The organism is Paenibacillus glycinis, assembly GCF_009909185.1.
In the GTDB taxonomy this organism is placed as follows: domain Bacteria; phylum Bacillota; class Bacilli; order Paenibacillales; family Paenibacillaceae; genus Paenibacillus_Z; species Paenibacillus_Z glycinis.
On the sequence record NZ_JAAAMV010000002.1, the window covers coordinates 344,869 to 402,097 of the forward strand.

The following is a 57,229-nucleotide window of genomic DNA, read 5'->3' on the forward strand; positions in this document are numbered from 1 at the left end:
ATCGTCGGAGGCCTTGAACGACGTCGTCAGCAGAATGTAGAACGGCAGGATATGCACGAGGCAGATGGCGAGCGACGCGATCGTCGCCCACGCCTTGCGATTGCGTCCCATCAAGCGTGCACCTCCCTTCTGCGAAGAAGAAACAGCGCGACGAGGCTGACGATGGAGATCATGACGAACATGAGAATGCCGATCGTCGCGGCATAGCCCGCGTCTTCCCGGCCGAAATAAAGCAGGTACATGATCGAGGACATGGACGCGGACGCATAGCCCGGACCGCTGTTCGTCATCGCGACGATGACGTCGAACAGCTTCAAGCCGCCGATCAGGTTCAGCACCATGCTGATCGTCAAGGAAGGCGCGATCAACGGCCAGGTCACGTGGCGGAACCGGTCGAACGCCGTGGCCCCGTCGATCGTCGCCGCCTCGTAGTAATCCTTGGGGATCGTCTGCAGGCCGGCCAGGAAGAGCACCATCGCGATGCCTAGATACTGGTACGTGTTGACGAACGTAATGATCCAGCTGTTAAAGTCCTTGTCGCCGAGCAGATTCGAAGGTTCGTCCTGGAACAGCAGCAGGATATCGTTGATCGCGCCGCCGTCGTACTGGAAGAAGAAATACCAGATGTAGCCCATGATCAGCGAGCTGATGATGACCGGCAGGTAGATGACCGTCCGCACGAGGCCGCGCGTCCGGAGGTTCATGTTGAGAAACAGCGCGTACGCGAGGCCGATGACGTTCTGCAGGAAGGCGCTGCCGACGCCGTAGATGACCGTATTGCGGATGACCCTGCCCATGTCGGGATCGCTGAACATCCGCTTGTAGTTGAAACCGCCGATCCATTTGAAATCCTGGTTGTAACCGTCCCAGTTCGTGAACGAGATTTGGACGCCCTTGATGAACGGGTAGAAGATGAACACGCCGAACAGGATCAACGCCGGCACGTAGAGCAGGTTCAGCCACGCGCTGCCGCGCATCCGTTTCCCGGCCGGGCCGCCAAGCGGCGCCGCCGGGTCCGGCCGGACGTCATTCGTAGTAAAGGGTCGTACGTTTGCCATGCGCTCCCCTCCGAGCCAAATTCGTCGTTCGGGGCAAGGCGGACTTGCCCCTCCCTGCCCCGGCCATCCTTATTGATTGCGAAGCCGGTCGTACTCCTGCTTCATCTTGTCGGCGAATTGCGCCGGCGTGACGTCGCCGGCGACAAGCGCGGTTCCCGTCTTGCACATGACGTCCCACATGCCGTTCGGCAAATAGACGCGGTCGAAATAAGGGAAGACGCGCACGTCCTTGAACTGCTCGTAATAGGTCGTGAACTCATGCTGGGAAGGAATATCCTTGAGCCCCGGCGGCAGCTTCGTCGCGTTGGCGATCTTGGACATGTTCTCCGGCTTGGCGAAGAACTGGATCAGCTTCTTCGACTCCTCCAGGTGCTTGCCGTCCTTCCATGCGCCCATCGTATACCGCTCGCCGCCGGAGAACGTCTGCGAATCGCCGTCCACCATCGTCGTCAGGGGCATGATGCCGATTTTGATGTCCTTGTTCACTTTGTACACCTCGTCCGCGAACGACGGCGCGCCGAAGACGAAGGCGATTTTCCCTTGCGCGAAGCGCTGCGGCATATCCGTGTATTTCGCGGTGAGCACGTCCTTGTTAATATAGCCTTTCTTCTGCATGTCGAGCAGCTTTTGCGCGAGCGGCGTCCATTTCTTCCAATCGAACGAGCCGTCCAGCAGCGAAGCCGAATCGTTGGTCGACGGGCTGATGTACTGCGAAGTGGCGTACAGATCGAGGAAGCCGCCGATCATGCCGTTGTCGATGCCGGACATGAAGAACGGCGTGACGTCCCCGTTGCTTTCCGTCTTGAGCTTATCGGCGGCGTCCATCAGCTCCGCGAACCTCGTCGGCGGCGCGATGCCGTACTTCTCGAGCAGATCGGCGTTGTAGGAGATGCCGTCCTTCGCCTCGCTCAGCACCAGCGCCTCGAGCTTGCCGTCCTTGTCCGTGACGACCGGTTTGATCGTGTCGGTCAGATTGCCCGCCCAAGGCTCATCCTTCAGGTCGGCCAAATATTTGCCGTAGCGGATTACCGCCCAGCCATGCGTGTCGAAGACGTCCGGCAGGTCGTTCGCGGCCATCTTGACCTTCAAAATATTTTCGTATTCCGCGCCGGGGAATTGGAATTCCACTTGGATGTTCGGATTTTCCTTGGTGAAATCGGCGGCGATCGACTTCATCATATCCTGGTTTTTCAGCTCGCCGATCGTGCTGTATACCGTGAGTCGGATTTTCTCGCCGCCGTCCGATTTGACGGGCTCGGCCGAATCGTCGGTTTTGGGCGCGTTGCCGTCCGCATCGTTCCCGGCACTGCCGGAATCGTTCGCGACGTTGCCGCCGTCGTTGCCGCCGGACCGCTGCGAGCAGCCGACGAGCGCGGTCGAGACGATCAGCAGGAGTGCGATAACGGTAATCCACGTCTTTCTCATCCTTCGAATCCTCCTTGAATTGGCTTATATTTGGAAGCGAGTGCCATATCCCTATCCTAGCACCACTGATAACGCTTTCAAATGCCCCGAATATTCGCTCCTCGCGCTCATTTATTTGCTCGCCCTCTGTCCCATTTCGCGCAATGCCGCCGTTTTTCCTTTCGTCCGAACGCTTGCGGAACGATGAATCATAAAAAAAAGGGCCGCAGCCGGATTGGCTGCAGCCCTTGTCGCGCGGAACGCGAAACGTTAAACCCCGCTGGCGAGAGGATGCGCCGCCGCCCGCCGATTGCGCGAGCGCGAGGCAGCCCCCGCCTTATGCGGGAGACGAAGCCGGAGACGAAGCGGGATACGCATCCCGTCCTTAAGGCCGATTAACCCAGCCCGCCCGCGATGCATGCCCAGATCGTTTCGGTGACCATCCTTAGGTTCGAGCCCCGCTCGGGATGCACGAACGGCTCTTCTTTGCGGAAATAATGCTGATGGCCGCCGAGCATCGGAACCGGCACGATATGCTTCGGCGCGTATTTGACCCGGTTCCACAACGGAACGCCGTTGCGGCTCGGGCTGAAGCCTCCCCAGGTGCCGATCCGCGTGATGAAATCCGCGCATTCGCCTTTGTCGTCCACCGCGACGATATAGTGCACCTTGTCGGCATGGTCCGCGTGAACCGGCTGCCGGGGCGAGCCGATCTGCACGACGCGCCAGTCCGGGATCACGCCTTCCCGCCACAGCATGACCGCCGCCCGGTACGCGGCCACGCCGCCGCCGCTGTGGCCGATGAACAGCACCGGCCTCCCCGCCGACAGCTGCCTGACCTGTTCCGCCGCCGCGTGCGCGCCGTATTGCACCGATTTGCTCAACCGGTACAGATCCTTCCCCACCTTCAGCAGCTGCCGGTAGAAGTTATGGGTATGATCGCCGTACGGGAACAGCTCGCGAATTCGCGAGCTTTTGCCCGATTCCGAATAGCGGCGCTGCAGCTCTTTGATGCATTCCGCGAAAATCGTTCTCGTCGACCCGATGCCGGCCAACAAATAAATATCCCAATCGAGGGCAATCTCTCCCTGCATGGACACATCACCGCCCTGTTATCTCACCCCGTGCTGACCGCTCGGCGTTACTAACAAGTAGTATGCGGCATTGTATACGGTGACATTCACGGTGCAAGCGGTTACTATATCGTATTCTGAGCGTTGCGTCTTCGCTTCTGGATTTCGTGCATGCCCAGAATAACGGCAACCCATTCGTAAGCGTCCACCGCGTCCGCGTAATTGTCCAGGCAGTAGGCCGAGGCTTCGAAAAAACCGTTCACCCGCGAGAACGAGGCGGCCATGCTCCCGTCCGCCTCCGTAATCTGGTATTCCCGCGAAAAGGCGCCCGCCGTGATCTCGTATTCGCCGCGGCCGTACGCCTCGTATTCGAACCGCTTCGTCAAGAACGACATCCGCGCGCGGAGCACGCCGCATTCGTCTCCCGACGGCCCCGAGACGGACCATTTGCCGGACAGCAGCGGGAATCCGCCGCTGTATGCCTTGCGCCCGCCTCCATCGTATACGTCGAGTCCGGATCCGAACAGGCTGCGGAGATCCACTTCCCCGGCATGTTCCTTCTCCTCGTTCACGATCTCCGTCACGCCGGCGTTGAAGAAATTATCGCGAAAATACAGCTTCATCGTATCGCCTCCCCGTATAGCACCTTACGCCGGCCGCGGAGGATAAGTTTCACTGCGCAAGCAAGGCTTTTTTCTTCGCGAGCAGCTCGGCGAGTTCCTTGTCGAGCTCCGCGTACCGGGCTTCCGCCGGCTTCAGCATGCTGATCTCGCCGAGAAGGAACGAGATGCGCGTCGTCACGAGCATCAGCTCCTCTTCGCGCTGCTGCTTCCGCTGCTGTATCGCGAGCTTGGGGAGCGATTCCGCGGACGCCGCTTCGGAAGCCGAGTCAAGGCGCGCTTCCGTCTCGTCCTGCCCGTTTCGTTCCGCGTATTCCCGGTAGCCGGTCTCGTAACGGCGGATGGCGCCATCCCCGAACACGAGCAGCTTATCGCAGATCTTCTCGATCAGATACCGGTCGTGGGATACGATGAGCAGCGTGCCGCCGTAGGTGCCGAGCGTCTCCTCCAGCCGTTCGCGGCTTGCCAGGTCCAGATGGTTCGTCGGTTCGTCGAGAATGAGCACGTCCTGCTCCTGCATGATCAGCTGGGCCAGCTTGACCCGCGTGCGCTCGCCAAGGCTGAGCTGGCGGATCGGTTTCTCGAGCATCCCCTCGTCGAAGCCCATGTTCGCGAGCAGCGTCCTGGCTTTGCCGACATCGCTCCGCAGCTCGAACGAAGCCTGCAGCAGCTCCAGTACCGTCCGCTCCGCGTCGAGATCGGTCACGTCCTGCGTGAGATAGGCGATCTTGGCCGTCGGGCTGATCCACAGGTTGCCGGCGTCGACGGTTTTCCGCCCGAGCACCATCTCGATCAAGGTGGTCTTGCCGGCGCCGTTCGGTCCGACCAGCCCGATCTTCTCGCCCCGCTGGAGATAAAAGGAGCTGTCCTCGAAGAGCTTGCGCTCGCCGTAGCGCTTCCCGATGCGGAAGGCTTCGATAATCCGGCGCCCGCGCTTGCCGGGATCGTCCCAGCCGAACGAGACCTTCGCCTCTTCCTTCGGCTTCTTGACGCCTTCGTGATCGATCTTCTCGAGCCGGTGGAGGCGCGATTTGATCTGTTTATCCATGCTCTTGGCCTTGTTGCGATAAAATTCCTTGATGCCCCCGCGCGTCGCCGCCGCCTTGGCGGAATCCCGGTGCGCCTTGGCGGACCAATTTTTCAGCCGGGCAATCTCCGCCTCGATCTTGCGCTCGTACTTATGCCGTTCCTCGTACTGATGCAGTTGGCTCGCGTACCGGCGCTCCTTCTCCTCCCGGTAGAACGTATAGCTGCCGGGATAGTCCACGGATGTTCCGTCCTGCAGTTCGATGATCCGGTCCACCGTCGCGTCGAGGAAATACCGGTCATGGGAGATGACGATCGTCGTGCCGCCGAAGGTTCTCAATTCTCCGATCAACCAGTCGACACCTTGGAAATCCAGATGGTTCGTCGGTTCGTCGAGCAGCAGGATATCCGGCTTCGACGCCCAGACATGCGCGATCGCCAGCTTCGTCTTCTCGCCGCCGCTAAGTCCGGCGAATCGCTCGTCGTTCCACTCCTTCACGTTCCGCAGGCCGAGATGGCTCGATACCTCCAAGAACCGCCTGCTCTCCTGCTCGTCGTCTTCGCGGCCGGCCGATCCGCTGAACGCATGCACCGCATAGGAGGACGACTGCCGCAAATAACCGATGCGCAGGCCGTCGACATGGTAGGTCAGCTTGCCGCCGTCCGGCTGCAGCGTCCCGAAGATCAGGTTCGCGAGGGTCGACTTGCCCGCGCCGTTCATGCCGACGAGCCCGATCCGCTCCGACCTCGCGATATCCGCGTTGACCCGCTCCAGTACGGCCGTATCGCCGAAATGCTTTTTCATGTCCCGTATCGTAATCAATGTCATGTTCATCACCACTCCGTTATTGTCGTGTACTGCTGACCAGGGCGATGATTATCGATAACCGCACAGAGCGCGATGCTGCCCGAAGCGCGAAGGCGAATGCGCCGGCGCAACGAAAAAAGCCGCAGGCTTTGGCCCGCGGCTCGCGATAATCGGATAAGGCTGTACGTGAATAGACTGCCGTCCCGAAACGATGCCCGCCCGGACGCAAACGAATGGGGCATGGAAAGTTTCGGCTTGGACAGGCGCATGATGGCGCCTTGGCAGCGGGAGTCGTTCCCTTTAGACACACGTAACCTATTCCGCTTCGCGCTCGGCAAAGCCTCTCTGATCGTCATTATTCGAAAATCATGAACGACAGGGAATTAAGTCCACATGATGTCTAAATGGATACCTCCAATGCATGTCAATTGGCCTCATTATAACACGGCCCCGGCATGAAATTGCAACCCCCATTCGCCCGCTCGGGGCAAAAAGACGGCTGAACCGGCGTAAAACAAGGCTGTTTTTCGTACGGTCAAACCTTGTGTCGGCGGGTTCCTCACGTACGCGCCTCGCGGCGCGCGGTGCGATCGCGGCATGCTGCGCTCGGACACGCGTCGGCGGTCAAACCTCGTGCGGCCGTGTATTGGGACGCAGAGGCGTGGCGACGGCGCGATTCACGAGACCCCGGCCCGGCCTCGCGCTGCCCGAACTGCTCCGCACCAATAAGGAAGAGCTCCCTTCGGATGAAAGGGAGCTCTTCTACGCAAGCGGCGCGATCAGCCTTTGTTGGACCGCCAATCCAGCTTGCTGTTGTTCAGCAGGTATTCGAAATCGTTGTCCAGCCGCTTCTGCTCGGCTTTGCGGGCCTCTTCCTCTTGCCTGCGGAGATCCTCCTTGCGCTGCTCTTCCGCGGATTTGAGATCCTGCGCCGTCGCCTTCAGCTTATCCAGCACGTCCGGACGGAGCAGATCCTTCAGCGTTGCCGGCTTCTCTTCCTTCGGCTGCGCGTTCGATTGCGCGGCCGCCGCGCGATGTTTGTCTTTCTTCGCCATGCGATCACCTCGATTATTTCCACCTATTATAGCAAGACCGCGGGCAGCATGCCAAGCGGCTCCTGGCGCTAACCGGCGAAATCGGAGCGTTCCTCGAGCTTCATCGACCGCCAGATCGTCACCGAGACGAGCCAGGCGACGATGAACAGCCCGACCAGGATGTACCCGAGATCGCCCAGCTGAATCGAATTGACCCACCGGATCGCCGGCGCGTCCAGATGAAGCCGCTCGGACAAGATTTGAAGGACCTCCACCACGCCGATGAGCAGCGCGGAGATTACCGACACGGTCGTGACCGTGACGTTGTAGTACAGCTTGCGGAGCGGCGTATTGAACGCCCAGCGGTACGCCTTCGTCATGAACATGCCGTCGGCCGTGTCCAGCAGGCTCATGCCGGCCGCGAACAGGATCGGCAGCGAGAGGATGCCGAGGATGGACACCGAGCTCTTCGCCGCGCCGGCGGACAAGGCCAGCAGCCCGACTTCCGTGGCCGTGTCGAAGCCCAGCCCGAACAGGAAGCCGAGCGGGTACACGTGCCAGCTGCGGCTGATCAGCCGGAACAGCGGCTTGAACAGCCGCGCGAACAAGCCTCTCGATTCCAGCAATCCCTCGAGCTCTTCCCCGCTATGGGAACCCGCGCGCATGCGTCGGAACACTTGGTACAGATTGAGGAGAACGATGAAGTTCAGGATGCCGATCAGGATCAGGAAGATGCCGGAGACGGACGTGCCGATGAGGCTGCCTGTTTCCTGGAGCGACGGCATGTTCGACTGGATCCATTTGACCGAGCAGGCGACGGCCAGCACCATCAGGAAGACGACGGACGAGTGGCCGATGGAGAAATAGAAGCCGACGCCGAGCGGGCTGCGCTTCTGCTGCACCAGCTTGCGCACCGTATTGTCGATGGCCGCGATATGGTCCGCGTCGAACGCATGCCGCATGCCGAGGGTATACGCCAATAAACCGAGACTCCAAAACGTGATATCGGCCCTGGCGGCCGTCATCAATCCGATAAACCCGATGACATGCAGCGCCAATACGACGATGATATAACCCGACCATGATTTTTTGCTTGCCCAAAGTTGTCGCAGCATGCGAGACCTCCTCTTTCCATGTGAGATTAACTAACATGACTATACGTATTATATAGGCATTGCATGGAAAAAGCCAAGAGAAAGTCGGGCGTTCAATCGCGATTATCGACGATAGCGCCGGAAAGCAGCTGCCTGCGGGTCCATTCATTGTCGACCGCGGGATCCTCGTCGGCGCGCAGCAGCGCGTACAGCCGGCCCCGCAGTTCCGCCGCAAGACCGCGGTGCGCCTCCGACCCGATCAGGTTCGCGAGCTCGGCGGGATCCTGCTTCAGGTCGTACAATTCGTCCACGTCCGTCAGATTCCAGACGTATTTCCACGCGTCCGTGCGGATCATCCGCTGCGTGAACAGCCCGAATTGCTGCCCGTTGTAGGTGGCCACGACGCAATCGCGCCATTCGTCACGCGCCGGCCCGTCATCGGAGCGCAGCAGCGGAACGAGCGAGCGGCCATGGAACGGCCGCTCGGACACGGCCGCCACGCCGGCAAGCTCCAGCAAGGTCGGGCCCAGATCGAGCAAATTGTACACAAACTGCGGGGACGTCTTCCTCTTGCCGGAAGCGCCCGGCTGCCGAATCATGAAAGGCACGCGAACGACGTCGTCGTAGAGAATGTAATGCTTATCCAACATGCGATGCGACCCGCACATGTCGCCGTGATCCGCCGTGAAGATCACGATCGTGTCATCCGCGGCGCCGCTCCCCTCCAGCGCGGCCAATACCCTGCCAACCGCTTCGTCCAGCTGGCTGATGATGCCGTAATAACGGGCCACGATCGGCGCCCAGTCCTTCCATTCGTAGTCCTGGATGCCCCAGCTGTAGAGCTGCTGCCGCTGAATATACGGCTTGCCGCGGAACGTCTCGCGAAAGCCGTCCCATTCCGGAATGCCCGCGGGGTCGTACAGGCCGGCAAATCTGCCCGCGGGGCGGCACGGCAGATGCGGCTCCGAGAAATGCAGCGCCATATGCCACGGCTTGCCGCCTTCGTTCAGCGTCGCCATCGTCTCGATCGCCCTGGCGGCGAACCAATGGGTCTGCGCGTCTTCGAGCGGGACGGGATCGGTCTCGCCCAGAAAGCCGTTCGCGTACGCGACCTCGGGGTAGCGGCTTTGCCGAAACGCTTGGTACGCGCGTTCGCCGACGTACGCGTCGTATCCGAACGCGGTCGGATCCTTGTCCGGGTTGACGCCCCATTTGCCGAGAAAGGCCGTGGCGTAGCCGTCGTCCGAGAGCGCCTTCGACCAGGTGAATTGCTCCGGCCGCAAGCAGCCGACCGGCAGGAAGGCGTCGTAATTCCACAGCGCGCCGAACGATTCCGGCCTGCGCCCGTGGAGCATGGACTGCCTCGCCGGGCCGCACACCGGAATATGGGAATAGGCTTGCGAGAACAAAGTGCTTTGTTCCGCAAGCCGGTCCAGATGAGGCGTATGCACGGGATATTTGCCGCTGCTGCCGATGCAGTCGTAACGCAGCTGGTCGGCGGTGATGAGCAGGATATTGGGCTTTCGTTCGTTCACGGATTCAGCTCCCTTCTCTTCAGCCCGTCGAGCGGAAACGGCTGGGCGAGCAGCCGACGTGGCGGACGAACAGGCGGTTGAAGAACGATTGATCCTCGTAGCCGACCATCGTCGCCACGACGATCACCTTCTCGTCCGTCTCCATCAGCAGATGCTTCGCCCGTTCGATGCGAATCTCGTGCAGCACCTCGAAGACGCTCCGGTCGTATTCCTCGCGCATGAGCCGGTTCAGCTGCCGGATGCTGGAGTTGAACAGCGCGGACAGCGACTGCAGCGTGATTTTCTTCTCGTAATTCCGTTCCAGGTAGCCGTGGATCCGTTTGGCCGTCATCTCGCGGTCCAGTTGCCTCGGGGACGGGTGGGAGCGCGTCTGCGGCATCAGCGTATAGTAGCGGGAGAGCAGCACGAGCAGCTCGATCAGCTGCAGCCGGATGATCGTCTTGTGCCCGGTGGAACGGGCGTTCATCTCGCGGATCATGCTCTCCAGCAGCGTCAGCACATGCGCCGCCTCCTGGCCGTGCAGGTTGAGGCGATGGTTGAACCTTACCTCGTGCGTCAGAAAAGGATGCACGTAGAAATAGTCCATGGAATTGGTGATTTCCAGCTCCGTCAGCAGCGCGTCCGGAATGAAGGACGGCATGAACAGGCAGTTGACGATTTCCATCTGCTCGCCGGGCTCCACCGCGTACGCGTGCGTTTCTCCCGGGTTGATGATGAAGACGTCCCCGGCTTGGATCTCGTAGGGGGATCCTTGGAACAGATGCACGCCGATGCCGCGGACGACGAAGACGAGCTCGACGAATTCGTGCCCATGCTCGTGAATGTTGCCTTGGATCGTCCGCGAGATCCAGAAGGGAAACTCCGTCTTCATGTAATTGTTGCTCGTTAGGATATCTTCTCTCATTCATGACCACCCTTGCGATCAGACTGACCTGCAGGCCGATATCGTTTCCGCTCTCCTAGATGCGCTGCTTCCCGGCGGCGGCATGATCGAACACCGCGCGGTCCGGGTTGCGCCGCCACTGCTCCCACGTCATTCCCGCCGCGTTCAGGATCTGCTCGATCCGCCTGCGGAACGGCAGCCCTCTGAGCGCCAATTGCTCCTGCATCGGATCCGGGCGTCCGGCGAGCTTGCCGGCGACGAACGCCTGCAATTGCCCTTCCAAGGCGTCCGCGATGTCCGGCATCGTTTCGGCCAGATTGACCGTTTCCAGCGGATCGCTGCCTAGATCGTACAGCTCGCGCGGCGGCCTGTCGAAGGGCCCGGGGTCGTACGTGACGATCAGCTTGTAGCGGTCGTTCCGAATGCCGCGGGCGGCCTGCCAGGCGCATTCGCTGAGATAAATCGTGTCGCGGGTGCCTTCGGCGGTGCCATCGATCGCTTCCCACAGGCTCTTGCCGTCGAGCCCGGCGGGATCCTCCAGCTTGGCGGACGCGATGCCGGCCGGCGATTCCCGGCGCACGGCTTCCAGCAGGGTCGGCAGCAGATCCGCCTGCTGCACGAGTCCGGGCACGCGCCTGCCGGGTCGAATCCGCCCCGGCCAGCGCATGATGACCGGCACATGGACGGTCGGCTCGTAGAGACCGCAGTGATCCCAATAAATGTCATGCTCGGTCAGGCTCTCGCCATGATCGCCGAACAGCACGAGCAGCGTCTCTTCCTGAATACCTAGCTTCGCTAAATGGTCGTCGAGTTCCTTCAACCGGTCGTCCAAATAGCGAATTTCGGCATCGTACAGCGCGTCGTAATAGCCGGAGTCCGTCACGGGGCCGACAAGGTCGTAGTGGTGGTGCTTAAAGAACGGGTACGCGGCATGATTGTAGGCCGGCTCCATGCTGAGGTTGGCGGGATCGTACGGGTCCTTGGCGGCATCGTAAAACTCCGGAACGTACGATTCCGGCGGCAAATACGGCGTATGCGCATCCCAATAGTGCAGGAAGAGGAAGAACGATTCGTCCTTGTGCTGCTCGATCCATGGCATCGCGTGCTCGTTGATCGTGCGCCCGTCGATCCAACGGTTGCCGCCGACGGTGTTGATGTAATGGTTGTAGCCGCGCGCGAACCACTCTTTGAGCTGGTACAGGTTGTCGACAGCGCCGGTCGTAAAGCCGGCGGCGCGGAGCAGGTTCGGCAGCCACTCCACCGACTTCGGCAGCTGCGTCAGATCGGAGCCGTGCGAGACGACGCCGGTCGTGAGGCCGATCTTGCCGGTAAACACGCCCGTATGCGCCACCTCCGTCGGAATGTCCGCCGCGTACGCCCGCTCGAACAGGACGCCGTCTCTTGCGATGGCGTCCATGTGCGGACTGGTGCGTTTCCCGTATCCGTATCCGCCCAGACGGGAAGCCCGGAGCGTATCCAGCGAGATCAGGATGATCTTCATGCTAGATCACGTCCTTTCCCGGTACGTGATGCAGGCGGACCTGCTTCTGGTCGAGGTAGGCCAGGACGGCCTGCGCGTTCTCTTCCAGCGGGGCGCTCGAGGTGCAGAGCGTGAGCGCAGGCTGAAGCGGCTCCTCGTACGGATCCGACACGCCGGTAAAGTTCTTGATCTCGCCCGAGCGCGCTTTGGCGTACAAGCCCTTCACGTCCCGCATCTCGCAGACGTGAAGGGGGCATTTGACGTATACTTCCGCAAAGCCCGGAATCTGCTCGCGCGCGTAGTCCCGCATCGCCCGGTACGGGCTGATGGCCGACACCAGCACGTCGACGCCGTTGCGCGACAGCAGGTTGGCGACATAGGCGATCCGCCGCACGTTCTCGAACCGGTCCTCCATGCTGAAGCCGAGCCCTTTGCAAATGACGGCGCGCAGCTCGTCGCCGTCGAGCAGCTCCGCGGGCCGTCCCCGTTCGCGCAGCTTCTGCAGGACGGCCGAGGCCGTCGTCGTCTTGCCGGCGCCCGACAAGCCGGTGAACCATAGGACCGAGCCATGACTGATGTTCATAAGGTTTCTCTCCTCCGTATCTCCTGCAGCATCCCTACGAAGGGACTGTTACCGGAGCGCCGCCGAGCTGCTGCGACGCAATGGCCGCCTCGATGACCTCTTGTGCCGCAAGCGCATCCGCGCCGGATGCGGTAATCTCCGCCGGCTTCGCGCCGGCTTTAAGCTCCTCGATAAAACGGTTGATCCGGTGCTCGAACGTATCGTCGAAGCCTTTCATGCCCCCGAAGAGCGAATTGCGCACGACCGTCAGCTCGTCGGAATGATGCGGATAGTAGGTCATGCTTTCGTACACGTTGTCCACGATCAGTCTTCCTTCGTGACCCGCCACCTCGCAGAATTCGATCGGATGGCGCATCGACATGTCGTAACTGCCGGTCAGATGGCCGACGGCGCCGGACGCGAACTCCACGTTGACGGACGCCGTCGACCAGGACGAGCGGCCCGGCGCCTTCGTCATGAACGACTGCACGCGCGCGATGTCGCCCGCGAAGTAGCGCATGACGTCGATGGAATGCGGGTGCAGCGCGCGCAAGTGCAGCCATTCCGTGTCTTCCTGCGGATTCCGGATCGTCAGCCGCATGTTGAGAAAGAGCAGGGAGCCGAGCTTGCCGGCATCGACCAGCTCCTTCGCCTTGGCGGCGGCCGGCGTGAAGCGGTGGTTCAGGTTGCAGGCCAGCACCAGCTCCTTCTCCTTCGCGTACGCGACCAGCCTCCGCGCTTCGTCGATGTTGTTCGAGATCGGCTTCTCGACGAAGACGGCCTTCCCCGCCTCCAGCGCGATCATCGCCGGCCCGTAGTGGTGGCTGCCCTTCTCGACGCCGGCCGTCGCGACGACGACGACGTCGACGCGCTCGCGCGCGAGCAGCTCGCGCAGGTCCGTATACGCCGGGACGCCATGCAGGCGGCCCGCCGCTTCCGCGCGCTCCGGCAGGAGGTCGCATACCGCGGCGAGCTCGGTGTCCGGGTGGCGTTTATACGCGTGGCAGTGGATTTTGCCGATGTGGTTGACGCCGACGACCGCGACGCTAATCATTGCCGACCGTCTCCTTCTCCTGCTCCTGCGGCTGCTCCTGTTCCTTCGGCTCTTTGTCCTTCGCCTGCAGCGAGCGGGCATTGACGATGGAGCCGATGTACAGCGAGTTGTACGCCTCTTCCGACGACGTGAACTGCTTGTTCTGCCCATGCCAATTCGTATTCGTGTAGATCGGGTTCGTCCGGTTCACTTGGCCTTCGCGCTTGGCGATATAGTCAAGCATCCGGCCCCGCAGGAATTCGACGACTTCCGGCTCCCGGTCCGCCACGTTGTCGTTCTCCTCCGGATCTCGGATCAGATTGTACAGCTCGACCGCCGGTTTTCCGTGAAAGTCCGGCTCCAACGCGCAGATCAGCTTCCATTCCTTGGTACGCCAGCCGTGCTTGCGCATCCAGGTGCATTCCGTGATGTACAGCTCGCTCAGCTCGTCGGCCGAATCGGCCTGCCCGTGCATCAGCGGAATCAGATTGCGTCCGTCGAACGTCTCTTCCGCCGCTACGCCCAGCAGACCGAGCACGGTCGGCATGATGTCGGCGATGACGCTGACGCTCTCGACGCGTTTGCCGGCGGGCACGCGGCCGGGGAATTTGAAGATCAGCGGCACGACGAGCGTGCAGTCGTAGAGGCCGTGATGGTCGAAGAAGCAGTCATGCTCGTAGAGCGTCTCGCCGTGATCGGCCGTGATGACGACCAGCGTTTCGTCCTCGATGCCCATGTCCGTCAGTTTCGTGAACAGCGATTGCATGCAGATGTCCATATACGCCACGGAACCGTCGTACTGCCCGCTCACGTATTCGTGGTCTGTGACGCCCTCGGGAATCCACGACTTCAGGAAATCGCCGAACGGCCGGAAATTGTACACCGGCTCCATCGACGCATTGTCCGGATCCCTCTCGTCCCTGCCGTAAAACATGCGGTCGAACGGCTGCGGCGGCAGGTACGGCGAATGCGGGTCCATATGGCGCAGGAACAGGAAGAACGGCTTGTCGTCGGCCGCGAGGCGTTCCAGCTCGGGAATCGCGACGTCGTTCAGATTCTCGGCCTTCGGCGTGCGCCCGGTCGCCTCGTCCGGCACCCATGATTCGTAATTCAGATAGGTCTGGAAACCGCGCGCGGACGGATTGCCGGTAAACCCGACGCAGGTCGTGTTGTAGCCGTTCTCTTCCAGCACCTCGGCCAGCGTCTTCACATGGCCGCCGAGCGGGCCTTCGTGACGCAGGGCCACGACGTCCGTGCCGAACACGTCGCGTCCCGTCAGCATGGAAGCGTACGCGGGCGTCGTCGGGATGCTCGGGCTGAAATGCTGCTCGAAAAGCACGCCCTCGGAAGCGAGTCGATCGATATAAGGCGTCGTCAGCTTGCCGTAGCCGTAACCGCTCATATGGTCGCGGCGCAGGCTGTCGATGCCGAACAGTATCAGATTCGGTTTTTTGGCGGACATGGCAGTTCCTCCTTGGCGGCGTTTAGCGCGCTCCTAGTTTTTTGAGGCAGGCGTTGAGATAGCCGTAGGATTCGGCGGCGACGGCCGTCACTTGCTCGATCGTATGCTCCGGCGTCGCGCCGATGACTTCGAGCACGACCGGGCCGTCGTAGCCGCCCGCCACCATCGCCGCGCAGTAGCCGAACAGGTCGATGTCGCCGCGGCCGCAGGCTTGCAGCTGGATCGGGCCGGGACCTTGCTCGCGTCCCCGGCAATCGCGAATGTGGATATGCTTGACGCGGCCGAGCACCGCCGGCAATGCTTCTTCGGCATTTTCGCCGGAGCGGTGCACGTGGCTCGGATCCATGTCGATGCCGAACGCGGGCGAAGCGATGCGCTCCATAGCGGCGAGCGTCGTCGGCGTGTTGTAGATGGCGTTGCCGACATGCGCCTTCACGCAGAGCGTCACGCCGTACGAAGCGGCGAGCTCGGACAATCGCGCCAGGTTCGCGATGGACGCGTCCAGGTCCTCGGCGACGCCGGACTTGCCGCCCGGGCCGACGTTGACGACGGGGATGCCGATCGCGGCCGCGGCTTGAAAGGCCGGGATCAGCCGTTCGTCGGCGAGCGAAGCGACCTCCATGGACAGGAATTTCAGGCCGTGCTCGCGCGCGATCGCCTGCAGCTCCTCCTTCTGCTCCTCCCAGCGGGCGAGCTCCAGATGCTCGCACATGCCTTGAATGGCGGATATTTCGACGCCGTCATAGCCGCAGGCCGCGATCAGTCTGGCCGCTTCGGCGAAATCGTAGTTCTTGAACAGGACCGAGTTGACGCCTAATGAAATCATGAATGAATAACCTCCTGTTTATGGGGAATGCCTGGCTTTCTCCGTGATTCGGCCATGCATGGTTTGCGTCGGCCGCATAGGCGGCACTTGGCGCGCAGCCGGCAGGTCGCCGTACGGCCGCGACATAGGCGCGCGTAGCGACGATGACGGCGCTTAGCGCATGGTCAGCGGGTCGCCGTGCAGCGGCGGCAGCGGATTCGGGCGAACCAGCTCGCCTCCTCGTTCGTACGATTCGATGACCGCGAACGTGTACTCCAGCACGGCCAGCGCGTCGCGGCCGTTGGCGCGGAACTGCTCGAACGGCACGCGCGCGGACACGTCTTCCAGGAACGCGCGCAGCCGGTTGTTGAACGTGCGGTCGAAGTTCGTCGTGCCGTAGTCCGTCACTTCCGGCTCCGGCTGCTTGCTGATCGCCGGAATGCCTTTCTCGGCTCGCCAATAGGACACTTTCTCGACGCAGTTCTCGATGCAGAACGTGCCCTTGGAGCCCGCCATCTCGAGGCTCCACCAGCCGCCGAGACCGTACACCGCATCTCCCCGCTGGCTCAGCAGATAACCGACGCCGCCGTTCGCGAAGCGCATGTGGATGCTGTTGATGGAAGCCATGACGTCGCCCGCGTTGCGGCGGAAGCCCGGACGGTCCGAGAACGTCTGGATATGCGTGATGTCGCCGCAGAAATGGCGGATGACGCTGAACGGATGCGTCAGGAACGCCTTCATGTGGAAGTACGGATGCCCCTTCACCTTCGGGCTTCCGGCCAAGCCGTAATTGGCCTCGCCGCCGTTAAAGCCCATTTTGGCCATGCAGTACACGAGCTCGCCGATGTCGCCGTTGTCGACGTACTGCTTCGCCTTGGCCGCCGGCTCCGTGAAGTAGTGGTTCAGGTTGCAGCCCAGGTACACCTTCTGCTTCTCGGCAAAGGCGACCAGTTCTCTCGCCTCGCGAATGTCATGGCAGAGCGGCTTCTCGACGAGGACATGCTTGCCGTAGCCGACCGCTTCCATCGCCGGCTCGAAATGCCAGCTGCCGTTGTCGATCCCCCCCGTCGTAATGTCCACGACTTCGATGTCGGGCTCATGCTCGATCATGTCCTTCAGGCTGTAATAGGCTTTGACGCCGTATTTCTCCGCCGCCGCGTCGGCGCGCTCCTTCACGACGTCGCATACCGCGACCAGATCCGCCAACTCTTCCTCCTGATAGCAGGCGGCATGCAAATTCCCGATTCCGTTCAATCCGACCAATCCGATTTTTACCGGCACGTGGATCACTCCCGATTCTGAATTATTGGCAAAGCGTCGATAATGAGGCTGTTGTTGCAAGCCGGTGAATGATTAGCGGTGCAGCTATTAGCGAAGCGCATGACTTTCCGGCGCGCTTCAGGACGTCGCATGACAACGATGAGTCGCATGCGTCAAAGCAGCGCCTTGCACGGCACGGCCGGTCTGCCGAAGACTAGACATCCAGCACGGCAGGATCCTGAAGCGACACTCTCCTGCCCTCTCGCGAGGATACGTACGTCGCCAGCACCATGCGCAGCGACGTTAGGCCTTCCTCCGCGGTCGCGATCGGCTCCCGCTCGCCGCGCAGGAAAGCCGCCAGCGGCTCCGCCAGTCCGCGGATCCGATGATAATGCGCCGGCGGCGAGGCGATCTCGCTGTCGATCCAGGCGTTCTGCTCCGCGTCGTACCGGCGCAGGCCGGCGCCGTCGTCCGGTCTCGGCGCATTCGCGCTTGGCGCGTCGCCGTAGTTCTGCACGATCGTGCCCCGTTCGCCGATGATTTCCGTCGTGTTCTGGATGGCGTGGCAAGTGAACGAACAGCTGACCTCGGCGATCGGCCCGTCCACGTAGCGGTAGACGGCGATGCCGTTGTCGTTCGGGATACGCGGATTGTAGAGCGACGCGATCTCCGCCGTCACGCTCTCGGGCTCCCCCAGCAGCCAGTGGATGAAATCGGCGGGATGCGCCGAGTCGTCCGCCCAAATATCCCGGTTGCTGGCCGGATCGACATGCCAGCTGTTCGCGAAATCCGCGTTCAGCCCCGCGTTCAAGCCATGGCGACGGCGAACCATGAACAGTTGGCCGAGCGCGCCTTCCCGCAGCCAGGTTTTCATCTGGACGTTCTGCGGATCGACCCGCATCTGCCAGGCAAGCGTGAACGGGACGCCGTACCGCGCGACGTCGGCGACGATGCCGTCCGCCTCGGCCATCGTCAGCGCGATCGGCTTCTGCAAAACGATCGCCTTGCCCGCCGCCGCCGCGAGTCTGACCAGTTCCGCGTGCCTGGAGGTCTCCGAGGCGATCACGACGGCGCCGATGTCTTCCCGAGCGAGCAGCGCGCCCGCGTCTTCGTGTCCTTCCAGTCCATAGGCGGCAACCGCCGCTTCCAGCCGCGCCGCATCGTGATCCCAGCCCGCGACGACGCGTACGCCCATATCCGTCTGCTTCCATTCCTCGCAATAAGCGTTCACGTGTCCGTGGGCGAAACCCAAGATGCCGACGCCGATGATCTTGTTCATAGCCAACCTCCGTAACGTAGTGGCCAAGCGGCAAATGCTGGATATATGGCATGATCCCCGAGAGTGCGGCATGCAGCCCGAATCCCGCAAGAAAACGTTTTCTACCCCCATCATAGCGGTACGGCAGACGTAATTCATGGCTGATCGGGACAACGATTTATCCGATTCGGACCATTTGGCGCCCATCGGCATTCGCTGAATGCCGCTTCCCGGGTTTGGGGCAATCTAGAAAAGCCGGCAGATCCCAAGCAGCTGCAAGCATACGATCAACGAGCCAGGAGGAATCGATATGGGCCGTCACCAGAATCCAGCGTTACCCGGTAAAATGAAGGGCATGCGCGCGAAGGACAGCCAAGCGGAAAACGACGTCGCCGGTTCGACGGACCGCAACCGCAACCAGAAAGGCCATGTGCCGAACAGCCCTTCGACCGGCTGATCCTCGGCCGGAGACGATTGGAGCGATCGGAACTATCCGAACGATCCGTAAGGAACGAAAGGATCGATCCGAACGTCACCGACCGGACAGAACGCCAAAAGGCCGCCAGCATCTCCAATGGAGAACTGGCGGCCTTGCGTGCGTGCCGAGTCTTACGCGGGAGAGCTGACGACCTCTTGTGCTTACCGGGTCCGCCGTAGGCGAACTGACGGCTCTGGTCCGTTCCGAGTCTCCCGTAGGAGAGCTGACGACCTCTCGTGATAACCGGGCTCCCCGCGAGAGAACGAAGAAGTCTCCCTTAAGAGCGTCGGCCGCCTTTCACGCGTCGCGCCCGGGCGCCTGCCGAATTACCTGAAATCCTTCGGCGTCCTGCGCGCGCTATTGGTCAGGATCGCGGCCTCGATGACGGCTTTCCGTACGGAGGCGACGACCTTCTCGTTGAAGATGCTCGGAATGATGTAGGACTCGTTGAGCTCGTCCGCGGTCACGACGGAGGCGATCGCCCGGGCGGCCGCGAGCTTCATCGGCTCGTTGATATGCCGCGCGCGGCAGTCAAGCGCGCCTCGGAACAAGCCGGGGAACACCAGCACGTTGTTGATCTGGTTCGGATAGTCGCTGCGGCCGGTCGCGAAGACCGCCACGTGCGGCAGCGCTTCTTCCGGCGAGATCTCCGGCTCGGGATTGGCCATCGCGAAGACGATCGCGCCCGGCTTCATCCGCTTCACGTCGTCCGCGTTCAGCAGCCGCGCGCGCGACACGCCGATGAAGACGTCCGCGTCCGCGATGAGCTCCTTGAGCGTCCCGGCGCTTGCCTCGACCTGCGGCTGATCCGCCAGCCACTGCCACATCGGATGCGGATACGTTCCTCCGCGCACGATCGCGCCGTCCCGGTCGATCGGCACCAGATGCCGCACGCCCGCGCCGAGCAGCATCTTGCAGATCGAGACGCCGGCCGCGCCGATGCCGTTCACGACGACCCGGATATTCTCCATCCGTTTGCCGACGAACTTGAGCGCGTTGATCAAGCCGGCGATCGTCACGACCGCCGTGCCGTGCTGATCGTCGTGGAAGATCGGAATGTCGAGCTCCGCCGCCAAGCGGTTCTCGATCTCGAAGCAGCGCGGCGAACCGATATCCTCGAGGTTGATGCCGCCGAAGATCGGGCTGATCGCCTTGATCGTCCGGATGATCTCCTCGGTATCCTTCGTATCCAGGCAGATCGGGAACGCATCGACGCCGGCGAGCTGCTTGAACAGCATCGCCTTGCCCTCCATGACCGGCGCCGCGGCATGCGGACCGATGTCGCCGAGCCCCAGCACGGCCGTGCCGTCCGTAACGACGGCGACCGTGTTGCGCTTGATGGTCAGCGAGTACGCCTTGCTGACGTCTTCGGCAATGGCCGTGCACACTTTGGCGACGCCGGGCGTGTACACCTTGGACAGATCGTCGCGGTTCTTGATCGGCATCGTCGGCTGCACCGTGATTTTACCTCCGAGGTGGACGAGAAACGTCGGATCGGAGACGTTGACGACCTTGATGCCGTCCAAGCGGCGCAGCGCCTCGACGACGGCCGTCTCGTTGTTGTCCTGCAGCGATACGGTAATGTCCCTCGTCGAAGCGTCGTGCCCGGGGCGAATGACGTCGATGGAGGTCACGTCGCCCCCGGCCCGGCTGATCGTCGCCGCGACGTCGCCGAAGCTCACCTTCTTATGATCCAGCTCCAGCCGGAAAATCATGCTCGTTTGCGCCATTATTACACCCAGCCTCTCCAGCGGACGGCTTCGGCCATCCGTTTGATTCCAACCATGTAAGCCGATAACCGCATGTCGGCCTGCTTCGTCCGCGACGTGTCGTACACGTTCCGGAACGCGTCGACGAGGATTTTGTTCAATCGCTCGTTGACCTCGTCTTCGGTCCAATAATAGCCTTGGTTATTTTGTACCCATTCGAAATAAGACACAACCACGCCGCCCGCGCTCGCCAGCACGTCGGGCACGATCATGACGCCGCGCCGGGTCAGGATCTCCGTCGCCCCGTGGGTCGTCGGTCCGTTCGCCGCTTCGACGAGCAGCTTGGCTTGGATCAGATGGGCGTTCTCCGCGGTGATTTGGTTCTCGATGGCGGCCGGAATCAGGATATCGCACTCCTGAACCAATAATTCCCGGTTGGTGATCCGGTTCGGGAACAAGTTGGTGACCGTGCCGAAGGAATCGCGGCGGTCGAGCAGCGAATCGATATCGAGTCCGTTCGGGTCGTACAGCGCCCCGACCGCGTCCGAGACGCCGACGATCGACGCGCCCGCGTCATGCAGGAATTTTGCCAGATAGCTTCCAGCATTGCCGAATCCCTGAATAATAATGCGTGCCTTCTCCAGCGGAAGGCCCAGCACGGCGGCGGCTTCCTTGAGCACGATGGTGACGCCGAGGGCGGTCGACGATTCACGGCCGATAGAGCCGCCGAGCACGATCGGCTTGCCCGTGATGAAGCCCGGCGAGTCGAATTCGCGAATGCGCGAATACTCGTCCATCATCCAGGCCATGATCTGAGAATTCGTAAACACGTCGGGGGCGGGAATGTCCTTGGTCGGACCGACGAGCTGGCTGATCGCCCGCACGTAGCCGCGGCTCAGCCGCTCGAGCTCCCCGAACGACATCGTGCGCGGATCGCACGCGATGCCGCCTTTGCCGCCGCCGTACGGGAGGTTCGTGACGCCGCATTTGATGCTCATCCACATCGACAGCGCCTTCACCTCGTCCGCGGTCACGTCCGGATGGAAGCGCACGCCGCCCTTCGTCGGCCCGACGGCGTCGTTATGCTGCGCGCGGTAGCCGGTGAACACCTTCACCTTGCCGTCGTCCATCTTGACCGGGATGCGCACGGTCAGCAGCCGCAGCGGCTCCTTGAGCAGCTCGTTGTACGCCTCGTCGTACCCTAGCTTCGACAATGCGGTTTGGATTACCTGCTGCGTTCTGGCGAGCACGTCCGTGTTTTCTTTTTCTTCGACCAGCATGGCCCGATATCCCCCTTGTGGTTGTCCGTTTTGCCTGCGGCAGCGCTTCCAATGCGGCAATGAAAAACGGCCCTCCCTGCCATGATCGGAGAGGGCCGCGGCGTTCGCTTACGCTTTGCGGGACATGAGCTTCGCCTGCGTGAAGAGCAGCAGGTAATCGTGGCCGCCGGCTTTGGAATCCGTGCCGGACATATTGAAGCCGCCGAACGGATGCACGCCGACCAGCGCGCCGGTGCACTTGCGGTTGATGTACAGGTTGCCGCAGTGAACGGTGTCCAGCGCCTCGGCGATCCGGTCCTCGTCGGAGGAGAAATACGAGCCCGTCAGACCGAATTCCGTGTCGTTGTACATCGCGATCGCGTCCTGCCAATCCTTCGCCTTCGCCAGCGCCAGCACCGGACCGAAGATCTCTTCCTGCATGATGCGCGCCTTGCCGCCCACGTCTCCGAAGACGGTCGGCTGAATGTAATAGCCGTTGCCTTCGGCCTTGGAGCCGCCCGTCAGCAGCGTGCCTTCGGCTTTGCCGATCTCGATGTAGTCGAGAATGCGCGCGTACGAGACGTTGTCGATGACCGGACCGGACGCGAAGTTATGCTCCGGCAGGCCGATCCGCAGCTGCTCCGTCAGCTTCACCACGCGCTCGGCAACCTCGTCGTAGACGGATTCCACGATGATGGCGCGGGAGCCGGCCGAACATTTCTGCCCTTGGAAGCCGAAGGCCGAAGCCACGATCGCGGACGCCGCCGCGTCCAGATCGGCCGTCTCGTCGACGACGATGCCGTCCTTGCCGCCCATCTCGGCGATCACGCGCTTGATCCAGATTTGGCCCGGCACCGTATCGGCCGCCAGCTTATTGATGTGCAGTCCGACTTCCTTGGAGCCCGTGAAGCTGATGAAGCGCGTCTTCGGATGCGTGGTCAGGTAGTCGCCGACCTCGGCGCCGCTGCCCGGGATATAGTTGATGACACCGGCCGGCAGACCTACCTCTTCCATCAGGGCGACGAATTTATGGGCGATGACCGGCGTCGTGGAAGCCGGCTTCAGCAGCACGGCATTGCCCGAGACGACCGCGGCGGCCGTCATGCCGACGCAGATCGCGAGCGGGAAATTCCACGGCGGGATAATGACGCCCACGCCGAGCGGAATGTACGACAAATGATTGTCCTCGCCCGGAATCTTGGCCAGCGGCTGGGATTCGTTGACGGTGCTCAGCCGGATCATCTCGCGGGCGTAAAATTCAAGGAAGTCGATCGCCTCCGCCGTGTCCACGTCGGCCTCGACGTAGTTTTTGCCGGATTCCAGCAGCATGAGCGCCGAGAACTCGTGCTTGCGCTCGCGCATCAGGCTCGCCGCCTTGAACAGGTATTCGGCGCGTTCGCGCGCAGGCACTTTCTTCCACGTCTCGAACGCAAGCAGCGCGGCCTGCATCGCTTCCTCCGCGATCTCCTGGGACGCTTTGCTCACGAAGCCGATGACCTCGTCGACGTTGCCCGGGTTGATGGACGTGATCTTCGCTTCCGTCTCGATCTTCCTGCCGCCGACCCTAAGCGGGTAGCTGCGTCCGAATTCGGACTTGACCTTAGCGATCGCGGCTTGCATCGCGTCGATGTTCTCCTGCTTGCCGAAATCCGTAAACGGTTCGTTCGCGTAAGGTTTGACCGCTGTGTTAGGCGTTGTTGTCATAGCCATTCTCCTCTCCCGGATGGGAACTTTTTATTTAAACATGTTTTTGAGCACGAACCAGACGTTGGCGGGACGTTCCGCCAGCCGGCGCATGAAGTAACCGAACCAGTCGATGCCGTAGGGCACGTAGACGCGGACGCGGTAGCCTTCCCGAACGAGCCGCTTCTGAAGATCCTCGCAGATGCCGTACAGCATCTGAAACTCGAACGCTTCCCTGTCGATGCCGTGCTCCTTGACCAACGCCTTCGTATAGTTCACGATGGCCTCGTCATGGCTCGCGACGGCGGCGTAGTTGCCGTTCAGCAGGTGAAGCTTGATGATGCGCTTCAAGTTCTCGTCGACGTCGTGCTTCGCGGGAAACGCGACGCTGGGCGATTCCTTGTAGGCGCCCTTGACCAGCCGCAGATTTGCCTGAAGCTCGCCCAAGTCCTTCACGTCCTGCTCCGTGCGGAACAGATACGCCTGGATGACGATGCCCACGTTGCCGAACTCCTCGCGGAGCTCGCGGTAGATGTCGAGCGAGATCTGGCAATGGGCGAAATCCTCCATGTCGATGCGGACGAAATTGCCGTACAAGCGCGCGCGGTTCAGGATGCGCTTCATGTTGGCGACGCACAGCTCCCTGTCGATATCAAGGCCGAGCGACGTCATCTTGAGCGAAAGGTTGGACTTCACTTCCGCGTCGGCGATGGCGTCGAGCGTCAGCAGGCACATCTCCGTGGATTGCTCGGCTTCTTCGGCGCTGAAGACGAATTCGCCGAGATGATCGAGCGTCGCCATCCGCCCGTCTTCGTTCAGCCTGCGCACGGCGTCGATCGACTGTTGGATCGATTCGCCGGCGACGAATCGGGCGGCTCCGAAGCGCAAACCGTATTTCTTCGCCAGGCGGTTTGCCGATCGGCTCTTGCCGAGCGCTTGGAACATGTTCTTCAGAAGCAGATCCATGCTGCATTCCTCCAGGTGTTTGTACATAATTGTTCAATGCGATAATTCGATTATACATGTAAACGATATTTTTGAACATATATTTGTTTAAAATTATGAATATCCATCGGATTGAACAATTATGCAGCAAGGCAATTGGACAACGAATTGAAAGCGGATGCCTTTCGTGGTAGATTACTCTCATACCTTACATAGATGCGGAGACGAGCGATTATGTTCAAGCGTGAACAACTCTCATTGAACACTCCCGTGACGGAGTTGACGGACGATCCTGATATCGCGCGGCTGCTGCCGATCTTGGAAAGCGGCCGGGCCGTTGCCGTTCGGTCGGATGCCCTCGGCTTGAATCGCGCCGTTCTGGTGCTGCCGGAAGATCGCGCATTCCTGCTGGCGGCGTTCGCCGGGCGGCTGTCGGAACCGGCGGCGGACTCGCTGGCGGATTCGCCTTATGCCGCCGTCGTTATTGCATTAACGCCGGGGCAATCGGCGGTCGAAGCCATCCTGTCCGTGGACCCGGACCGGGAAGCGATCCCGATGCCCCGGACGCTGCTGCTCCGCGATGCCAGCGGAGCGCTGCTGGGCTACGTGCATGCCGGCGAGGCGCTCGCTTTCGCTTTGTCCGAGCAGGAGCGGTGGCAATCGTATTTCCAAACGCTGGCGGACACGGTCACGGACGCGGTCACGGTCGTCGACCGCAAGGGCGAGGTCATCTGCTGGAATCCGGTGGCGGAGGACATCTACGATCTGCCGGGCGCGGATATTTTGGGCAGGCGGATCGGGGAGCATTTCGAGACGGAGACGTTGATGGTGCTCAAAATATTGGACGAAGGCCGGGTCATCCGCAATGCGTACCACCGGCCGCGGGAAGGCACGCACGTGCTGATCAACGCCTCGCCCGTCCGCGATCCGCGGGGGGACATCATCGGCGGCATCGCCGCGGAGCAAGACATCACGCAGCTCGTGAAGCTGAACGAGCAGTTGACCTCCGCGCATACGTATTCCCACCAGCACAAGGCCGCCGACAGCGGGCTCTTCTCCTTCGCGAAAGGCAAAGGCTCCGCGCTCGGCCGGGTCATGCAGTGGGCGAAGAAGGTCGCTTCCGCGGACACGCCGGTGCTGCTCGTCGGCGAAGGCGGATCGGGCAAGGAACAGCTGGCGCAAATCATTCACGAGTCCAGCCCGCGCGCAGGCAAGCTATTCCTCAACGTGAACTGCGGCACCGTTCCGGCCGGCCTGCTGGACACGGAGCTTTTCGGCTACCAAGGGGGCGCGTTCACCGGCAGCGAGGGCGGTCAGCCGGGCATGCTGGAGGCGGCCAAGGACGGCACGCTGTTCATGAACGAGATCGACCGCCTGCCGATCGATCTCCAAGCGAAGCTTTACCGGTACTTGTCGCAGCAGACGTTCCAGCGGATCGGCGGCAGCAAGCCGATCGCCGTGAAGACGCGCATCATCGCCGCCTCGACCGCGGACCTGGCGGCGAAGGTGCGCGAGGGCGACTTCCGCGCGGATCTGTACTACGCGCTGAACGTCGTGTCCATCGCGCTGCCGCCGCTGCGCGAGCGGCGCGAGGACATTCCCGCGATGCTGCAAATGTACCTGAAGCAGTTCTCGCTGCAGTACCAGAAGCCGCTGCCTTCGCTGTCGCCGGAGGTAATGCTGGCCTTCGCGGGCTACGATTGGCCGGGCAATATCCTCGAGCTCCGCAACGTCGTGGAGCGCTGCGTCATCCTGTGCGAAGACGATCTGATCACGATGGAGCAGCTGCCGCAATCGCTGCAGGCGCTGCAGCCGAGCCTGGAACCGGCGCCCGGCCACCACCGGGAACGGGGCGAAGCGACGGCAGCCGCCTCCGCCGAAGCCGAAGCCGCGAAGCCGCTCAAGGCAAGCGCCAGCCAATCGGAGGAGCAGCGCCTCATCCAGGAGGCGCTCGCCAAGACGGCCGGCAACAAAAGCGCCGCCGCCAAGCTGCTTGGCGTCTCCCGGGGCACGCTGTACAACAAGATGAAGGAGCTTGGGCTCGAATAGCCGGGCTACTCCGACGACGAGAGAAATATAAAACAACAGCCGTTACGCGCGACCGGCGAGGTCGCGGCGCGTAACGGCTGTTGTCGTTTAGAGGATTCGTTTGCCGAGCAGCGAGGCGATCAGTCCGATCGCCAGCCGCGCGGTTCTTCGGCTCTCGTCCAGCATGGCGTTGACCTCCACCATGTCGATGGACCGGACGCGCCCCGTCTCGGCGAGCAGCTCGCAGGCAAAGTGCGCTTCCCGGTAGGTCAAGCCGCCCGGCACCTGCATGCCGACGCCCGGCGCTTCCATCGGGTCCAGGCAATCCGCGGAGAAGCTGACATGGATGCCTTCCGTCCCGTCGCCCGCGATCTCGACGGCCCGCCGGATCACCTGCTCGACGCCGAGCCGGTCGATTTCATGCATCGTGAACACGGTGATCCCTTCGGCCAAGATCAGCTCGCGCTCCTCCGGCTCCACGTCGCGAACGCCGATGAGCACGACGTTGCGTTTGTCCACCGCGGTCCCGTCCGCGTTGTCGGCGATGTCGGACAGCCCGAGCTTCGCGTACCCGAGCGCGACTGCAAGCGCCATGCCGCCGATGCCCCCGGTCGGACTCCCCGCTTCCGCATGCAGGCCGGCATGCGCGTCGAAGTAGATGACGCCCGTCCGTTTCCCGGCGGCGGCAAGCCCGGCAAGCACCCCGATCGTGACGCTGCGGTCGCCGCCGAGGACGAGCGGAAGCTCGCCGCGGTTCGCGGCCTGCGAGACGTGGTTCGCGACCTGCCTGCCCATCTCGACGACCTCGGGCAGATGCTTGAGGTTGCCTTCGCCGGCCGAGTCGGGCGAGCCGGGCGCCGGCCTGAAGTCGCCTTTGATTTTCGTCTCCGTCGCCAGCTCGTACGCGGTCTTGCGCAGCTGCCGGAGCAGGCCGGCCTGCATCATCGATTCCGGACCCGCTTCGTTGCCGGGTCTCCCGGCGCCCAGTCCGAAGGGGACATGAATAAGGCTTAATTTAGTCTTGCCGTCCGTTGTTTGCTTGACGTCTGCCATGGGCTGCCGTCCCACCTTCCACCGTTCATGATTTGGCGTGCCTTGCGGATTGCATGCTGCAGCGGGTTAAAATATCCCTTGAATCCTGGCGAAGGCCCAGTCGAGCTCTTCGCGCGCGATCGTCAATGGCGGCGCGAAGCGGATCGTCGTCTCGTGCGTTTCCTTGCACAGCAGGCCGAGCTCCTTCAGCTGCTCGCAGTACGGACGCGCCTCGCCGTGCAGCTCCAGGCCGATGAACAAGCCCCGTCCGCGGATTTCCTTGATGACCGGGCTTTCGATCCCGCGCAGCAGCGATATGAAATACGTACCCAACTCCTCCGAACGGCTAACCAGCCCTTCGTCCTCGAGCACGTCCAGCGCCGCGATCGCGACCGCGCAGCCGAGCGGGTTGCCCCCGAAGGTCGACCCGTGCGAGCCGGGCTCGAAGACGCCCAGGATCGCTTCGTCCGCTGCCACCGCGGAGATCGGAAACACCCCGCCGCCCAGCGCCTTGCCCATGATATACATATCCGGCACGACCTGCTCCCAGTCGCTCGCGAACAGCTTGCCGGTCCGGCCGAAGCCCGTCTGGATCTCGTCCGCGACGAGCAGCACCCGCTGCTCGTCGCACAACGCTCTCGCCGCCCGGAGGAATCCGTCCGGCGGTATGACGATCCCGGCCTCGCCTTGGATCGGCTCCACCAGGAAAGCGGCCGTGTTCGGCGTGATCGCCGCCTTCAGCGCGTCGATGTCGCCGTACGGAATGACGCGGAAGCCCGGCGTGAACGGCCCGAAGTCCGCCTTGTATTCGTCGGAGGACGAGAAGGACGTGATCGTCGTCGTCCTGCCGTGGAAATTGCCGCCGCAGACGATGATTTCCGCCTGATCCGCCGGCACCCGCTTCACCCGGTACGCCCACCGCCGCGCGGCTTTGAGCGCCGTTTCCACCGCTTCCGCGCCGGTGTTCATCGGCAGGATCATGCTTTTGCCCGTGAGCTTCGTCAGCTTCTCGTAAAATACGCCGAGCTGATCGTTATGGAACGCGCGCGAGGTCAGCGTCACTTTATCCGCCTGCTCCTTGAGCGCGGCGATAATGCGGGGATGCCGATGGCCGTGATTCAGCGCCGAATACGCGCTCAGCATATCCATGAAGCGATTGCCCTCGGGATCCTCCACCCAGACGCCCTCCGCCCTCGCGATGACGATCGGCAGCGGATGGTAATTGTTCGCCCCGTACCGCTGCGTTTGTTCGATGATGCGGTTCGTCGTGTTCGTCATGTCCGCTCTCCCCCTTTCGATTGGCGGCATGAAGCCGCACTGACGCTCACAAGATGCGCTCGCCGAACGCGGAACCGATCAATTCCACGGCCGCCACGGCCGTCTTGTTATGCTGATCCAGCATCGGATTGACTTCCACGAATTCGGCGGACACGAGCAGATTGCGCTCGAACAGCAGCTCCATGGCAAAATGGCTCTCCCGGTACGACATCCCGCCCGAGACCGGCGTGCCGACGCCCGGCGCGTCCCACGGGTCCATGCCGTCGAGGTCCAGGCTCAGGTGGACGCCGTCGGTGTCCTTGGACACGATATCCATCGCCTCTTCCATCACCTGTTTCATGCCGTGGCGGTCGATATCGTGCATCGTGAACACTTTGATCCCTTTCGCTTTCAAGAAAGCGCGTTCGCCGGGATCGATGGAGCGCGCGCCGATGATGACGACATTCTCGGGCAGCAGCTTCGCGTCCGCCCCGCCGACGGACGTCAGATCGGCATGGCCGTAGCCGAGTACGGCCGCCAGCGACATGCCGTGGATGTTGCCCGAAGCCGTCGTTTGGTCCGTATTCACGTCCGTATGCGCATCGAACCAGATGACGCCGAGACGCCGGACATGCTGCAACACGCCTTTGATCGTGCCGATCGCGATGCTATGGTCTCCGCCCAGCACGAGCGGGAATCTGCCTTTCCCCATCTCGGCCGCGACGGTGCTGCACAATTCCGTATTGACCCGTACGATTTCGTCCAAATATTTCAGCTTCTCCCCCGTAGGCGGGGGCGGCAGCGTCCTGTGGACCCGCAGGTCGCCCAAATCCTCGATCGCATAGCCGAGCGAACTCAGCCGTTCATGAAGGTTCGCGCCGCGAATCGCGTTCGGACCGAGATCGACGCCTTTGCGGTCGGCCCCGTAAGGCAGCGGCACGCCGATTATCGAGATGTTCGTGTTCTTCACCGCATCCATAAGCTGCACTCCTTCTCAAACGTTGGGTTATTTTAATTGTAGCATAGCGGTTTTTGATCAAAAAATTGAATTATCCAATGGTTACGATTAAGAATCGCAATGATCCCGTCATCTGCCCGAACGGACAAGAAACCCCGGGCTGCCGAAGCTGCCCGAGGCCGATAGCGGTATGCTGGCGCAAGGTCAATCCCATTCCTTCCAGACCCGCTGGACGATCTCCGCGAAGGAGCGAATGTTTTGTTCCGCGAGCCGTTTCTTTAGCATAACCATATTCGTTTCGATTTTGCCGGGGAATCGGTGAATTTCCGCCAACGTCCCCTTGCGCAATTCTTCTTCGACCAAACCCGCGCCGAGCAGCGCGATTCCGGTATTGTACATGACCGTCCGCTTGATCGTCTCGTCCGAGACGCACGCGATGTATTTATCCGGGGTGAAGCCGTATTCTTGCAGGCATTCGTTGACGAGCCGCTGAATGTTGGAGCCGGATTTGTACGTAATGAACGGGTAGCGCTCCAGCAGCTCCGACAGCTCGTGCCGGGCGAGCAGCTCGCTCGTCGCGACGAGGACCAGATCCTCCTTGCCGAGCGGCATCGTCTCCATTAGCGGCGAATCGCAGGGACCCGCGATAATGGCTAGATCCGCTTCGTTCGAAGCGACCTTCTTCATCGCGTCGTTGCTGTCGCAGGAGAACAGCTGCAGCTTTACGTTCGGATTTTCCGAAATATACGAATGCAGGATGAGCGACAAATATTGCGTGCAGTAAAATTCGGGCGCGGCCACGGTCAGCAGGCCGTGAGGATGCTCCAGCTTGCGAAGCTCGGTCTCCATCTCCTCCATCAGCGCGAACGTCTGGTCCACATAATGCTTGACCAGCTTCCCCGCCGGCGTCAGGAACGTCTTCTTCCCGCTGCGGCCGAGCAGCGAGACGCCGAGCTCGTTCTCCAGGGACTGGACCTGGAGGCTGATCGTGGGCTGCGAATAGCCGAGCAGATCGGCGGCGCGCGTCAGGTTCAGCGTGTCCGCGACGACCTGAAACGTCTTGTACTTCTTGAAATCCATTCCTGCTTCACGTCCTTGCCGGCTTCATGGAACCATTATAGTCGGGAACCGCCTCCCGGAACAAGCGGAGCCGATGCCGTCCCTAGATCCTTATTCCGCTGCCGCGTTCGACATGCGGATCATCGAGAAGTTGACGGTGGAACGCGGGATCGCGTCGCGAAGCGGCCGAAGCGACGGCGTGAAGCGCACCTCGATGCCCGCGGCAGCCAGAAGGCCCAGGCAATCGTCCATGCGTTCGACGGCCGCCGGCTCGACCGCTTCCTCGGTTATGTAGTACCCTGCGTTTCCGTCGTACGACACGAAGGGACCGGATTCGAATTCGTAACGGTACAATCGCGCGGACCGGATGCGCTCCAGCCAGCCGTTCTCGACGGCGACGACATGGCTCGTCCGGGACAACCCGAAGAAGCGCTCGCGGTCCGCATCGGTCGTCTGCGCGTCCAGCCAAAAGCAAACCCGAGGGCAGTCCCTCGGGAAGTAGTAGTTATAGGCATGCGTCCCATCGATGGCCCACACCATGGCGGGCTCGTTCAAGCGGTAAGGCAGCTGTCTCGGCGTGAACAAACGGATCGTCGGATCCTCGCTAAAATGGTACAGCTTCACTCGATTCTCTCCGTTTCGCGGGGTGTCGTCTATTCGACGTCCATCGTGATGTCGTCTTCGTGCTCCAGAAACCGGATGAACAGCTCCTTGTCCTCCAGGAACCACAAGTTATCGGCTTCCATGTAGAACGTGATGCCTTCCACGATATCCTTGACGCCCGGATTGCGGGGAACGTCCTTCATCACGCCGAGCGAGTAGCCGGGCTGAAGGCTGCCGCTGCCGCCGAGCCGGACGAAGATCCGCAAATGATCGCCGTCCGACAAGTCCATCTCCCGGATATACCAACGCGCGGCCGATTGCTCCACCGATATTCTCATCGCTACCATCTCCTCGTTTTGGATACGGTTACATGATATATATACGCCGCATACGCCGTAATTACCTCTTTGTTCAAACTATTTCCGCGCCGTCAGAAACCGCGTTCCCGTTCAGGCCGTTGCCGCTTGGCGCGGATGAAAGCAAACAGGCACAGATAGGCGATCAAGCCGATCCATACGATGAAAATGCCTAGTTTTTTGCTCCCGGAAGGCTCGGCGGAGTCGCTCGCGCGATCGGGCGCCGTCTGCACCGCGGCCGCGATCTCCGGGTATTGGAGCGCAACGGCCCCAAGGCTCGGCATGACCGGCTGCAGCCGACCCGCCGATTCCGTTCCGAGCGAGGTCTGCACCTGGAGTTCGCCCTCGGCCGTGACGGAGATGACGGGCGTCTCGCCCTTCGGCACGACGGCATAGAGCGGTTCCCCGGCGACGAAATCCGTCGCTCCCGCGCTTGCGAGCGGATAGGCTTGGTTCGCGACCGACACCCGCTGCAGGTCGAAATGCCGAAAACCGTAGTCCAACAGCTTCGTCATATCCTTATAAAGCAGAGATTGCGTCGGAGACTTGAGCAGCACGCCGATGATCTCCATGCCGTTCCGCTTGGCCGACGTGACGAGCGTGAATCCGGAATCGCCCGTATAGCCGTTCTTGATGCCGGTCGTGCCTTCGTAGTTGCCCAGCATCTCGTTATGGTTGATCAGCGTCGATTTCCATTCCTGCCCGTTCCACGGCATCTTCTTCGTGCCGACGATCGTCCTGAACAGATCGTTGCGCATCGCGTACCGGGCAATCTCGGCCATGTCCATCGCCGTCGTGTACTGCTCCTTATCCGGCAGGCCGCTCGGATTGACGAAATGCGTATGCGAGGCGCCGACCTGCTCCTGCACGAACCGGTTCATCCGCGCCGCGAATTTTGCCTTGGACCCGTCGATGTGCTCCGCGATGGCGGTCGCGGCGTCGTTGCCGGAATTCATCAGCATCCCGTACAGCAGGTTAATCAGCGGCTGCCGTTCGCCCTCCGACAGGTAGATGCGCGTGCCTTCTTCGTACCGCGCTTCCTTCGACGTCGTTACCATATCCTGCAAATGGTCCTTCTCGTCCTCGATGGCGACGATGCCCGTGATGATCTTCGTAATGCTGGCCGGATATTCCTGCTTCTCCGGATTGCGCGCGTACAGCACCGTTCCGGTCTGGGCGTCGATCAGCACGGCTGCTTCCGAGGCCAGCTCGGGCGGTCTCACGTCCGCAGTTTCCGCATGGACTGGACAAGCATATCCGAACGACGCCAGGATGAGCAGCAGCGCGAGAAAGCGATTCCGTTTACGAACGATCATGTTATCCCAGCCGACCTCCTGCGTCTCTATGTAAATGCACGGTTTTCTTCTACCGTACCACTAGAATCGCCAGGACGGCAATGAATATTTTATGGAAACCGCGCAACGAGCCGCGGCATGAATTCCCTACTAGCCGCCTGCTCCGGACTTCCCCGTGCACACGCGAAGAAACCGCTCCGGCGAGGAGCGGTTCTGGATCAAGACCGATACGGATTACCGTTGGACGTCCTGCGGATGCGCGTCCTCGATCAGCGCCGTCACGCTGGCGTTGGAGCTGACCTGCTCCGGACTTTTGCAGCCCGGGATCACGGCCGTCACGGCCGGATGCTTCAAGCACCAGGCCAGCGCCCACGCCGCCATGTCCACGCCCTGCGGCACTTCCTCCGCGGCGATGCGCTGCACTTCCTCGAGCTTTTGCACGGTGCTTTCGCGGTCATGGCGGTGGCGGACGTCGGTCTTGTCGAACACGGCATCCGGCTTGTACTTGCCGCTCAGGTACCCGCTCGCGAGCGGTACGCGCGCCAGCACGCCGAGCTCTTGCCGGATGCAGGACGGGAACACTTCTTGCTCCGGCACCTGATCCAGCCGGTTATAGACGACTTGAATCACGTCGGAGCCGATTCGGGTCGACGCGTCCACTTGATGCACGTTGGCATTGCTGCCGATGGACGTGCCGAGATGCTTGATTTTGCCGGCCTTCACCTGTTCGCCGAGCACCGACCACAGCTCTTCGTTATCGAAGACCGCATCCGGGCCGGAATGGAACTGATACAAGTCGACGTAATCCGTCCGCAGCGCCTTGAGCGAAGCGTCCAGCTGCTTCACGACGTCGCCGGGCGAGAAATCGTCGGTCCGGGTAAAGCGTTCGTGGAAATGATGGCCGAACTTCGTCGCCACGATCCAATCTTCGCGCTTGCGGCGGGCCAAATAGTCGCCGATCAGCGATTCCGACAAATGGTCGCCGTAGCACTCCGCCGTGTCGATCAGGTTGATGCCGAGCTCGGCCGCCCGGTCCAGTATCGCGTCGGCTTCCGCCTGCGTGAACTGCTGCCCCCACTCGCCTCCGAATTGCCATGTGCCGACGCCGATCACGGAAACCTCAAGTCCCGTGCGTCCGAGTTTGCGGTATTTCATCGTTCTTTTCTCTCCTCTCGAATGGCGAACCTTCTATTCCTTGCCTCAATGACTTGACTCTATTCCTTGCCTCTATTCCTTACCCAATCGGCGCAGCTGCATCTCTTTGGTGAACCATAATTTGTAGCTGAGCAGGCTGAGCAATATGCTCGTGACGGCCGCCGAAGAGGTGAAGGCGAACACGATCAGGATCTGGTAGCGGACCGCTTGAAGCGGATCGGCGCCCGCGATGATCATGCCCGTCATCATGCCGGGAAGCTGGACGATGCCGACGGTCTTCATGCCGTCGATCGTCGGGATCATGCTGGCCTTGACCGCTCGCTTCAGGCTGAGCTGAATCGACTGGCGGGCGCTTGCGCCGAGCGCGAGCAGCGTCTCGATCTCGCCGCGGGACGATTCGACGTCGCGCTTCATATGATTCAGGAACAAGCCGGCGACCACCATCGCGTTGCCGATCGTCATGCCGCTGATCGAGATGACGTACTGCGGCGTGTTCTCGATGATGCGGAGGCCAAGCAGGAGCAGCATGATGAGCGCTTCCGTGGCAGTTATGGCGACCGCGATGCGGATGCCGATGCCGCGCAGCCCCTTGCCGCGCCGGGCGGCATGCCAAGACGCGACCGCGATCATGACCGCCACGACGGGCAGGAGCAGCGCGGGGTGCCGCGTCCGAAACATATATTGCAGCACCAGCCCGATCGCGAGCAGCTGCACGGCCGCGCGGATCGTGCCGATGATAAGGTCCCGCTCCAGTCCAAGCCTCTGGCGCATGGACAACAGGACGGTGATGGCGACGAAGAGCAAGGTGAACGCCAGCGCCGTCGGCGTCATGGCCCTCCCTCCCCCGCGTCTTCGTTCCTGCCTTGCCTGCTCAGGAACCGTTCGGCGGCCAGAGAAGGCGGCCGCCGAAAGAAATCCTCCGTCCCGCAATCGGCGAGGCTGCCGTCCGCCAAGAACCAAACTCTCGAACTGACGCGCCGCGCCTGCTCCAGATCATGCGACACCCAGATCAGCGTCGCCTTCGCCGCAGCTTGCATTTCCGTCAGCAGTTTCTCTACCGCGAGCTTGCAGTGCTGGTCCAGCGAAGCCGTAATCTCGTCCAAGAGCAGTACCGCCGGCTCCCCGAGCAGCGAACGCACGAGCGAGACGCGCTGCTTCTCCCCGCCGGACAGCTCGTCCGCGTTCTTCTCCCAGTCCGTGGACGACAAGCTTACCGCCTCCATCAGCCGTGCTGCAAGCTCCCGGTCAAACGGCGTATCGTGCAGCCGGCTGCAGGTGCTTAAGTTATGCGCCACGCTTCCGGGCAGCATGACGGACTGTTGGGCCACGTAAGCGGCTCTTCTGCGCCAGGACTGCGGCTGCCAGCCGGAAGCGGCTTTGCCTTCCAGCCGCAACTCGCCGGCGGTCGGCGCATCCAGCAATGCCAGCAAGCGAAGCAGCGTGCTCTTGCCCTGTCCGGAAGGCGCGATCAGCGCAACGGATTCCGGTTCTTCGACGGACGCGGTTATTCGCGTGAACAACGTTCTGCCGCCCGCAACCGTTTTGGTCAAGTCCGTAAAGGCCAGAATGCTCATTTCGCCATCGCCTCCCTGCTTTGCTTAGTATTTCCTGAGCGCGCGAGCGGCATCAATACCTTGTTCAAATTTCGTCGGTTTTGACGTAAATCCACACTTCGCCCGGCTGGAAAATATGATATTTCCGTCCCGGATGGCGGTCGAACATCTCGCCGACGAAGCCGGTGATGCCCTCGCTGTTGTTCATATACATGTCGAAGTGAAGCGGAACGACCGTGCTCATCCCTACGTCGGCCGCCAGATCCGCGGCTTCCCGCGCGTTCATGTTGCCGTCGATGCCGCGCCGGTTGCGGAAGATGTCCCGGCCGTTGATGGGAAGCATGCCGATGTCGATCCGATAACCGCCCAAAGCGGCGATGAGCGATTCATGCACCAGCGTGTCGCCGGCATGATAGATCGTGATGCCGTCCCAGTCCAGCATGTAGCCAAGAAAGCGGTCCCAACCTTCGGCGTTCACGTCGCGTTCTTCATGCCAGGCCGGCATCGGATGCACCGTCAATCCGCCCCCGCACGCGTAAGGCGCGCCATGGCGAAGCGCATCGATCCGGTCCTCCGCGATGCCGATTTCCTTCAGGATGCCCGCGCAGGCGCTCGGCCCGGCGAAACGGCACGCAGGGGAAGCCTGGGCGATGGCCAGCAGCGTCCCCGGGTCCAAATGGTCCGAGTGCTCGTGCGTGATCAGCACCAAATTCAAATCGTGAAGCTTGCCCGGATCGACCGGAGGCGGGTACCTCCTCACCCACTCGGTCGGCGCCGGGTCGGCGTTTTCCGTCAAAAACGGATCGATAGCGAGCTTGAAGCCGCCCCGGCGCACGATGACGCCGACTTGTCCGATGTATTGAATCGCCGCGGATAAAAACGACATGGATAATTCCCCCTTTCATAAGCTTAGGGTAACAGAAAAACCCGCGATAGGAAACCGCGGGTTTGCGCCAAGCTTGCCGTCGATAAAGCGATTATTCGCCCTCCGGCCCGTCCTCCGCTTCGACCAAGCGCTGCAGGGCGGACATCTTATTTTCCCAAAACCGCTCGTAATACTGCAGCCAGCCGCGCAGCTCCTGCAGCGGCTGCGGCTCCAGCCGGTAACGGGTCTCGCGGCCGACCTTTCGTTCCTTGACGAGCCCGGCTTCCGATAGGATGCGCAGATGCTTCGAAACCGCCGTTCTCGTCATCGCGAAATGGCCGGTAATCGCGGTGACCGGCATTTCGCGATCGACCAGCAGCCGCAGGACCTCGCGCCGCGTCGGGTCCGCGATCGCTTGGAACACGTCGTGTTTGCCGGACGGAAGCGCCGCCATATCAGGCTTCGACGTACGTGCCGAGCTTGGCCACGATGCCGACCCAGCCTTGTCCCATCGTATCGCGCACGACGCTGTGCGGCATGTTGAATTCCGTCATGCCGTCCGCGCGCCAGCCGGAATGGATCAGCGTGCAGGAGGTCCGGCTGCCGCCCAGATCATCGAGCAGGATCGTAATCGTCCACTCCTTGCCCCAATGGAACGCGATCCGGTTCGGCTCGTCGACTTCCTTGACGACGCAAGGCTGGATGCCGAACGGACCGGCATCGATAGTGAAAGCATGGCCGACGACCGGCTCCAAATCGTTCGGCATGAACCAGGCGCTCAGCCCCTCGGACGTCGAGATGGCCGACCACACTTTCGCGATCGGCGCGTTGAAGACTTGCGATTGCCGAATGTCCGGCAGCGTGTTTTGCGTTTCCATAATAAGTACCTCTCCTTGTTCGGCGATTATATAGGCTTTATCAAGCGAAAAAGCGAAACCATTTGGTTTCGCTTTTAGTATAGGACACCATATGGTTTCGTGTCAACCTAGGCTCAGCTGCGCTTGTCTTCCTTGTCCTTGTCGATGCCATGGTCTTCCCATCTCCGGGAATACGCCTTGTTCGTCACCCAAATCGTCATCCACGTGACAATCACCGCGATGATTGCCGCCGAAATCCACACCCCTGCCGGTACGCCCATCTCGAAGTCTCTCCTTCGGCAGATCCGATTATCCGGCGCTGCCCGTCTTTTTCAGAACAGCATAACAGACTTCATAACCCGGTTCAAATGACAACATTTTGACCAAATGATTGCCCTTTGGCACAGTTCGGCGTGCAAGCGTGGACATACGGTACAAAGGAGGTGATCGTTCATGCCCAAAAAAGCGTACAAAAGCACCGCGATTCGAGGCAAAAAACGCGTTTGCGCGATGCTGGCCGCAAGCGCGCATTTGCGACCGCTCGTTCCCCGCACCATGATGCTGACCGCCGCGAACCTGTCAACGATGCTCGCCGCTTACCGGAGCGTCTACATCAAGCCCGATATCGGTTCGCTCGGCATCGGCGTTTGCAAAGCGACGTCGGAGCGCGGCGGCTACAAGCTCGTCGCGGTGAAGAACCGCAGTCAGGTCTATCGGCGTTTTCATACGATCGACGCGCTCTGCCGTTACGCGAGACGCATCGGAGGGGGCACGATGATCGTTCAGAAAGCCATACCGCTCGCTACCGTCGGCGGACGGCCGTACGATATGCGGATGATGGTGCAGCGCAAGCCCCGCGGCGCCTGGACCGTGACCGGCTCGTTCGCGAGAATCGCCCGGCCGGGCAAAATCGTCACGAATTACAGCCAGGGCGGCCGTATCCGAACCCTGAAGCAAATGTACCGCTCCAAAGGACTGACGGATGCGGCCAGCCATGCCAAAATCGCCCGGCTGACGCGAATCGCGCGGCAAACTGCCGTTTGGCTGAGCGCCAGGCGCGCCGGCATGCACGAAGTGGGCATTGATTTCGCCGACGACCGAAAAGGAAAGTTATGGATCTTGGAGGTCAACTCCAATCACCCGCAATTCCATCCGTTGCAGGTTACCGATCCGCCGGCCTACAGGCGGATGATGTCGTTCGCGAGAAGCTATGGGCGGTTCTCTGCCAAATAGCTCCTCCTCCCTTGCCTGGACAAGCCTCGAGGTGCATAATGAAGGATGCTGAACTACAATCAAGCACCGAAGCAGAAAGGAACATCACCATCGTGCAGTCATCGCCCCAATCCGCCAAATTGTCGATTTCCCCGGTCATTCCGCTCCTGATCGGCATGCTGGCCATTTCGTTCGCCCCCATTCTCGTCCGCGCCTCCGATGCGCCCGTCTCCGTGCAGGGCATGTACCGGATGCTTTTCACCTTCCTCCTGATGCTGCCGTTCGGCGCGAAACAGCTGAGGACGGTACATACGATCAGCCGCAAGGACTGGCTCCTGCTCGCCGCGGCGGGCTTTTTTCTGGCGCTTCATTTCCTGCTGTGGATGGCTTCGCTCACCTACACGTCCATCGCCAGCTCCACGATCCTGCTCGCGCTCGAGCCGGTGTTCGTCCTGATCGGCGCGTTCTTCCTGTTCAAGGACCGGCCCCACAGGTTCGCGGTCATCGGCATGCTCGTCGCGCTCGTCGGGGCCGTCAGCATCGGCTCCGGCGATATCGGCCTGTCGCAGCGCGCGTTCTTCGGCGATATGCTCTCGTTCCTCGGCGCGCTGGCGGTCGCCGTCAACATGCTGATCGCGAAGCAAATCATGCGTCGCCTCTCGTCTTATCTGTACAGCCTTATCGTCTTCGGCATTACGGCCGCCTGCTTCTTCGTCTACAACCTTATCACGGGCATCGCCATGACCGGGTATTCCCTCAAGGAATGGGGCGTCTTCCTGCTGCTCGCCGTCGTGCCGACCGTATTCGGCCACATGATCTTCAATTGGCTGCTTAAGTACGTCAAACCGGCCACGATCTCGATGACCGTGCTGGCGGAGCCCGTCGGCGCGAGCCTGCTCGGCATGCTGCTGTTCCGCGAGATGATCAGCGGCTTCCAGCTGATCGGCGGCTTGTTCATCATCGCCGGACTCGTCATTTATATGCGCGCGGAGAAGCAAGGAGCGGCCGCCGACATCGGAACGGAACAGCCGGAGACGGCCGTCGACGGCGAACCGCTGCAGGCGTAAGCCGCCGCGCGTCTCGGCTAAAAGAACCCGGAAACAAGAAAAAGCCTGATTGCTCAGGCTTTTTTCTATGGGCTGCGCCGTTAACGCATCCGCGGTCAAGCGTCCATTCCGTGCTCTTCGCGGATGCGGTACAGTCCTTGCACCATCGGCTCGGCCGGGTCGCGGTTGAGCAGGAAGTGCGCGATCAACACGTGCAGCGGTAGCGCGCAGATGTTATTGCCGTCCGTGACTGCCGTGAATCCGGCTTCCAGCACCGGTCCATGCTCCTCGTGGAGGTCCAGGTCGACGTACACTTGATCGTTCGGAAATTCTTCGCGCAGCGTTTTTGCGCAGTATGGCACGATAACGTTATCGATCAGCGCCTTGGCTTCGTCTTCCGATTGCGGAGGCATCGGCAGGAGCTTGTCCTTGCCTTCGTTGCCTTCCATCAGGTCGAAGAAGAACGACGACATCCACAGCGCGGGATCGTCGTTGTTTTGGAAAGTGTGCAGCAGCTCGCGCATGAAGAAGCCCGTCGCGTATTTGCCGCCGTCCTTCGTCTCGATTTTGAACGTGAAAATCGGTCCGTATACCTCGTGGTTCAACACCTGTCCGTCCACTTGCTCGTCCTCGAACTTAAACCGGAGCGCTTTCAAGCCATTCTCGTGCAGCGCTTGAACGACCTGCCGGAATTCGGCTTCCGATGGATTACCTTGTTCCTGCGTATCATTGGAATTGGATACGTTATTTTCTGTCGTCATGTCGAATCACCCACCAATTATCATATAATGTACGTTTTGCACTTGTCCACTTGTAATTTTACGGCAAGTCACGCGCGCGGCTCGAACAAATAGGCGGCCAGCAGCGCGGCCGTATTGGCGACGGCATCGCTATGCGTGCGTTCCATGCTGTGGGACGCGTGGACGCCGGGACCGATCAGCGCCGCCCGGATATTGCTTCCCCCGCGGAGCGCGGCGGACGCGTCCGAGCCGTAATGCGGATACACGTCGACCGCATGCGGCAGGCCTTCGCGCTTCGCGAGCGCGATCAACGCCGACGTCATCTCGTAATCGTACGGCCCCGAAGAGTCCTTGGCGCAGATGGACACGTCGTATTCCGTCGCCGAGAGGTCGTCGCCGATCGCGCCCATGTCGACCGCGATCATCTCCGTGATGTCGGGCGGGATGTACGAGCTGCCGTGGCCGACTTCCTCGTATGTCGAAATGATGATTTTGACGGTGCGCTCCGGGGCTTTTCCCTCTCGCTTCATCCATTCCAGCAGCGTGAAGAGCGCGGCAACGCTCGCCTTGTCGTCGAGATGGCGCGATTTGATCAGGCCGTTCGGAAATACGCGCGTCCGCGGATCCCAAGATACGTAATCGCCGACGCCGATGCCGAGGCTGAGCACGTCCTCCTTGCTCTTCACCGGCTCGTCGATGCGAATTTCCATATGCGCCTCTTCCCGCTTGAAATCGCGGGCGTCGGAATAGACATGCACGGACGGCTTCGTCGTCAGCACGGTGCCTTCGTACGCGCGTCCGTCGCGGGTATGCACGAGGCAATATTCGCTTTCCACCGTCGCCATCGCGTAACCGCCGACCGGGGTAATCCGGAGCGTGCCGGACGGCTTGACGGCGCGGACCATCGCGCCGAGCGTGTCGACATGCGCCGTCAGCGCGATGACCTCCCTCGGATCGGGCTTCGTTCCGGGAATCGTGATCATGCCGTTGCCCTTGGGCGTCAGCTCCAAGGCATGGCCGAGCTTCGCGGCTTCCGCTTGGATGAGTTTCATGATGGCGGCGCAATAGCCGCTCGGGCTTGGCGTTCCAAGCAATTTCTCAAGGATGTTCAACATATAAGTGCGGGCGAGATTCGGGTGCAGCGGCTGCGTCATTACGCGAAAACTCCTTTCCTAAACCTTATGACCATCATAGCCCATTCCGGGCGAAAATCCTATTTTTCACAGCCAAAGCAGCGCGACGGCAGCCGCTCCCGCGATCACCAGCAGCGTATCCCGCGGCTTCCAGACTTCCGTGACCAGCACGGTCGGATGCGCCTGCGCGCCGACGCCGCGGCTCTCGAGCGCGTCCGTTACCCCGTCGCCCAGCCGGAACAACGACAGCATGAACGGGAGCGCCGTTTCCCGGATGCGCCGGATCCCGCCCCGCCATGCGCTTCCCGGCTGCTTGCCTCTCGCGGCGGCGATCCGCGCGAACCGTTCCCACTCCGCGAGCAGGACGGGAACGAAACGGAGCAGCAGCGTGATGATCAGCAGCAGCTTCGTTCCCCAGAGCGGGATGCGGCCGAACCGGACGAAGAGCTGCTCCAGCGAGCGCCGCAGCCGCAGCGGCGTGACGGCCACCGGGAGGCCGAAGCCGAGCAGCATGACGAGCAAAGGCCGCGCGAGCGACTCCAGTGACGCCAGGCTCGCGGAACCGTCCCAGAACCCGTCCCCGTCGCCGCCATGGCCGAAACCGGCGAACAGCGAGATCGCGACCGTGAACGTCGCGATCGCATTGATCGCTCCCCGCCAACGGCGCAGCGGGATGCGGCCGAAGCCGATCGCCGCCGCGACCATGATCGCCGCGATCCCGATGGTCGGCCATCCCGACAGCTGCAGGATAGCCGTCGAGAGCAGAATATAGGTCAGCCATACCGCCCGCGCGTCGAAGCGCGCGATCGGCGACGGCCGGGAAGCGCCGGCACGCAGCGCGAATGGCGTTCTAACTGGAACGGGGGATGCGGCTGTCCGGCTTTCGGGCATGCGAGTCGAAGCCGTGCCCGTCATCATCGTGACTGACTCGGTGGCGGTGCTCGTATTCGCGGGAGGCCGCTCCTTGCTCGAGAGTCCTACTGACGGCACATCCGAGGCTGCGGTGGTTGTCTCGGCGGTGGCCCGCTCCTTGCTCGACGGTCCTACTGACGGCATATCCGAGGCTGCGGTGGTTATGTCGACGATAGGTCGCTCCTTGTTCGAGCGTCCTTCCAACGGCACATCCGAGGCTGCGGCGCTCGTGCCTGCGAGACGCCGCTGCTGGTCGGATACTCCGTTGATCCGAACACATGAGGCTGCGGTGCTTGTAAATGCAAGAGGTCGCTCTTGCGGCGATAGTACGGCGATCGCCTCCGCCAGCTCAACGGGATTCCAAACCGCTTCCGAAGATACGCCGAATCGCGCGCTTAAGGCAGCGATGCCGAACCAATCCGGCATGTCCATGCCCGCTTCCGCCAGCCAGTTCGGATTGGCCAGCAGCTCTGATTTATCGCAGGAACGGAGGCTCCCGTCCGGATGCATGAGCAGGATGCGGTCCGCGAGTTCGAACGCCCAGTCGCTCTCGTGCGAGATCAGCAGCACGCCCTGCCCTTCGTCAGCGCAGCGCCTCAGCTTGTCGCCGAGCAGTGCGTGGCCTTCGGCATCCAAGCCCGCAGTCGGCTCGTCCAGGAGCAGCCAGCTTGCGGGCGGCGCGAACAAGCAGGCAAGCGCCGTCCGCCGCCGTTCGCCGCCGCTCATCGCGTACGGATCGCGCCCCAGCCAGCTTGCGTCCCAGTTCACGGCGGCCAATGCGGCCGATATCCGCCGGCCGAGTTCCGGTTGCGGCAACGCGTACGGACGGAGCGAATAGCGAAGCTCCTCTTCGACGCTGCGCATGAACAATTGTTCTTCGGGCGATTGGCAGGAATACGCGTAGGCGAGCAGCGCCTTCGGATTCAGCTTGCCCCCCCTTCGGAGCGACCGCCGCGTTCCCTGCCGCAAGGCTGCGTCGCCGAAACTGACGGCCATGCCCTCCGGCGGGCGCAGCCCTGCGACCATCTCCATGAACCTCGTTTTGCCGGAACCGTTCGCGCCAACGAGGACGGTGATCGTCCCGCCCCTTAGCTGCAGGGACCCGTTCGCGATGGATGCTTCGGATGCGGGACCTCCGTCGCCGGCGAGCCGAATTCCCTGCAGAGTTAGACGTACGGACGGACTTCCGATCATCGTGCCGCCACCTGCCTAAGCGCCGATTCCCAATCGGCCGTCGTTTCCGGAAACGGCGGCTTCAGCTTGCCCAGGCGAGCCAGCTCGATCGCCATTCGGGAGACGTAAGGCAAACGCAGCCCGCATGCCATGCAGGGCGGCGCTTCGCTTCCGACCGCATGCGGATAATCGCGTCCGTACAGGAACTGTCCGCCGCTGCCGTCGAACACAATCCTGCCCGCCGACATGGCGACGGCCCGGTCCTTTGCCCCGATCTCCTGCAGCCGCTGCGTCACCCAAACGACGGCCGTTCCTTCGCGGTTCAGCTTCGCCGCAATCTCGCGCACGCCGCGTCTCGACTGCTCGTCGAGCATCGAGGTCGCTTCGTCGAATACGATGAGCGGCGTCCTCGAGGCGGCTGCCGCCGCAACCGCGGCGAGCTGGCGCTGACCGCCGGAGAGCTTGTCCCACGGCAGATCGGCGATGGCAAGAAGCCCGGTTTCAAGCAGGATCGCTTCCGTTTCGCGCAGGATCGCCTCCGGCGCCAGTCCCTGCCACTCCAGCGCGAAACGGATCTCTTCGCGCGGCGTCTCGGCGAACAGCTGGGCGTCGGGCTGCTGCATGACGTAGGGCGACGGCATCGTTCCGGCGAAGCCGCGGTTCCAGGTGCCCCGCACGCCGGCGATGGCCAATCCCGCGAGCAGCCGGCCAAGCGTGGATTTGCCGCTTCCGTTCACGCCGACCAGATTGACCCATTCCCCGCGGCCGAGCTCGATATTCACGTCCGCCAGCCGCGGCGCCGCTTCGCCCGTCTCGAGCAGGCGCTCGATCGAAACGTCCAGCAATATCATGTTCGTATGTAAGTTGACATCCAATCCGAATTCCCTCTTCCCAAAAGTTTACTCCCATGATAAGATGCTAATTGTTAACCAATCACAGATAACAAGGTTAACATTCGAGAGGAGAAAAAACAATGGAAACTACCCCGATCACCACCGAGCAAATCCCGATCTCGAGCGGCAATGGCGCCCATTCCGCCAATTGGATACGGAGCGTCGTCTTCACCGCCATGTTCGCTGCCCTCTTCGTCGCCTTCAGCTTCGTCAAAATCCCGCTATGGTTCACGGCCGTCCCGATTACCTTGCAGACGCTGGCCGTCATTCTCGCCGGCGGTCTCCTAGGCGCCGTTTACGGCTTTCTCAGCATCCTGATCGTCGTGCTGCTGACGGCGGCGGGACTTCCGCTTCTCGGCGGCAGCGGCGGCATCTCCGTCATCTTCGGAGCGACGGGCGGCTACATATGGATGTTTCCGTTATCCGCGCTGTTGATCGGACTCGTCAGCGACCGGCTCTTCGCCCGCACGGCGAAGCTGAACCGCGGCGGCATGACGCTGCTGTTCGCCGGAATTGTGCTGTTCAGCGTCCTGCTGGCCTATGCCGGCGGCGTACCGTGGCTGGCTTATAAAGCGAAGCTCTCGTTCGGCGCTGCCATGACGGGCGGCTGTTATCCGTTCCTGTTCGGCGACTTCGTCAAAGCCGCCGTCGGCGCCGTCATGATCGGCACGCTCCGGCCGCTGCTCGCACGACTCCGTTAACACTCGAAACCTATATCGTTGTCATGAGACGACGGATAATTTTGAAGCCCGCCTAGAAACCAAGCTCCTGCCGCAGCAATTGGGAGAGCTCGGAAAGGGTGGGCTTTTTGATTTGGATGACCAACTGATTTCCGTCGAGCGACGCGGATTGAACATGGATCGGCTTCGGCACGTAGCCGCCGAGCGGGATGACGATATCGTCGAAGTAGCGTTTCGGCAGCGTTAGGCTCTTCAGCTTCGCTTCGTCGACTGCGGCGACCAGATTGGGCTCGCTCCACCTCACCCGGTAATAGACGACGATGCCGACCGGAATGCGATCCTTTACCTTTAAATTATAGTGCGCGGCCACGCGGTCGCCTTCGAACTGAAACCGCGCGCCCGTTATCGTCACATTGGGGCCGTACTGCGGATTGGCGGCGATGAACGCTTTGCCGATGTTGTCGACATCCGCTTCCGATAGCGTAAACGTGGTGCTCAAATTGCGGACCATCGCGACGGCGCGATCCGCCAGCGAGACTTGATCGTACTGCAAGTCCAGCTTCTCGCCGGGCTTCGCGTACCGGATGACAGCCGCTCCGAGAACGGCGATCAGCAGAATCAAGACGCCGAGCGTTATCAAGCCTTTCTTCACCATTGGACGTCACCTCCGACCTTCCCTATTATAAACCTCCTCCCTCATCGCGTTCTAGTCCCGCGTACGGTACCCCCGAACGGGTAGTAGCCGCGCCCATGGAATGGACGCGGCTTGCTAATGCATGGAAGCTTTACAGGAGCATGGCTTTGCGCCATGAACCGGCTTCCGTGATGTCTTCGGACGCGGCAGCGGCATAGGCCTCGCAGGTGAACCCCGGAACCTCGGTGCCGTCGCTCAGCTCCACCTTGCCGATGCCGAGCGGCGCCGGAATCGCGGCGACGAAGCCGCCGAACGCCTGCAGCGGCATCTCCCATACTTCCAGCGCGATCGCCGCTCCGCCCTGTTCCTGCTTGATCATGCCCGGCTTCGCGGGCACGGTACGCAGCTTCACGAGCCGGTATTTCGGGGCGCTCTCCGTCTCGCGGACGAACACGGCGCCGCAGGCCAGCATTTGCTTCTCCAGCGGAAGGCCGCGCATATGCAGGCCGCAGACCGCGACCAGCGTCGTTGCCGGCGCCGCTTCGGTCGGCCGGTCCGGCTGCCGCGCCTCGGCGCGCTCGGAACCGGCTGCATCGCTACTTGCCGGTTGCGCCGGAATTTGCTCGAACGCCTCCGGTTTCATAAATGCCGGCTTGGACTCGATCGTCATGCTGTCTGGCTGTTGCGGAAGGACTTGCGCGAGCGCCTCCGTAAGCTGGGACGCAGGCTCGAACCCGCTTGCCGTCGCAGACGGCGTTAGATCCTGCGCAGGCTCTCGCTCTGCCCCCGACTCTCCGCGCACCGCATACCCGCTCCCCGCCCTATCCCTCGCATGAAGGAACGCCGCGGCCGCGCCGCAAATCAACGACTCGTTCTCCGCGGTCGCGAAGAACGTGACGCCGAACGGCGTGTCGTCCGAGGCTTCACCCGCCTGTACCGCGATGGCGGATAGATCGAGCAAATTGCAATGGTTCGTATACCGGCCCATATCGCTGTTGGTCGCGACGGGATCGCGGCGCACGTCGTCGCGCGTCCATGTTCCGCCGCAGGTCGGCAGCATCAATACGGCGTCCGCGAGCAGATGCCAAGCTTCGCGCTTGTACGCCTGCAGCTTATGCATGGCTTGGAATACCGCCGCTCCGGTGTACGCCGGCGATTCGCCCGTGCGCAGCACCTGCTCCGTCACGGGGAACGTCGCGCCGGGATGTCCCGACACGAATTCGCCGAGGTCCGCCCAGCGTTCGGCGACCCACGGACCGCCGTACAGAATCGCCGCGGCGTCCGCGAACAACGCCATGCCGACCTTGACGACCGGCAGGTTCAGCGACATCACGTCCGCGACGGCGGCTTCCCATGCCGCGCGATATTGCTCCGCGTAAGGGCCGTAGAATGCCGGCGCTTCGTCCGGCAGGCAGATCGCACTCGGCAGGCGGCCCGCTTGCGGTCGCGGGATCGATTTGGACCAAGGGTCGGATGCCTCCGCGCCGCGAGCCACCGCATCCACCGCCAGCGCGTCGTCCATGCCATGCGCGAAGACGGTCACGCAGTCGAGGCTCGCGCATGCCGGGAGGACGCCCTTGGTCGGCCAGGCGCCGAGGCTCGGCTTGTAGCCGACGAGGCCGTTAAGCGCCGCAGGGACGCGGCCGGAGCCCGCGGTATCGGTACCGAGCGCGAAGACGGCTTGCCCGCGCGCCACCGAGACGGCGGAGCCGGAGCTCGAGCCGCCGCTGATCAGCTCCGGGCGCAGCGCGTTATGCGTCTCGCCGTACGGGCTGCGCGTGCCGACGAGGCCGGTGGCGAACTGGTCCAGATTGGTTTTCCCGATCGGGATCGCGCCTGCATCGACGAGCCGCTGCACGATGACCGCGCTCCGCTCTGGGAGGAAGGCGAATTCCGGACAAGCGGCGGTCGTCGGATAGCCGGCCGCGTCGATGTTGTCTTTCACCGCGAACGGGATGCCCCAGAGCGGCAAGCGCTCCGGGTCCAACTCGTTCAAGCGTGCAACGTACGGGCCGATCCCTTCGATCGAAGGCGGCGTGATCCAGATGTTCATCGCTTCGTCGCGCCGGGAGCGCCGGATGATTTCATGCATGACGTCCGCGGGCGTCAGCTGCTTGCCGAGGTACATTTCCCTGAGCCATCCTGCGGTCAATTTGTCGGGCCAATTCACGGTCGTCATGCAATCGACACCTCTCTTTCGTTTTCTTGGACAAGGCTTACGATCAACTGGCCGGCATGCACCTCGTCGCCCGGTTTGACGAAGATCGCGGAGACGACCCCGTCGCACGGCGCCGTCTGGGAAAACTCCATCTTCATGCTTTCCTCGATGATGAGCGTCTCCCCTTTCTTCACCGCCTGGCCCGGCTCGACCAGCACTTTCCAGACGCTCCCCGGCATCGAGCACCGCACGCCGACCGCGTTCGCCGGCAGCTCATCCTCCTCGGAGGACTTCGCCGATTCGTTCTCGGACACGTATTCGGCCAGGCCAAGCGCCTTCCAGCTCTCGCGTTCGGCTTGGAACGCGGCCTGCTGGGCGCTGACGAAAGCGTCCGCGCTCTCTTCGATGGAAGCGAGGAAAGCCAGGTAGTCGCTCAGCTTGAAGGTCGTCTCCGTAATATCCGCCTCGAAACGGCCGCGCGTGAAATCTTCCCGCAGCTGCAACAGCTCGTCGCTGCTCACCGGGTAGAATCGGATCTGATCGAAGAAGCGGAGCAGCCACGGCTTGCCGGGATGGAAGCTCGCCGTCTCGCGGTTCAAATGGTTCCACATTTGAATGGTGCGGCCGACGAACTGGTACCCGCCGGGGCCTTCCATGCCGTAGATGCACATGTACGCGCCGCCGATGCCGACGGCATTCTCCGGCGTCCACGTCCGCGCGGGATTGTATTTGGTCGTGACCAGCCGGTGCCGGGGATCGATCGGCGTCGCGACCGGCGCGCCCAAGTACACGTCGCCCAAGCCGAGCACGAGATAATTGGCGTCATACACGATGCGCTGCACGTCGTCGATGCCGTCCAAGCCGTTGATGCGGCGGATAAATTCCAAGTTGCTCGGACACCACGGCGCGTCCGGCCGCACGTTCTGCTGATAGCGGTCGATGGCCAGCTGCGTCGCCGGATCGTCCCACGACAGCGGGAGGCGCACGATGCGCGACGGCACGGAGATCGATTCCAGCGGCGGCAGGCCGCGGTCCAGCTCCAGGATCCGCTCGCACGCTTCCTGCACCGTCGTCGCTTTCGGATCGATATGCACCTGCAGGGAACGGATGCCCGGCGTCAGATCCTGCACCGGAATCGCGCCGCTGCGCTCGATGGCTTCCATCAAGGCATGCACCTGGAAGCGCAGCAGCAGATCGAGCTCCATCTCCCCGTATTCCACCAAAATATTCTCGTCGCCGCTGCAGCGAATCGTGATCGGGAATCGGCGATTTTCCGTTTCGCGGTGAAGCATCGGGTAAGTAGGCACGATCTCCGTCTTCGGCTGCGGCAGGGCGGCAGGCGCCAAACTGCTCCAGGCGGCTTCGCCGATGGCGTTCAAATTCGCCTCCTGCAGCCGGCGCAGGCCGTCCGCTTCCTCCAGCGTCAGCAGCTGGAAGCGGACCTTGTCTCCCGGATGCAGCTGGCCGAGCTTCCAGAATTCCGCCGAAGCCGTCGTCACCGGACAGACGAAGCCCCCGAGGCTCGGACCGTCCGGACCGAGCAGGATCGGCATGTCTCCCGTCAAATCCAGCGTCCCGACCGCATAGGCGTTATCGTGAATGTTGGACGGATGCAGGCCGGCTTGGCCGCCGTCCTCGCGCGCCCAATGCGGCGCGGGCCCGATCAGCCGCACGCCGGTGCGCGAGCTGTTGAAATGCACCTCGAATTCCGTATTCGCCAGTTCCTTCAAATAAGAAGGCTTCAGATATTCCTCCGTGCAATGCGGGCCCGGAATGACGCCGATCGTCCATGTCCGCGTCATCGCCGGACGGTCGATCTCGCGGAGCTGACTCCGCGACAGGTTCGTTTCGCGGCCGCGATTCACGTTAAGCACGTCTCCCGCTCGCAGCGCGCGGCCGCCGTGTCCGCCGAAGCCGCCCAGCGTGAAGGTCGCGGCGCTCCCCAATGTCTTGGGCATATCGAAACCGCCCGCGATCAGCAAGTAGCTTCGCATGCCGGTCTTCGCTTCGCCGAAGCGAAGCTCCTGTCCCCGGCGGACCAGGACGGGTTCATACATCGGCACGGGCGCGTCGTCCAGCTCGGCTCCCATGTCCGCCCCCGTCAAGCAAATCCGCATCTCGCTGCGAAACTTATACGCGCCCCCGCGCAAGGTCAGCTCCAGCCCGGAAGCGTCCTCCGGGTTGCCGAGGAGCTGGTTCCCCATGCGGAACGACAGCGGATCCATCGGCCCGCACGGAGGCACGCCGACATCCCAATACCCGGTGCGCCCCGGCCAATCCTGCACCGTCGTCTGCACGCCGCCGTCGAGGACCTCGATCGCGTGCTGGGACGGCTCGAAGCCGTTCAGCAGCTGCGTGTACACGTTGCCGCTCAGACATGCTTCCTCGTCGAGCAATGACCGCACGTATTGCAGATTCGTCGTAATGCCGTACAGTCGCGTCTCGTCGAGCGCCGCTCTCAGCTTGGCGATGGCGTCTTCGCGGTTCTCGCCGCGCACGATGATTTTGGCCAGCATCGGGTCGTAGAGCGTCGTGACCGCGATGCCGTCGCGCACCCAGGTTTCCACACGCGCGTTCGGCGCGAATCTCGCTTGGTCGAGCTTGCCCGCGCTGGGGCGGAAATTTTGCAGGCTGTCCTCCGCGTAGATCCGCGCTTGGATGCTGTGGCCGACCGTACGCGGAACGAGCGATTCGAGACCGCGCAGCTCGTCCGCCGCTTCCCTTACCATCCATTCCACGAGATCGACGCCGAGCACTTCCTCCGTCACGCCGTGCTCCACCTGAAGCCGCGTGTTGACCTCGAGGAAATAGAAGCGACAGGCTTCGGGGTCGTACAAATATTCGATCGTGCCGGCGCTGCGGTAGCCGACCTCGGACGCCAGGCGTTTCGCCGACGCGAACATCTCTTGGCGGACGGCGTCCGGCAGATTCGGCGCCGGGCTCTCCTCGATCACCTTCTGGTTGCGGCGCTGGATCGAGCAATCCCGCTCGCCCAGCGTCACGACCTCGCCGAACCGGTTGCCGAAGATTTGCACCTCGACGTGGCGCGCTTTCGCGATGTATTTCTCGAGGAAAATGCCGCCGTTCTTGAAGTTCGTCTCCGCCAAATGGCGCACGCCGTCGAACGCCTCGCGCAGCGCGCGCTCGTCCGCGCAGACGCGCATGCCGATGCCGCCGCCGCCCGCCGTGCTCTTGAGGATCACCGGGTACCCGATCGCTTCCGCCTGCGAGAGCGCTTCGGCCAGCTCCGAGATCAGCCCCGTGCCCGGCAGCATCGGAACGCCCGCGCGTTCGGCGATTGCCCGCGCCGAATGCTTCAGGCCGAACTGCTCCATCTGCTCCGGCGTCGGTCCGATGAAAGCGATGCCTTGCTCCCGGCAGGCACGCGCGAACGCGGCGTTCTCGCTCAGGAAGCCGTAGCCCGGATGAATGGCCTGCGCGCCTGTTTCTTTCGCGGTGCGCAGAATCCGCTCGACGTCCAGATAGCTTTCCTTGGCCGGTCCCGCTCCGATCAGGACCGCTTCGTCGGCGCCGTCCACGTGCAGGCTGTCTTGGTCGGCGGTCGTATAAACGGCGACGGATCGAATGCCGAGCTTGCGAAGCGTGCGTTCGATGCGAACGGCGATGGCGCCGCGATTGGCGATGAGTACTTTCGTGAACATGTCAGGTCCCTCCCGGTTATCCGTGTCTCTCTATGGGTTCCAAATCAATACGCGAATCGGCGTCGGATTATAGGCGTTGCAAGGGTTGTTGAGCTGCGGGCAGTTGCTGATCAGCACCGTCGTGCGGGCGATCGCCTCCATCTCCACGTAGCAGCCAGGCGCCGAGACGCCGTCCGCGAAGGTCAAGCCGCCGTCCGGCGTGACCGGCACGTTCATGAAGAAGTTCACGTTCGGCGCGAGGTCGCGCTTGCCGTAATCGCCGCCGTGTTTCGCCAGCTGCAGCATGAACGTGTCGCGGCAATTATGCATCTGCAGCTTCTCGTGCGCGTAGCGGACCGTATTGCTCTGGGCGGAGCAGGAGCCGCCTACCGTATCGTGACGGCCGCAGGTATCGGCGACGATCTTCGCGAGCGGCTTGCCGGATTCCGCGCGCAGCACGGAGCCGGTCGTCAGGTAGATGTTGCCCTGGCCCGCGATCGTCGCGACCGCGCTGTAGTGATCCTCGGGGTTGTCGGCGTCGAAGAACAGCGTATCCGCCGCTTGGTTGCCTTCCAGATCCACGATGCGAAGCACCTGGCCCGGTTCCAGCACCTTCATCCAACCATCGCCGGCCAGAACGGTTTCGTCGACGATCGCCTGCGCTTCCATCAAGTCGCTTTCGTAACGGATAAATGCGGTCATGGATTAGTCCTCCTAAAAGTTTTTGCGAGCTTTCCGAGATTCATCTCGGCGAGCAAAAACTCGCATCGAAAGCATACGCTAAGTTTTTGCGAGCTTCCGTAGATTCATCTCGGCGAGCAAAAACTCGCTTCGAAAGCATACGCTAAGTTTTTGCGAGCCTCCGTAGATTCATCTCGGCGAGCAAAAACTCGCTTCGAAAGCATACGCTAGGTTTTACGCGATGCGGAACTTGCCCGTTATCCCCTTACTTTCCCGCCAACAAGTGATATTCCGCCGTATTCTCGAACGCGCGGCGGTTCTCGCCGCGGTAATTGCAGCAGTAATCCGTCGCCGCGTCGAAAGCCGGTGCCAGACTGACGTCGAGCTTGACGGCGGCCGTCGGATATGCCGTGCTCGGGTTGAGCGGGTTCGGCGTATTCGACAGCACGATCAGCACGTCCATGTCGGTACGGAGCGTGACGGTCGCGCCTTCCTGGCAATGCGCGGCATCGTAGATCATGCGGCCTTCCTCGTCGCATGCGACTTTCGCGAACAGATTCACGACCGGACCGAGGTCGCGAACGCCGAGCCCGCTGCGCACCAGCTCCACGGCGAAGTTCTCGTAGCCGCTCCGCAGCCAATCGTTGCGCAGCGTCTGGTAATCGGTCGCGCCGTACTTGGCATCCGTGCTTTCCCGGGTCGTATAGCCGCTGATCGTATCGTGCCAGCCGAGATCGTCGCCGACGAAGCTCGCGAGCGCGCGCCCGTTGTCGCTCATCAGCACGTTGCCGCGCGTCAAGCGCGCCGTGTACTGGGCTTTCAACGAATCCGGCATGTTGTAGCGCTCCGTCAAATCGTTGGCGTTGAACAGCATCATCGATACGTTCGCGTCCCGCTGCAGCGCCGTGAACGCGAGCAGCCGGCCTTTCGCGATGACGCCGGACCATTTGTCCCCTGGCGCGAGCGTTTTGCTCCATAAGCTTGACATTGAAATACCCTCCTTTGATGGTCGCGGACTGGGAGAAAGAGCGTCCCTGCTCGCCCGTACGCCTGCTTCTCTCGCCATGCGGGAAAACAAAAAAGCCTGAGAGCGCGACCTCCCAGGCTTTTATCCTTCCGTGTTATGCGGGCCGCTCACGCGCCGGGCGCGTTCCGTTTCTCCGCACGCTATCTCTTGGACCAGGCTTGACGGACGCGGATGCGGTCGTCAACGGAACCCTAGATAGCTTGTTGTTCTCAATAGCTGACATGAGAACCCATATGCAGTTGTGTTTACCTGCTGTTGATCCTCATTATAGAGGCGCCTCCGACGATATGTCAATCTCCGTGTCAGGTTTTGTTACATTGAAACCCAAATCGGCTCGTCATTAACGCTTCGGAAGCGACCGAACGTATCGGTCGGACAAGTCCATCAGCTTCAGGATGTAATCGTAATCCTTCCGGTACGGCTCCAGATCCTTGACCGGCTCGAGCGTCCGGATGTCGACGGCGGTCCCGTCGTCGAAGCCCTTGCCCGGCACGAACATCACGTCGTCGTTGAAAAACGACCCGGTCGGCAAATAATAGCGCGAGCCGACGACGTTGCGATCGATGTTCAACAGGTCATGGCCGAACGCCGTGAAATGCTCCTGCTGCAGCGAGATGCCGAGCAAATTGGCGATCGTAGGCATGATGTCCAGCTGGCCGCCGACCTGATCCACGACCTTGCCCTGCTGCTCGCCCGGCAGATGCACGATGAGCGGAATATTGAACCGCGTCACCTGCGGATCGTACTTGATGCCGAGCGTTCGGCTGACCAGATCGGGGTCGTTATCGGTAGGCTGCAGGCCGAAGTGGTCCCCGTACAGCACGAGCACGGTATCTTCCCACAGTCCCTCGCTCTTCAGCCGGTCGATCAAGGTGCCGATCGCGTAATCCGTATAATTGACGGCGAGCAAATAATTGCCCAGCTGCGTGCCCTTCAGCTTCGCGGGGAGCGTCATCTTCACGCGGTCCGCCGGCACCTCGAACGGGAAGTGGCTGGACACCGTGATGAGCTGGCCGTAGAACGGCTGCTTGCTCTTGTCGATCTCGCTCAGCTTGTCGACGGCGACGCGGTACAGCTCCTCGTCGGACGCGCCGAAGCTGTTGAATTTATCGTTCTTGTAGTACGGCTTGTCGTAATAGTGGTTGAAATTAAGCGCCGCGTAGAGCTTGTTGCGGTCCCAGAACGTCACGTCGTTGACGTGGAACGTATCGGCCACGTAGCCGTTCTGCTGCAGGAGCCGCGGCAGGCTCGGAATATTGCGGTCGCCGTAGCCCGTCGACATCGCGATCTTGGCGGTCGGATAGATCGACGTGTTGGACATGAATTCCGCATCGGACGTATTGCCTTGGCCGATTTGTTGGAAAATATGCGGGAAATAGAAGCTGCCCTCGGCCAGCTTGTTCAGCGTCGGGGTGATCTCCTTGCCCTCCAGCTTCAGATGGATCGGGAAGTTCTGGAACGCCTCCATTTGGATGACGATGACGTTCTTCCCTTTCTCCGAGCCGAAATAGGCCGGCGTCTCGCTCGGCTTGTCCCGGTACGGGAAGGTCGCCTGCAGGTCGGCCGCCTGCTTGACGAATTCCGCCGTGTTGCCCTCCGCGGCAATGCTGTTGTCCTTCGCCGCCTTGATGGCCGCGGATACCTGGTAGTTCAGGAAGCCTTCGTCCTCCGCCTCGACCAGCTCGTTCTCGATCGGCATGCCGATCTGGATGATCCGGGCCGAAGCGACGAGGCAGAGGATGAACAGGACGCTCAGCACGACCCGGTACATCGGCGTCGCGGGCACGAAGCGCCGTCTGCCGCTGTCGCGGCGGCGCCTCAACCCGATCGCGGCATAGAGCCATAACGCGAGTCCGAGCACCAGGTCCGGGAAGAACCAATAGTGGCTCCATTTGATCGTGGATTCCACGCTGTCGCCGATCTTGGCGACCTGATGCAGCTCGTAAAGCGCCGAGTAGGTCGGAACCGAGCCGAAATGCTCGAAATACACGGCCGACGAGAACAGCAGCACCGACACGAGCAGATTCAATCCGCCGTAGGCCCACACTTTGAACCGGGCCGGCGTCGCAAGCTCCAGCGCGCATAAGAGCACGAGCAGCGCCGACGCGTCCGCCGCAAGCCGCGGCCATTTGATCTCGCCGAACAGAAAATACCGCAGCAGCGCCAGCTTGACCAAAAGAACGACGACGGCGACGTAGAACAAGGGGATGCGCGACTTGCGCTCCCCGCGATTCAGGCGAGACAAGGCGTTTGATTTTGATGTGGCATTGCGCATAAGCGAACGACAAACCTTCTTTCCTTACATGCTGAACCGCTGACGGTAGCCGCATTTGCGGCAGAGCTCTTCCACCACTTCGCGGCGGGAGAAACCGTCGTACAGCCGGTTCGCCCTCTCCCCTTCGACGATTTCCGAGAACGGGGTTTGATGGATGTTGCCGAGATTGATGACGCCTTCGCCGTCCAGGCAGCAAGGGATTACCGTACCGTCCACGAGGACGCCGGCCTGGTTGCGAAGGCCATGGCAGAAGCCTTTGCTTTCGTCTTCCTTCTCCTTTAGATCCGGCCATTTGAACTCGTGATCGTGATTCAGATAGACGCGTTCGGCGAGCTTGATGCCCTTGCCCCGCGTGAACTGGTCCTGGATGCGGAAGTCCAGGCCGAATTCGCGCTCGAGCCGGTCCAGGATGTCCTGGTTGCGCTGGCGCTCGACGTTCGTCGCGTTATCCTCGGTCAGGTTCCACAGCCGCAGCGAGATCAGCACGTCCGACGCGGCGACGGCTTCCTTGACGAACGTCAGCACTTTGCCGAGGTAGCCTTCCTTGTCGACCGAGCCTTCGTGGCCGTCGAAGCTGTGCAGCGAGAAATTGATCTGCCGCAGCGCCGGCTTGCCGAGGATTTTGGGACCCGCTTTATGCAGGAGCGTGCCGTTCGAGGTCAGGTTCACCTTGAAGCCGCGTTCATGGGCCAGGTCGAGCAGCACGTCGATCTTGGGATGCAGCAGGGGTTCGCCTTTGACATGAAAATAAATATGGTCGGCATGCGGCCGGATCTCGTCCAGCGTCTTCGTGAAATCGTCGACGGCGATGAAGCCCTTCGCGCGCCCGGTAGGCGGACAGAACGAGCAGGCCAGGTTGCAGACGCTCGTGATTTCGATATAAAATTTTTTGAATGTTTTCATGCGGTCGTAAGCCCCGTTTCCTTCGTTCAACCTGTCATGGTTTGCGATAACATACCCCTGCATTATATGACGTTCGCCTAAAGCCTGTCCACTTTCGAGGCCCGCGCCGCCCGACGCGTCCCGATAAACAAAGAAACAGGACCTCGTGAAGAGGTCCTGCGTGTATGGGCTCCGATCCGAATTTGCAAGCGTTTTCGGCGATCGTTATGCTTCTTGCAGCAGGTTGTGCATCTCGTCCTTCGTTCGTTCGACCTTCAGCACGTGCTCGACGGAAATATCCGACTTGTTCTCGTTGCGGAAGGTAGCTCCCTCTAGTCGATAACCGTTCGCCCTGGCCATGGAGTAGAACGCGCACAGCTGGTTGGCAATCCGCACGGCCTGGTCTTTGTTCGCGGCCGTATATAACGTATTGCCGAAACTGAGTGGATTGTTGTTGCTTTGGATGTTGACATGGAAGGCTTCAGCTTCGCCGTTCACCTGCTTCACCAAGATTTGATTGTTGTAACAGTTCAACAGATAATGGACTGTCATGTCATTCACCGCCTAATCACTTTGTTTCGGCCCGCTTCCGCTTGCCGTACTCCTTATTACACGGGCCATGCCGGAATGAAACGCCGGCGTCCGCCCGCTTTTA

At 61.8% G+C, this 57,229-nt stretch carries 51 protein-coding genes, 1 pseudogene and 1 riboswitch (1 of these 53 cut by a window edge); of the genes and pseudogenes, 5 read left to right on the forward strand and 47 right to left on the reverse strand.

The genetic code is table 11. The features are described from left to right. The 17 genes and pseudogenes from GT019_RS05595 to GT019_RS05675 form a co-directional block, all read right to left on the reverse strand. Window positions 1-111: the 5' end (the start) of a carbohydrate ABC transporter permease gene (locus GT019_RS05595; RefSeq protein ID WP_161742147.1), read on the reverse strand. Its footprint begins 708 nt before the window's first position; 111 of the gene's 819 nt are visible here — the first part of the coding sequence; its start codon is at window positions 109-111; its stop codon lies beyond the left edge, outside the window. Further along, window positions 111-977, reverse strand: coding sequence for a carbohydrate ABC transporter permease (locus tag GT019_RS05600; RefSeq protein WP_235947028.1), 867 nt, complete (start codon window positions 975-977; stop codon window positions 111-113). The genes GT019_RS05595 and GT019_RS05600 overlap by 1 nt, the downstream gene beginning before the upstream one ends. Before the next feature lie 150 nt (window positions 978-1,127). Further along, complete coding sequence (locus GT019_RS05605) at window positions 1,128-2,483, reverse strand: ABC transporter substrate-binding protein (RefSeq protein WP_161741759.1); 1,356 nt, start codon at window positions 2,481-2,483, stop codon at window positions 1,128-1,130. A gap of 374 nt (window positions 2,484-2,857) precedes the next feature. Then, a complete protein-coding gene (locus tag GT019_RS05610) occupies window positions 2,858-3,556 on the reverse strand; it encodes a hypothetical protein (RefSeq protein ID WP_161741760.1) in 699 nt (232 codons plus the stop codon). Between the two features lie 104 nt (window positions 3,557-3,660). Beyond that, entirely contained in the window at window positions 3,661-4,158 is a 498-nt protein-coding gene (locus GT019_RS05615) for a hypothetical protein (RefSeq protein WP_161741761.1), read from the reverse strand. Between the two features lie 49 nt (window positions 4,159-4,207). Next, window positions 4,208-6,010 carry a ribosomal protection-like ABC-F family protein gene (gene abc-f / locus GT019_RS05620; RefSeq protein ID WP_161741762.1) on the reverse strand — a complete coding sequence of 601 codons (1,803 nt, stop codon included), beginning with the start codon at window positions 6,008-6,010 and terminating at the stop codon, window positions 4,208-4,210. A 758-nt stretch (window positions 6,011-6,768) separates the two neighbouring features. Then, window positions 6,769-7,044, reverse strand: a complete 276-nt coding sequence (locus tag GT019_RS05625; protein WP_161741763.1) for a YqkE family protein — start codon at window positions 7,042-7,044, stop codon at window positions 6,769-6,771. A gap of 68 nt (window positions 7,045-7,112) precedes the next feature. Continuing rightward, the gene (locus GT019_RS05630; protein ID WP_161741764.1) at window positions 7,113-8,138 is read right to left on the reverse strand and encodes a HoxN/HupN/NixA family nickel/cobalt transporter; all 1,026 of its coding nucleotides are present in this window, start codon (window positions 8,136-8,138) and stop codon (window positions 7,113-7,115) included. Window positions 8,139-8,230: 92 nt separating this feature from the next. Beyond that, window positions 8,231-9,652, reverse strand: coding sequence for a sulfatase-like hydrolase/transferase (locus GT019_RS05635; protein ID WP_161741765.1), 1,422 nt, complete (start codon window positions 9,650-9,652; stop codon window positions 8,231-8,233). Between the two features lie 19 nt (window positions 9,653-9,671). Continuing rightward, entirely contained in the window at window positions 9,672-10,556 is an 885-nt protein-coding gene (locus GT019_RS05640) for an AraC family transcriptional regulator (protein ID WP_161741766.1), read from the reverse strand. A 55-nt stretch (window positions 10,557-10,611) separates the two neighbouring features. Further along, the gene (locus GT019_RS05645; RefSeq protein WP_161741767.1) at window positions 10,612-12,036 is read right to left on the reverse strand and encodes a sulfatase family protein; all 1,425 of its coding nucleotides are present in this window, start codon (window positions 12,034-12,036) and stop codon (window positions 10,612-10,614) included. Window position 12,037: 1 nt separating this feature from the next. After that, window positions 12,038-12,607 (reverse strand): annotated as a pseudogene (cysC, locus tag GT019_RS05650) (adenylyl-sulfate kinase); the annotation flags it as partial. A 25-nt stretch (window positions 12,608-12,632) separates the two neighbouring features. After that, window positions 12,633-13,631 (reverse strand): Gfo/Idh/MocA family protein, encoded by a 999-nt coding sequence (locus GT019_RS05655; protein ID WP_161741769.1) that lies wholly within the window; start codon window positions 13,629-13,631, stop codon window positions 12,633-12,635. Further along, window positions 13,624-15,072, reverse strand: coding sequence for a sulfatase family protein (locus GT019_RS05660; RefSeq protein WP_161741770.1), 1,449 nt, complete (start codon window positions 15,070-15,072; stop codon window positions 13,624-13,626). The genes GT019_RS05655 and GT019_RS05660 overlap by 8 nt, the downstream gene beginning before the upstream one ends. 22 nt (window positions 15,073-15,094) lie before the next feature. Further along, window positions 15,095-15,898, reverse strand: a complete 804-nt coding sequence (locus GT019_RS05665; RefSeq protein ID WP_161741771.1) for a sugar phosphate isomerase/epimerase family protein — start codon at window positions 15,896-15,898, stop codon at window positions 15,095-15,097. Window positions 15,899-16,051: 153 nt separating this feature from the next. Continuing rightward, a complete protein-coding gene (locus GT019_RS05670) occupies window positions 16,052-17,158 on the reverse strand; it encodes a Gfo/Idh/MocA family protein (RefSeq protein WP_161741772.1) in 1,107 nt (368 codons plus the stop codon). A gap of 193 nt (window positions 17,159-17,351) precedes the next feature. Continuing rightward, entirely contained in the window at window positions 17,352-18,416 is a 1,065-nt protein-coding gene (locus tag GT019_RS05675; protein WP_161741773.1) for a Gfo/Idh/MocA family protein, read from the reverse strand. A 289-nt stretch (window positions 18,417-18,705) separates the two neighbouring features. Here GT019_RS05675 and GT019_RS31545 point away from each other — a divergent pair, with 289 nt between their 5' ends. Next, a complete protein-coding gene (locus GT019_RS31545) occupies window positions 18,706-18,852 on the forward strand; it encodes a hypothetical protein (RefSeq protein WP_201755251.1) in 147 nt (48 codons plus the stop codon). A 347-nt stretch (window positions 18,853-19,199) separates the two neighbouring features. On the opposite strand, the gene GT019_RS05680 is transcribed toward GT019_RS31545, so the two are convergent. The 4 genes from GT019_RS05680 to GT019_RS05695 form a co-directional block, all read right to left on the reverse strand. After that, window positions 19,200-20,603, reverse strand: a complete 1,404-nt coding sequence (locus GT019_RS05680; protein ID WP_161741774.1) for an NAD-dependent malic enzyme — start codon at window positions 20,601-20,603, stop codon at window positions 19,200-19,202. A gap of 2 nt (window positions 20,604-20,605) precedes the next feature. After that, the gene (locus GT019_RS05685) at window positions 20,606-21,862 is read right to left on the reverse strand and encodes a Glu/Leu/Phe/Val family dehydrogenase (protein WP_161741775.1); all 1,257 of its coding nucleotides are present in this window, start codon (window positions 21,860-21,862) and stop codon (window positions 20,606-20,608) included. Window positions 21,863-21,970: 108 nt separating this feature from the next. Next, a complete protein-coding gene (gene pruA, locus GT019_RS05690) occupies window positions 21,971-23,545 on the reverse strand; it encodes an L-glutamate gamma-semialdehyde dehydrogenase (protein ID WP_161741776.1) in 1,575 nt (524 codons plus the stop codon). A gap of 30 nt (window positions 23,546-23,575) precedes the next feature. After that, on the reverse strand, window positions 23,576-24,490 hold the full coding sequence (locus GT019_RS05695) for a proline dehydrogenase family protein (protein WP_161741777.1): 915 nt from the start codon (window positions 24,488-24,490) through the stop codon (window positions 23,576-23,578). 213 nt (window positions 24,491-24,703) lie between these two features. Here GT019_RS05695 and GT019_RS05700 point away from each other — a divergent pair, with 213 nt between their 5' ends. Further along, window positions 24,704-26,518, forward strand: coding sequence for a sigma-54 interaction domain-containing protein (locus GT019_RS05700; RefSeq protein ID WP_161741778.1), 1,815 nt, complete (start codon window positions 24,704-24,706; stop codon window positions 26,516-26,518). 87 nt (window positions 26,519-26,605) lie between these two features. Here the strand turns inward: GT019_RS05700 and rocF (GT019_RS05705) are convergent, their stop codons facing one another. The 14 genes from rocF (GT019_RS05705) to GT019_RS05770 all read right to left on the reverse strand — a co-directional run bounded on the left by rocF (GT019_RS05705) (window position 26,606) and on the right by GT019_RS05770 (window position 37,768). Further along, entirely contained in the window at window positions 26,606-27,550 is a 945-nt protein-coding gene (gene rocF, locus GT019_RS05705; RefSeq protein ID WP_161741779.1) for an arginase, read from the reverse strand. 66 nt (window positions 27,551-27,616) lie between these two features. Further along, window positions 27,617-28,807 carry an ornithine--oxo-acid transaminase gene (locus GT019_RS05710; protein WP_161741780.1) on the reverse strand — a complete coding sequence of 397 codons (1,191 nt, stop codon included), beginning with the start codon at window positions 28,805-28,807 and terminating at the stop codon, window positions 27,617-27,619. 46 nt (window positions 28,808-28,853) lie between these two features. Next, on the reverse strand, window positions 28,854-29,765 hold the full coding sequence (rocF, locus tag GT019_RS05715) for an arginase (RefSeq protein WP_161741781.1): 912 nt from the start codon (window positions 29,763-29,765) through the stop codon (window positions 28,854-28,856). Between the two features lie 183 nt (window positions 29,766-29,948). Next, a complete protein-coding gene (locus GT019_RS05720; protein ID WP_161741782.1) occupies window positions 29,949-30,824 on the reverse strand; it encodes a LysR family transcriptional regulator in 876 nt (291 codons plus the stop codon). A 90-nt stretch (window positions 30,825-30,914) separates the two neighbouring features. Then, entirely contained in the window at window positions 30,915-31,427 is a 513-nt protein-coding gene (locus GT019_RS05725; RefSeq protein ID WP_161741783.1) for a DUF6886 family protein, read from the reverse strand. A gap of 29 nt (window positions 31,428-31,456) precedes the next feature. Then, the gene (locus GT019_RS05730) at window positions 31,457-31,744 is read right to left on the reverse strand and encodes a HesB/YadR/YfhF family protein (RefSeq protein ID WP_161741784.1); all 288 of its coding nucleotides are present in this window, start codon (window positions 31,742-31,744) and stop codon (window positions 31,457-31,459) included. A 92-nt stretch (window positions 31,745-31,836) separates the two neighbouring features. Next, complete coding sequence (locus GT019_RS05735; RefSeq protein ID WP_161741785.1) at window positions 31,837-33,078, reverse strand: D-alanyl-D-alanine carboxypeptidase family protein; 1,242 nt, start codon at window positions 33,076-33,078, stop codon at window positions 31,837-31,839. Window positions 33,079-33,291: 213 nt separating this feature from the next. Further along, on the reverse strand, window positions 33,292-34,212 hold the full coding sequence (locus tag GT019_RS05740) for an aldo/keto reductase (RefSeq protein WP_161741786.1): 921 nt from the start codon (window positions 34,210-34,212) through the stop codon (window positions 33,292-33,294). 72 nt (window positions 34,213-34,284) lie between these two features. Continuing rightward, entirely contained in the window at window positions 34,285-35,043 is a 759-nt protein-coding gene (locus GT019_RS05745; RefSeq protein WP_161741787.1) for an ABC transporter permease, read from the reverse strand. Further along, window positions 35,040-35,786: an ABC transporter ATP-binding protein gene (locus GT019_RS05750; RefSeq protein ID WP_161741788.1), complete on the reverse strand. Its 747-nt coding sequence runs from the start codon at window positions 35,784-35,786 to the stop codon at window positions 35,040-35,042. The genes GT019_RS05745 and GT019_RS05750 overlap by 4 nt, the downstream gene beginning before the upstream one ends. Before the next feature lie 64 nt (window positions 35,787-35,850). Then, entirely contained in the window at window positions 35,851-36,651 is an 801-nt protein-coding gene (locus GT019_RS05755) for an MBL fold metallo-hydrolase (protein WP_161741789.1), read from the reverse strand. Between the two features lie 91 nt (window positions 36,652-36,742). After that, window positions 36,743-37,084 carry an ArsR/SmtB family transcription factor gene (locus GT019_RS05760; protein WP_161741790.1) on the reverse strand — a complete coding sequence of 114 codons (342 nt, stop codon included), beginning with the start codon at window positions 37,082-37,084 and terminating at the stop codon, window positions 36,743-36,745. A 1-nt stretch (window position 37,085) separates the two neighbouring features. Further along, entirely contained in the window at window positions 37,086-37,508 is a 423-nt protein-coding gene (locus tag GT019_RS05765) for an SRPBCC family protein (protein ID WP_161741791.1), read from the reverse strand. 113 nt (window positions 37,509-37,621) lie between these two features. Continuing rightward, window positions 37,622-37,768: a hypothetical protein gene (locus GT019_RS05770; protein ID WP_161741792.1), complete on the reverse strand. Its 147-nt coding sequence runs from the start codon at window positions 37,766-37,768 to the stop codon at window positions 37,622-37,624. 172 nt (window positions 37,769-37,940) lie between these two features. Between GT019_RS05770 and GT019_RS05775 the strand changes: the two genes are divergently transcribed. Both GT019_RS05775 and GT019_RS05780 read left to right on the forward strand, forming a co-directional pair. Further along, window positions 37,941-38,720 carry a YheC/YheD family protein gene (locus tag GT019_RS05775; protein ID WP_161741793.1) on the forward strand — a complete coding sequence of 260 codons (780 nt, stop codon included), beginning with the start codon at window positions 37,941-37,943 and terminating at the stop codon, window positions 38,718-38,720. Window positions 38,721-38,812: 92 nt separating this feature from the next. Further along, complete coding sequence (locus tag GT019_RS05780) at window positions 38,813-39,766, forward strand: DMT family transporter (protein WP_328803914.1); 954 nt, start codon at window positions 38,813-38,815, stop codon at window positions 39,764-39,766. Between the two features lie 95 nt (window positions 39,767-39,861). On the opposite strand, the gene GT019_RS05785 is transcribed toward GT019_RS05780, so the two are convergent. The 4 genes from GT019_RS05785 to GT019_RS05800 form a co-directional block, all read right to left on the reverse strand. After that, window positions 39,862-40,506 (reverse strand): hypothetical protein, encoded by a 645-nt coding sequence (locus GT019_RS05785; protein ID WP_201755252.1) that lies wholly within the window; start codon window positions 40,504-40,506, stop codon window positions 39,862-39,864. Between the two features lie 68 nt (window positions 40,507-40,574). Next, window positions 40,575-41,639, reverse strand: a complete 1,065-nt coding sequence (locus GT019_RS05790) for a M42 family metallopeptidase (RefSeq protein ID WP_161741795.1) — start codon at window positions 41,637-41,639, stop codon at window positions 40,575-40,577. 66 nt (window positions 41,640-41,705) lie between these two features. Next, window positions 41,706-43,724 carry an ATP-binding cassette domain-containing protein gene (locus GT019_RS05795; RefSeq protein ID WP_161741796.1) on the reverse strand — a complete coding sequence of 673 codons (2,019 nt, stop codon included), beginning with the start codon at window positions 43,722-43,724 and terminating at the stop codon, window positions 41,706-41,708. Further along, complete coding sequence (locus tag GT019_RS05800; protein ID WP_161741797.1) at window positions 43,721-44,578, reverse strand: energy-coupling factor ABC transporter ATP-binding protein; 858 nt, start codon at window positions 44,576-44,578, stop codon at window positions 43,721-43,723. The genes GT019_RS05795 and GT019_RS05800 overlap by 4 nt, the downstream gene beginning before the upstream one ends. A 98-nt stretch (window positions 44,579-44,676) precedes the next feature. Between GT019_RS05800 and GT019_RS05805 the strand changes: the two genes are divergently transcribed. After that, a complete protein-coding gene (locus tag GT019_RS05805) occupies window positions 44,677-45,297 on the forward strand; it encodes a biotin transporter BioY (RefSeq protein ID WP_161741798.1) in 621 nt (206 codons plus the stop codon). 52 nt (window positions 45,298-45,349) lie between these two features. Here GT019_RS05805 and GT019_RS05810 read toward each other — a convergent pair whose 3' ends face one another. From GT019_RS05810 to GT019_RS05845, 8 genes are all read right to left on the reverse strand, one after another. Continuing rightward, window positions 45,350-45,931, reverse strand: coding sequence for a hypothetical protein (locus GT019_RS05810; protein ID WP_161741799.1), 582 nt, complete (start codon window positions 45,929-45,931; stop codon window positions 45,350-45,352). Between the two features lie 130 nt (window positions 45,932-46,061). Next, the gene (locus GT019_RS05815; protein WP_161741800.1) at window positions 46,062-48,089 is read right to left on the reverse strand and encodes an allophanate hydrolase; all 2,028 of its coding nucleotides are present in this window, start codon (window positions 48,087-48,089) and stop codon (window positions 46,062-46,064) included. Next, complete coding sequence (gene uca / locus GT019_RS05820; protein ID WP_161741801.1) at window positions 48,086-51,730, reverse strand: urea carboxylase; 3,645 nt, start codon at window positions 51,728-51,730, stop codon at window positions 48,086-48,088. Before uca ends, GT019_RS05815 begins: the two co-directional genes overlap by 4 nt. A gap of 30 nt (window positions 51,731-51,760) precedes the next feature. Continuing rightward, complete coding sequence (locus GT019_RS05825; protein WP_161741802.1) at window positions 51,761-52,411, reverse strand: urea amidolyase associated protein UAAP2; 651 nt, start codon at window positions 52,409-52,411, stop codon at window positions 51,761-51,763. A 244-nt stretch (window positions 52,412-52,655) separates the two neighbouring features. Then, window positions 52,656-53,378, reverse strand: a complete 723-nt coding sequence (locus GT019_RS05830) for an urea amidolyase associated protein UAAP1 (protein ID WP_161741803.1) — start codon at window positions 53,376-53,378, stop codon at window positions 52,656-52,658. A gap of 107 nt (window positions 53,379-53,485) precedes the next feature. Continuing rightward, a riboswitch (guanidine-I (ykkC/yxkD leader) is annotated at window positions 53,486-53,623 on the reverse strand. 134 nt (window positions 53,624-53,757) lie between these two features. Beyond that, window positions 53,758-55,692 (reverse strand): LTA synthase family protein, encoded by a 1,935-nt coding sequence (locus GT019_RS05835; protein WP_161741804.1) that lies wholly within the window; start codon window positions 55,690-55,692, stop codon window positions 53,758-53,760. A 24-nt stretch (window positions 55,693-55,716) separates the two neighbouring features. After that, window positions 55,717-56,595 carry a radical SAM/SPASM domain-containing protein gene (locus GT019_RS05840; protein WP_161741805.1) on the reverse strand — a complete coding sequence of 293 codons (879 nt, stop codon included), beginning with the start codon at window positions 56,593-56,595 and terminating at the stop codon, window positions 55,717-55,719. Window positions 56,596-56,799: 204 nt separating this feature from the next. After that, on the reverse strand, window positions 56,800-57,126 hold the full coding sequence (locus tag GT019_RS05845) for a hypothetical protein (RefSeq protein WP_161741806.1): 327 nt from the start codon (window positions 57,124-57,126) through the stop codon (window positions 56,800-56,802). Window positions 57,127-57,229: the final 103 nt, after the last annotated feature.

What these genes read in the sequence shown, in the direction of transcription:
- GT019_RS05695 (WP_161741777.1), bottom strand. Translation starts at nt 24,490, where the DNA reads ATGGATCTGCTTCTGAAGAACATGTTCCAAGCGCTCGGCAAGAGCCGA.
- pruA (WP_161741776.1), bottom strand. Translation starts at nt 23,545, where the DNA reads ATGACAACAACGCCTAACACAGCGGTCAAACCTTACGCGAACGAACCG.
- GT019_RS05680 (WP_161741774.1), bottom strand. Translation starts at nt 20,603, where the DNA reads ATGGCGCAAACGAGCATGATTTTCCGGCTGGAGCTGGATCATAAGAAG.
- abc-f (WP_161741762.1), bottom strand. Translation starts at nt 6,010, where the DNA reads ATGACATTGATTACGATACGGGACATGAAAAAGCATTTCGGCGATACG.
- GT019_RS31545 (WP_201755251.1), top strand. Translation starts at nt 18,706, where the DNA reads ATGGGCCGTCACCAGAATCCAGCGTTACCCGGTAAAATGAAGGGCATG.
- GT019_RS05755 (WP_161741789.1), bottom strand. Translation starts at nt 36,651, where the DNA reads ATGTCGTTTTTATCCGCGGCGATTCAATACATCGGACAAGTCGGCGTC.
- uca (WP_161741801.1), bottom strand. Translation starts at nt 51,730, where the DNA reads ATGTTCACGAAAGTACTCATCGCCAATCGCGGCGCCATCGCCGTTCGC.
- GT019_RS05790 (WP_161741795.1), bottom strand. Translation starts at nt 41,639, where the DNA reads ATGACGCAGCCGCTGCACCCGAATCTCGCCCGCACTTATATGTTGAAC.
- GT019_RS05720 (WP_161741782.1), bottom strand. Translation starts at nt 30,824, where the DNA reads ATGGATTTCAAGAAGTACAAGACGTTTCAGGTCGTCGCGGACACGCTG.
- GT019_RS05610 (WP_161741760.1), bottom strand. Translation starts at nt 3,556, where the DNA reads ATGCAGGGAGAGATTGCCCTCGATTGGGATATTTATTTGTTGGCCGGC.
- GT019_RS05665 (WP_161741771.1), bottom strand. Translation starts at nt 15,898, where the DNA reads ATGATTTCATTAGGCGTCAACTCGGTCCTGTTCAAGAACTACGATTTC.
- GT019_RS05640 (WP_161741766.1), bottom strand. Translation starts at nt 10,556, where the DNA reads ATGAGAGAAGATATCCTAACGAGCAACAATTACATGAAGACGGAGTTT.
- GT019_RS05685 (WP_161741775.1), bottom strand. Translation starts at nt 21,862, where the DNA reads ATGCTGGTCGAAGAAAAAGAAAACACGGACGTGCTCGCCAGAACGCAG.
- GT019_RS05740 (WP_161741786.1), bottom strand. Translation starts at nt 34,212, where the DNA reads ATGAAATACCGCAAACTCGGACGCACGGGACTTGAGGTTTCCGTGATC.
- GT019_RS05845 (WP_161741806.1), bottom strand. Translation starts at nt 57,126, where the DNA reads ATGACAGTCCATTATCTGTTGAACTGTTACAACAATCAAATCTTGGTG.
- GT019_RS05700 (WP_161741778.1), top strand. Translation starts at nt 24,704, where the DNA reads ATGTTCAAGCGTGAACAACTCTCATTGAACACTCCCGTGACGGAGTTG.
- GT019_RS05645 (WP_161741767.1), bottom strand. Translation starts at nt 12,036, where the DNA reads ATGAAGATCATCCTGATCTCGCTGGATACGCTCCGGGCTTCCCGTCTG.
- rocF (WP_161741779.1), bottom strand. Translation starts at nt 27,550, where the DNA reads ATGGCAGACGTCAAGCAAACAACGGACGGCAAGACTAAATTAAGCCTT.
- GT019_RS05630 (WP_161741764.1), bottom strand. Translation starts at nt 8,138, where the DNA reads ATGCTGCGACAACTTTGGGCAAGCAAAAAATCATGGTCGGGTTATATC.
- GT019_RS05605 (WP_161741759.1), bottom strand. Translation starts at nt 2,483, where the DNA reads ATGAGAAAGACGTGGATTACCGTTATCGCACTCCTGCTGATCGTCTCG.
- GT019_RS05765 (WP_161741791.1), bottom strand. Translation starts at nt 37,508, where the DNA reads ATGGAAACGCAAAACACGCTGCCGGACATTCGGCAATCGCAAGTCTTC.
- GT019_RS05745 (WP_161741787.1), bottom strand. Translation starts at nt 35,043, where the DNA reads ATGACGCCGACGGCGCTGGCGTTCACCTTGCTCTTCGTCGCCATCACC.
- GT019_RS05710 (WP_161741780.1), bottom strand. Translation starts at nt 28,807, where the DNA reads ATGACGAACACGACGAACCGCATCATCGAACAAACGCAGCGGTACGGG.
- GT019_RS05815 (WP_161741800.1), bottom strand. Translation starts at nt 48,089, where the DNA reads ATGACGACCGTGAATTGGCCCGACAAATTGACCGCAGGATGGCTCAGG.
- GT019_RS05730 (WP_161741784.1), bottom strand. Translation starts at nt 31,744, where the DNA reads ATGAGAATATCGGTGGAGCAATCGGCCGCGCGTTGGTATATCCGGGAG.
- GT019_RS05840 (WP_161741805.1), bottom strand. Translation starts at nt 56,595, where the DNA reads ATGAAAACATTCAAAAAATTTTATATCGAAATCACGAGCGTCTGCAAC.
- GT019_RS05615 (WP_161741761.1), bottom strand. Translation starts at nt 4,158, where the DNA reads ATGAAGCTGTATTTTCGCGATAATTTCTTCAACGCCGGCGTGACGGAG.
- GT019_RS05770 (WP_161741792.1), bottom strand. Translation starts at nt 37,768, where the DNA reads ATGGGCGTACCGGCAGGGGTGTGGATTTCGGCGGCAATCATCGCGGTG.
- GT019_RS05760 (WP_161741790.1), bottom strand. Translation starts at nt 37,084, where the DNA reads ATGGCGGCGCTTCCGTCCGGCAAACACGACGTGTTCCAAGCGATCGCG.
- GT019_RS05805 (WP_161741798.1), top strand. Translation starts at nt 44,677, where the DNA reads ATGGAAACTACCCCGATCACCACCGAGCAAATCCCGATCTCGAGCGGC.
- GT019_RS05825 (WP_161741802.1), bottom strand. Translation starts at nt 52,411, where the DNA reads ATGACCGCATTTATCCGTTACGAAAGCGACTTGATGGAAGCGCAGGCG.
- GT019_RS05835 (WP_161741804.1), bottom strand. Translation starts at nt 55,692, where the DNA reads ATGCGCAATGCCACATCAAAATCAAACGCCTTGTCTCGCCTGAATCGC.
- GT019_RS05625 (WP_161741763.1), bottom strand. Translation starts at nt 7,044, where the DNA reads ATGGCGAAGAAAGACAAACATCGCGCGGCGGCCGCGCAATCGAACGCG.
- GT019_RS05660 (WP_161741770.1), bottom strand. Translation starts at nt 15,072, where the DNA reads ATGTCCGCCAAAAAACCGAATCTGATACTGTTCGGCATCGACAGCCTG.
- GT019_RS05600 (WP_235947028.1), bottom strand. Translation starts at nt 977, where the DNA reads ATGCGCGGCAGCGCGTGGCTGAACCTGCTCTACGTGCCGGCGTTGATC.
- GT019_RS05810 (WP_161741799.1), bottom strand. Translation starts at nt 45,931, where the DNA reads ATGGTGAAGAAAGGCTTGATAACGCTCGGCGTCTTGATTCTGCTGATC.
- GT019_RS05735 (WP_161741785.1), bottom strand. Translation starts at nt 33,078, where the DNA reads ATGATCGTTCGTAAACGGAATCGCTTTCTCGCGCTGCTGCTCATCCTG.
- GT019_RS05795 (WP_161741796.1), bottom strand. Translation starts at nt 43,724, where the DNA reads ATGATCGGAAGTCCGTCCGTACGTCTAACTCTGCAGGGAATTCGGCTC.
- GT019_RS05675 (WP_161741773.1), bottom strand. Translation starts at nt 18,416, where the DNA reads ATGAACAAGATCATCGGCGTCGGCATCTTGGGTTTCGCCCACGGACAC.
- rocF (WP_161741781.1), bottom strand. Translation starts at nt 29,765, where the DNA reads ATGGATGCGGTGAAGAACACGAACATCTCGATAATCGGCGTGCCGCTG.
- GT019_RS05785 (WP_201755252.1), bottom strand. Translation starts at nt 40,506, where the DNA reads ATGACGACAGAAAATAACGTATCCAATTCCAATGATACGCAGGAACAA.
- GT019_RS05830 (WP_161741803.1), bottom strand. Translation starts at nt 53,378, where the DNA reads ATGTCAAGCTTATGGAGCAAAACGCTCGCGCCAGGGGACAAATGGTCC.
- GT019_RS05655 (WP_161741769.1), bottom strand. Translation starts at nt 13,631, where the DNA reads ATGATTAGCGTCGCGGTCGTCGGCGTCAACCACATCGGCAAAATCCAC.
- GT019_RS05775 (WP_161741793.1), top strand. Translation starts at nt 37,941, where the DNA reads ATGCCCAAAAAAGCGTACAAAAGCACCGCGATTCGAGGCAAAAAACGC.
- GT019_RS05750 (WP_161741788.1), bottom strand. Translation starts at nt 35,786, where the DNA reads ATGAGCATTCTGGCCTTTACGGACTTGACCAAAACGGTTGCGGGCGGC.